Source organism: Frigidibacter sp. MR17.24 (assembly GCF_037095655.1).
GTDB lineage: Bacteria > Pseudomonadota > Alphaproteobacteria > Rhodobacterales > Rhodobacteraceae > Frigidibacter.
In genome coordinates, this window is the sequence record NZ_JBAWKE010000002.1 from 192,977 (window position 1) to 248,041 (window position 55,065).

Annotated in this window: 57 protein-coding genes (2 of these 57 only partly in view); 33 read left to right on the top strand and 24 right to left on the bottom strand. The window is 71.2% G+C overall.

All coding sequences use genetic code 11. The features are described 5' to 3' along the window. The 4 genes from V8J39_RS08085 to V8J39_RS08100 form a co-directional block, all read left to right on the top strand. Positions 1-820, top strand: the 3' portion of a protein-coding gene (locus tag V8J39_RS08085) for a glycosyltransferase family 4 protein (protein WP_336460385.1). Its footprint begins 434 nt before the window's first position; only the last 820 of its 1,254 coding nucleotides appear in the window; the start codon falls outside the window, past its left edge; it ends in the stop codon at positions 818-820. Continuing rightward, positions 817-1,986 carry a glycosyltransferase family protein gene (locus V8J39_RS08090; RefSeq protein ID WP_336460386.1) on the top strand — a complete coding sequence of 390 codons (1,170 nt, stop codon included), beginning with the start codon at positions 817-819 and terminating at the stop codon, positions 1,984-1,986. Before V8J39_RS08085 ends, V8J39_RS08090 begins: the two co-directional genes overlap by 4 nt. Before the next feature lie 100 nt (positions 1,987-2,086). Beyond that, on the top strand, positions 2,087-4,825 hold the full coding sequence (locus tag V8J39_RS08095; RefSeq protein WP_336460387.1) for an ABC transporter transmembrane domain-containing protein: 2,739 nt from the start codon (positions 2,087-2,089) through the stop codon (positions 4,823-4,825). A 63-nt stretch (positions 4,826-4,888) separates the two neighbouring features. After that, positions 4,889-5,317: a cyclic nucleotide-binding domain-containing protein gene (locus tag V8J39_RS08100; RefSeq protein WP_336460388.1), complete on the top strand. Its 429-nt coding sequence runs from the start codon at positions 4,889-4,891 to the stop codon at positions 5,315-5,317. Positions 5,318-5,337: 20 nt separating this feature from the next. Here the strand turns inward: V8J39_RS08100 and V8J39_RS08105 are convergent, their stop codons facing one another. Both V8J39_RS08105 and V8J39_RS08110 read right to left on the bottom strand, forming a co-directional pair. Continuing rightward, positions 5,338-6,078, bottom strand: a complete 741-nt coding sequence (locus tag V8J39_RS08105) for a polysaccharide deacetylase family protein (RefSeq protein WP_336460389.1) — start codon at positions 6,076-6,078, stop codon at positions 5,338-5,340. Then, a complete protein-coding gene (locus V8J39_RS08110) occupies positions 6,075-7,205 on the bottom strand; it encodes a glycosyltransferase family 4 protein (RefSeq protein ID WP_336460390.1) in 1,131 nt (376 codons plus the stop codon). Before V8J39_RS08110 ends, V8J39_RS08105 begins: the two co-directional genes overlap by 4 nt. A gap of 128 nt (positions 7,206-7,333) precedes the next feature. On the opposite strand from V8J39_RS08110, the gene V8J39_RS08115 reads away from it, so the two are divergent. Then, positions 7,334-7,813, top strand: coding sequence for a class I SAM-dependent methyltransferase (locus tag V8J39_RS08115; RefSeq protein ID WP_336460391.1), 480 nt, complete (start codon positions 7,334-7,336; stop codon positions 7,811-7,813). Between the two features lie 58 nt (positions 7,814-7,871). Here the strand turns inward: V8J39_RS08115 and V8J39_RS08120 are convergent, their stop codons facing one another. From V8J39_RS08120 to V8J39_RS08135, 4 genes are all read right to left on the bottom strand, one after another. Then, complete coding sequence (locus V8J39_RS08120) at positions 7,872-8,075, bottom strand: CsbD family protein (RefSeq protein ID WP_336460392.1); 204 nt, start codon at positions 8,073-8,075, stop codon at positions 7,872-7,874. 63 nt (positions 8,076-8,138) lie between these two features. Beyond that, the gene (locus V8J39_RS08125; RefSeq protein ID WP_336460393.1) at positions 8,139-8,507 is read right to left on the bottom strand and encodes a tRNA-binding protein; all 369 of its coding nucleotides are present in this window, start codon (positions 8,505-8,507) and stop codon (positions 8,139-8,141) included. Then, positions 8,504-9,316 carry a pyrroline-5-carboxylate reductase gene (proC, locus tag V8J39_RS08130; RefSeq protein WP_336460394.1) on the bottom strand — a complete coding sequence of 271 codons (813 nt, stop codon included), beginning with the start codon at positions 9,314-9,316 and terminating at the stop codon, positions 8,504-8,506. Before proC ends, V8J39_RS08125 begins: the two co-directional genes overlap by 4 nt. 49 nt (positions 9,317-9,365) lie before the next feature. Continuing rightward, complete coding sequence (locus V8J39_RS08135; RefSeq protein ID WP_336460395.1) at positions 9,366-9,869, bottom strand: YbjN domain-containing protein; 504 nt, start codon at positions 9,867-9,869, stop codon at positions 9,366-9,368. Between the two features lie 306 nt (positions 9,870-10,175). On the opposite strand from V8J39_RS08135, the gene V8J39_RS08140 reads away from it, so the two are divergent. Together V8J39_RS08140 and V8J39_RS08145 are read left to right on the top strand one after the other, a co-directional pair. Then, positions 10,176-10,517 (top strand): VPLPA-CTERM sorting domain-containing protein, encoded by a 342-nt coding sequence (locus tag V8J39_RS08140; protein WP_336460396.1) that lies wholly within the window; start codon positions 10,176-10,178, stop codon positions 10,515-10,517. A gap of 223 nt (positions 10,518-10,740) precedes the next feature. Continuing rightward, positions 10,741-11,712: a hypothetical protein gene (locus tag V8J39_RS08145; RefSeq protein ID WP_336460397.1), complete on the top strand. Its 972-nt coding sequence runs from the start codon at positions 10,741-10,743 to the stop codon at positions 11,710-11,712. Between the two features lie 55 nt (positions 11,713-11,767). On the opposite strand, the gene V8J39_RS08150 is transcribed toward V8J39_RS08145, so the two are convergent. Continuing rightward, positions 11,768-12,022: an accessory factor UbiK family protein gene (locus V8J39_RS08150; RefSeq protein ID WP_336460398.1), complete on the bottom strand. Its 255-nt coding sequence runs from the start codon at positions 12,020-12,022 to the stop codon at positions 11,768-11,770. 189 nt (positions 12,023-12,211) lie between these two features. On the opposite strand from V8J39_RS08150, the gene lgt reads away from it, so the two are divergent. From lgt to V8J39_RS08170, 4 genes are all read left to right on the top strand, one after another. Further along, a complete protein-coding gene (gene lgt, locus V8J39_RS08155; RefSeq protein WP_336460399.1) occupies positions 12,212-13,102 on the top strand; it encodes a prolipoprotein diacylglyceryl transferase in 891 nt (296 codons plus the stop codon). Beyond that, a complete protein-coding gene (locus V8J39_RS08160) occupies positions 13,099-14,175 on the top strand; it encodes a class I SAM-dependent methyltransferase (protein ID WP_336460400.1) in 1,077 nt (358 codons plus the stop codon). The genes lgt and V8J39_RS08160 overlap by 4 nt, the downstream gene beginning before the upstream one ends. 145 nt (positions 14,176-14,320) lie before the next feature. Beyond that, a complete protein-coding gene (pgeF, locus tag V8J39_RS08165; protein ID WP_336460401.1) occupies positions 14,321-15,091 on the top strand; it encodes a peptidoglycan editing factor PgeF in 771 nt (256 codons plus the stop codon). A gap of 755 nt (positions 15,092-15,846) precedes the next feature. Then, on the top strand, positions 15,847-16,623 hold the full coding sequence (locus tag V8J39_RS08170) for a Hint domain-containing protein (protein WP_336460402.1): 777 nt from the start codon (positions 15,847-15,849) through the stop codon (positions 16,621-16,623). Positions 16,624-16,738: 115 nt separating this feature from the next. On the opposite strand, the gene V8J39_RS08175 is transcribed toward V8J39_RS08170, so the two are convergent. Further along, positions 16,739-17,239 carry an Lrp/AsnC family transcriptional regulator gene (locus V8J39_RS08175; protein WP_336460403.1) on the bottom strand — a complete coding sequence of 167 codons (501 nt, stop codon included), beginning with the start codon at positions 17,237-17,239 and terminating at the stop codon, positions 16,739-16,741. Positions 17,240-17,512: 273 nt separating this feature from the next. Between V8J39_RS08175 and trxB the strand changes: the two genes are divergently transcribed. The 3 genes from trxB (at position 17,513) to V8J39_RS08190 (ending at position 20,335) form a co-directional block, all read left to right on the top strand. After that, positions 17,513-18,463, top strand: coding sequence for a thioredoxin-disulfide reductase (gene trxB, locus V8J39_RS08180; protein WP_336460404.1), 951 nt, complete (start codon positions 17,513-17,515; stop codon positions 18,461-18,463). Positions 18,464-18,657: 194 nt separating this feature from the next. Beyond that, positions 18,658-19,950, top strand: a complete 1,293-nt coding sequence (locus V8J39_RS08185; protein WP_336460405.1) for an HWE histidine kinase domain-containing protein — start codon at positions 18,658-18,660, stop codon at positions 19,948-19,950. Positions 19,951-19,972: 22 nt separating this feature from the next. Continuing rightward, positions 19,973-20,335 carry a response regulator gene (locus V8J39_RS08190; protein ID WP_336460406.1) on the top strand — a complete coding sequence of 121 codons (363 nt, stop codon included), beginning with the start codon at positions 19,973-19,975 and terminating at the stop codon, positions 20,333-20,335. A 138-nt stretch (positions 20,336-20,473) separates the two neighbouring features. Here the strand turns inward: V8J39_RS08190 and V8J39_RS08195 are convergent, their stop codons facing one another. Continuing rightward, positions 20,474-20,704: a DUF1150 family protein gene (locus tag V8J39_RS08195; protein ID WP_336460407.1), complete on the bottom strand. Its 231-nt coding sequence runs from the start codon at positions 20,702-20,704 to the stop codon at positions 20,474-20,476. 14 nt (positions 20,705-20,718) lie between these two features. Next, positions 20,719-21,138 (bottom strand): Hsp20 family protein, encoded by a 420-nt coding sequence (locus tag V8J39_RS08200; protein ID WP_336460408.1) that lies wholly within the window; start codon positions 21,136-21,138, stop codon positions 20,719-20,721. Positions 21,139-21,424: 286 nt separating this feature from the next. On the opposite strand from V8J39_RS08200, the gene V8J39_RS08205 reads away from it, so the two are divergent. Continuing rightward, entirely contained in the window at positions 21,425-21,643 is a 219-nt protein-coding gene (locus V8J39_RS08205) for a YdcH family protein (protein ID WP_336460409.1), read from the top strand. A gap of 36 nt (positions 21,644-21,679) precedes the next feature. On the opposite strand, the gene V8J39_RS08210 is transcribed toward V8J39_RS08205, so the two are convergent. Then, positions 21,680-22,255 carry a GIY-YIG nuclease family protein gene (locus V8J39_RS08210; protein ID WP_336460410.1) on the bottom strand — a complete coding sequence of 192 codons (576 nt, stop codon included), beginning with the start codon at positions 22,253-22,255 and terminating at the stop codon, positions 21,680-21,682. A 228-nt stretch (positions 22,256-22,483) separates the two neighbouring features. Here V8J39_RS08210 and purE point away from each other — a divergent pair, with 228 nt between their 5' ends. Together purE and V8J39_RS08220 are read left to right on the top strand one after the other, a co-directional pair. Continuing rightward, entirely contained in the window at positions 22,484-22,969 is a 486-nt protein-coding gene (gene purE / locus V8J39_RS08215; RefSeq protein WP_336460411.1) for a 5-(carboxyamino)imidazole ribonucleotide mutase, read from the top strand. Further along, positions 22,962-24,038 (top strand): 5-(carboxyamino)imidazole ribonucleotide synthase, encoded by a 1,077-nt coding sequence (locus V8J39_RS08220; protein ID WP_336460412.1) that lies wholly within the window; start codon positions 22,962-22,964, stop codon positions 24,036-24,038. Before purE ends, V8J39_RS08220 begins: the two co-directional genes overlap by 8 nt. On the opposite strand, the gene V8J39_RS08225 is transcribed toward V8J39_RS08220, so the two are convergent. Next, positions 24,039-24,872 (bottom strand): DMT family transporter, encoded by an 834-nt coding sequence (locus V8J39_RS08225; protein WP_336460413.1) that lies wholly within the window; start codon positions 24,870-24,872, stop codon positions 24,039-24,041. It abuts the gene before it with no gap. 230 nt (positions 24,873-25,102) lie between these two features. Here V8J39_RS08225 and V8J39_RS08230 point away from each other — a divergent pair, with 230 nt between their 5' ends. Continuing rightward, on the top strand, positions 25,103-25,564 hold the full coding sequence (locus tag V8J39_RS08230; protein ID WP_336460414.1) for an NUDIX hydrolase: 462 nt from the start codon (positions 25,103-25,105) through the stop codon (positions 25,562-25,564). A gap of 26 nt (positions 25,565-25,590) precedes the next feature. On the opposite strand, the gene V8J39_RS08235 is transcribed toward V8J39_RS08230, so the two are convergent. From V8J39_RS08235 to V8J39_RS08260, 6 genes are all read right to left on the bottom strand, one after another. After that, positions 25,591-26,073, bottom strand: coding sequence for a GNAT family N-acetyltransferase (locus V8J39_RS08235; RefSeq protein ID WP_336460415.1), 483 nt, complete (start codon positions 26,071-26,073; stop codon positions 25,591-25,593). A 200-nt stretch (positions 26,074-26,273) separates the two neighbouring features. Then, positions 26,274-27,464 (bottom strand): zinc-binding metallopeptidase family protein, encoded by a 1,191-nt coding sequence (locus tag V8J39_RS08240; protein WP_336460416.1) that lies wholly within the window; start codon positions 27,462-27,464, stop codon positions 26,274-26,276. 75 nt (positions 27,465-27,539) lie between these two features. Then, complete coding sequence (locus V8J39_RS08245; RefSeq protein ID WP_336460417.1) at positions 27,540-28,412, bottom strand: GGDEF domain-containing protein; 873 nt, start codon at positions 28,410-28,412, stop codon at positions 27,540-27,542. A 112-nt stretch (positions 28,413-28,524) separates the two neighbouring features. Further along, positions 28,525-30,165: a chaperonin GroEL gene (groL, locus tag V8J39_RS08250; protein WP_336460418.1), complete on the bottom strand. Its 1,641-nt coding sequence runs from the start codon at positions 30,163-30,165 to the stop codon at positions 28,525-28,527. Positions 30,166-30,240: 75 nt separating this feature from the next. Beyond that, on the bottom strand, positions 30,241-30,528 hold the full coding sequence (groES, locus tag V8J39_RS08255; protein ID WP_336460419.1) for a co-chaperone GroES: 288 nt from the start codon (positions 30,526-30,528) through the stop codon (positions 30,241-30,243). Between the two features lie 87 nt (positions 30,529-30,615). Next, positions 30,616-31,560 (bottom strand): FkbM family methyltransferase, encoded by a 945-nt coding sequence (locus V8J39_RS08260; RefSeq protein WP_336460420.1) that lies wholly within the window; start codon positions 31,558-31,560, stop codon positions 30,616-30,618. Positions 31,561-31,726: 166 nt separating this feature from the next. Between V8J39_RS08260 and V8J39_RS08265 the strand changes: the two genes are divergently transcribed. After that, complete coding sequence (locus V8J39_RS08265; protein WP_336460421.1) at positions 31,727-32,644, top strand: manganese-dependent inorganic pyrophosphatase; 918 nt, start codon at positions 31,727-31,729, stop codon at positions 32,642-32,644. A 188-nt stretch (positions 32,645-32,832) separates the two neighbouring features. Here the strand turns inward: V8J39_RS08265 and V8J39_RS08270 are convergent, their stop codons facing one another. Further along, entirely contained in the window at positions 32,833-33,690 is an 858-nt protein-coding gene (locus tag V8J39_RS08270; protein ID WP_336460422.1) for a DUF6473 family protein, read from the bottom strand. A gap of 309 nt (positions 33,691-33,999) precedes the next feature. Here V8J39_RS08270 and V8J39_RS08275 point away from each other — a divergent pair, with 309 nt between their 5' ends. From V8J39_RS08275 to V8J39_RS08285, 3 genes are all read left to right on the top strand, one after another. Then, positions 34,000-34,503, top strand: coding sequence for a hypothetical protein (locus V8J39_RS08275; protein WP_336460423.1), 504 nt, complete (start codon positions 34,000-34,002; stop codon positions 34,501-34,503). A 164-nt stretch (positions 34,504-34,667) separates the two neighbouring features. Further along, a complete protein-coding gene (locus V8J39_RS08280) occupies positions 34,668-35,906 on the top strand; it encodes an efflux RND transporter periplasmic adaptor subunit (protein WP_336460424.1) in 1,239 nt (412 codons plus the stop codon). Positions 35,907-35,909: 3 nt separating this feature from the next. Next, complete coding sequence (locus V8J39_RS08285) at positions 35,910-39,014, top strand: efflux RND transporter permease subunit (RefSeq protein WP_336460425.1); 3,105 nt, start codon at positions 35,910-35,912, stop codon at positions 39,012-39,014. A 49-nt stretch (positions 39,015-39,063) separates the two neighbouring features. On the opposite strand, the gene V8J39_RS08290 is transcribed toward V8J39_RS08285, so the two are convergent. Next, the gene (locus tag V8J39_RS08290) at positions 39,064-39,993 is read right to left on the bottom strand and encodes a LysR family transcriptional regulator (protein WP_336460426.1); all 930 of its coding nucleotides are present in this window, start codon (positions 39,991-39,993) and stop codon (positions 39,064-39,066) included. Between the two features lie 158 nt (positions 39,994-40,151). On the opposite strand from V8J39_RS08290, the gene chvE reads away from it, so the two are divergent. From chvE to V8J39_RS08345, 11 genes are all read left to right on the top strand, one after another. After that, positions 40,152-41,216 (top strand): multiple monosaccharide ABC transporter substrate-binding protein, encoded by a 1,065-nt coding sequence (gene chvE / locus V8J39_RS08295; protein ID WP_336460427.1) that lies wholly within the window; start codon positions 40,152-40,154, stop codon positions 41,214-41,216. 62 nt (positions 41,217-41,278) lie between these two features. Continuing rightward, a complete protein-coding gene (gene mmsA / locus V8J39_RS08300) occupies positions 41,279-42,796 on the top strand; it encodes a multiple monosaccharide ABC transporter ATP-binding protein (RefSeq protein ID WP_336460428.1) in 1,518 nt (505 codons plus the stop codon). Positions 42,797-42,806: 10 nt separating this feature from the next. After that, the gene (mmsB, locus tag V8J39_RS08305; protein ID WP_336460429.1) at positions 42,807-44,075 is read left to right on the top strand and encodes a multiple monosaccharide ABC transporter permease; all 1,269 of its coding nucleotides are present in this window, start codon (positions 42,807-42,809) and stop codon (positions 44,073-44,075) included. A gap of 5 nt (positions 44,076-44,080) precedes the next feature. After that, positions 44,081-45,043 (top strand): AraD1 family protein, encoded by a 963-nt coding sequence (gene araD1, locus V8J39_RS08310; RefSeq protein WP_336460430.1) that lies wholly within the window; start codon positions 44,081-44,083, stop codon positions 45,041-45,043. Between the two features lie 16 nt (positions 45,044-45,059). Then, positions 45,060-46,811, top strand: coding sequence for an L-arabinonate dehydratase (gene araD / locus V8J39_RS08315; protein WP_336460431.1), 1,752 nt, complete (start codon positions 45,060-45,062; stop codon positions 46,809-46,811). Then, entirely contained in the window at positions 46,811-47,704 is an 894-nt protein-coding gene (locus tag V8J39_RS08320) for a 2-dehydro-3-deoxygalactonokinase (protein ID WP_336460432.1), read from the top strand. The genes araD and V8J39_RS08320 overlap by 1 nt, the downstream gene beginning before the upstream one ends. Continuing rightward, the gene (locus V8J39_RS08325) at positions 47,701-48,318 is read left to right on the top strand and encodes a 2-dehydro-3-deoxy-6-phosphogalactonate aldolase (RefSeq protein ID WP_336460433.1); all 618 of its coding nucleotides are present in this window, start codon (positions 47,701-47,703) and stop codon (positions 48,316-48,318) included. Before V8J39_RS08320 ends, V8J39_RS08325 begins: the two co-directional genes overlap by 4 nt. Then, positions 48,315-49,184, top strand: coding sequence for an SMP-30/gluconolactonase/LRE family protein (locus tag V8J39_RS08330; RefSeq protein ID WP_336460434.1), 870 nt, complete (start codon positions 48,315-48,317; stop codon positions 49,182-49,184). The genes V8J39_RS08325 and V8J39_RS08330 overlap by 4 nt, the downstream gene beginning before the upstream one ends. After that, on the top strand, positions 49,181-50,113 hold the full coding sequence (locus V8J39_RS08335) for a Gfo/Idh/MocA family oxidoreductase (RefSeq protein ID WP_336460435.1): 933 nt from the start codon (positions 49,181-49,183) through the stop codon (positions 50,111-50,113). Before V8J39_RS08330 ends, V8J39_RS08335 begins: the two co-directional genes overlap by 4 nt. 4 nt (positions 50,114-50,117) lie before the next feature. After that, positions 50,118-51,173: an aldose epimerase family protein gene (locus V8J39_RS08340; RefSeq protein ID WP_336460436.1), complete on the top strand. Its 1,056-nt coding sequence runs from the start codon at positions 50,118-50,120 to the stop codon at positions 51,171-51,173. 128 nt (positions 51,174-51,301) lie between these two features. Continuing rightward, positions 51,302-52,270: a DMT family transporter gene (locus tag V8J39_RS08345; RefSeq protein ID WP_336461177.1), complete on the top strand. Its 969-nt coding sequence runs from the start codon at positions 51,302-51,304 to the stop codon at positions 52,268-52,270. Between the two features lie 95 nt (positions 52,271-52,365). Here the strand turns inward: V8J39_RS08345 and dtd are convergent, their stop codons facing one another. The 4 genes in view from dtd to V8J39_RS08365 are tightly spaced (at most 60 nt apart) and all read right to left on the bottom strand, a layout consistent with a single transcriptional unit that may run on beyond the window. Continuing rightward, on the bottom strand, positions 52,366-52,824 hold the full coding sequence (gene dtd, locus V8J39_RS08350; protein WP_336460437.1) for a D-aminoacyl-tRNA deacylase: 459 nt from the start codon (positions 52,822-52,824) through the stop codon (positions 52,366-52,368). Continuing rightward, positions 52,821-53,747, bottom strand: a complete 927-nt coding sequence (locus V8J39_RS08355; RefSeq protein ID WP_336460438.1) for a carbohydrate kinase family protein — start codon at positions 53,745-53,747, stop codon at positions 52,821-52,823. The genes dtd and V8J39_RS08355 overlap by 4 nt, the downstream gene beginning before the upstream one ends. 60 nt (positions 53,748-53,807) lie before the next feature. Further along, a complete protein-coding gene (locus V8J39_RS08360) occupies positions 53,808-54,929 on the bottom strand; it encodes a primosomal protein N' (replication factor Y) - superfamily II helicase (protein WP_336460439.1) in 1,122 nt (373 codons plus the stop codon). A 10-nt stretch (positions 54,930-54,939) separates the two neighbouring features. Continuing rightward, on the bottom strand, positions 54,940-55,065 hold the 3' end of the coding sequence (locus V8J39_RS08365) for an SPFH domain-containing protein (protein WP_336461178.1). 1,005 nt of this gene lie beyond the right edge of the window; 126 of the gene's 1,131 nt are visible here — the last part of the coding sequence; its start codon lies beyond the right edge, outside the window; it ends in the stop codon at positions 54,940-54,942.

Below are 55,065 nucleotides of genomic sequence, written 5' to 3' on the forward strand. Positions count from 1 at the left end.
CGCCGCCGCGATCCTCGGGCGCGGCTACTCGATCTCGGCCCATGCCAAGGACATCTGGACCACGCCCGACCGCGAGCTTGCCGACAAGCTGCGGGGCGCGCGCTGGACGGTGACCTGCACCCGCTCTGGCGCCGAACACCTGGCCGCGCTTGCGCCCGGGGCGCGGGTGACGCTGGCCTATCACGGGCTGGACCTGTCGCGCTTCCCGCCCGCCGACCGCCCGCCCGCGCGGCGCGACGGCGGCGATGCGGCCGACCCGGTGCGGCTGCTGACGGTGGGGCGGGCGGTGCCGAAGAAGGGCTTCGACGTGCTGCTCGCGGCGCTGGCGCGGCTGCCCGAGGGGTTGGCCTGGCGGCTGGTGCACGTGGGCGGCGGCGGCGAGCTTGCGGCGCTGAAGGCCGAAGCGGCGCGGCTGGGCATCGACGGGCGGATCGACTGGAAGGGCGCGCTGTCGCAGGTCGAAGTGCTGGCGGAATACCGGGCTGCCGATGCGTTCGTCCTGGCAAGCCGGCAGACCGGCGACGGCGACCGCGACGGGCTGCCCAACGTGATCGTCGAGGCGGCGAGCCAGGGGCTGGCCTGCATCGGCACCGAGCTGTCGGGCATCCCCGAGTTCATCCGCGACGACGTCACCGGCCTTCTGGTCGCGCCCGAGGACGCGGGCGCTCTGGCGGCGGCGCTGGCGAAGGTGATATGCGACCCCGGCGCCCGCGACCGGCTGGGCGCCGCCGCGAGCGCGCGGGTGCGGGCCGAGTTCGACATGGCCCCCGGCATCCGCCAGCTGACCGAGATGTTCACCAGGGACTGGGTGTCGCCATGACCAGCAGACCGCGCATCATGTTCTACGTCCAGCACCTGCTGGGCATGGGCCATGTCGCCCGCGCAAGCCGCATCTGCGCCGCGCTGGCCGATGCCGGGGCCGAGGTGACGGTGGTCACCGGCGGCCTGCCGCTGCCGAATTTCCCGCCCGCCGGGCTAGACCATGTCGCCCTGCCGCCGGTCACCAGCGCGAACGAGGGCTTCGTCGGCCTCGTCGATGCCGAGGGCCGCCCGGTCACCGAGGCCTTCAAGGCCGAGCGCGCGCGCCGCCTGGTCGAGACCTTCCACCGCCTGCGCCCCGATGCGGTGGTGACCGAGGCCTTCCCCTTCGGCCGCCGCCAGCTGCGCTTCGAGCTGATCCCGCTGATCGAGGCGATCGCGGCGGCGCGGCCGCGGCCGCTGCTGGTGTCGTCGGTGCGCGACATCCTGCAGACGCAGCTGAAGCCCGGCCGGGTCGAGGAGATGGCGGCGCTGGCGCGCGACCATTTCGACGCGGTGCTGGTGCATGGCGACCCCGCCTTCGTGCGGTTCGAGGACACCTTCCCGCTGCACGACCAGATCGCGGGCAAGCTGCGCTATACCGGGCTGGTGGCGCCGCCGCCGGTCGAGCCGGCCGCCGACGGGCGCGACGTCGTCGTCTCGGCCGGGGGCGGCGCGGTCGGCGCGGCGCTGTCGATGGCCGCGATCGAGGCCGCGGCCGAACTGCCGGACCTGCGCCGCTGGGCGGTGATCACCGGGCCGAACCTGCCGGCCCCGCAGGCCGAGGCGCTGCGCGCCGCGGCGGCGCGGCGGGCGCCCGGGCAGGTCGAGATCATCGGCTTCCGCCCCGATTTCGCCAGCCTGCTCGCGGCCTCGCGGCTGTCGGTCTCGCAGGCGGGCTACAACACCGCCTGCGACCTGCTGCAGGCGCGGGTGCGCGCGGTGCTGGTGCCCTATGCCGCCGGCGGCGAGACCGAGCAGGCCTTCCGCGCCGAGCGGATGGCGGCGGCGGGCCGCGCCGCGGTGGTGACCGAGGACGCGCTGTCGGGCCCGGTTCTCGCCGCCGCGATCCGTGCCGCACTGGCGATGCCGGACCCGGCCGCAAGCCCGCTCGACCTCCGGGGTGCACAGACCACTGCGCAGCTGCTGTGCGATCTGATAGTATCGCACCAGGGCCAGACCGCGTAGAAGCAGCGATCACGGCAGGGACGGAGACCGGGCGCGCCCAGCGGGGCGCGGCCTGGCGCGTGGCGCAGAAGCGCCGGCGGAAGGCACAGGGATACTGGCGATGGAACCGAGCATCTTCCGCTACATCTGGGCGAACACGCGGCGCGAGCAGGTGGTGATCCTGCTCATCGTGCTTGTCTCGATGATCCCCTACTATCTCGCCTTCGACCTGCCCAAGCAGATCGTGAACGGCCCGATCCAGGGCTCCGGCTTCGAGGGCCCGTCCGCCACGCAGCCGTTCCTGCGCATCGCCCCCGAGATCCCCTGGATCGGCGAGGTGGTGATCAGCCCGGGCATCCCGCTCGAGCGGCTGCCGCTGCTGATGGCGCTGAGCCTGGCGTTCCTGTCGCTGGTCATCATCAACGGCGCCTTCAAGTTCGTGATCAACACCTACAAGGGCCGGATGGGCGAGCGGCTGCTGCGCCGGATCCGGTTCGAGCTTGTCGACCGCATCCTGCGCTTCCCGCCGCAGCGCTTCCGCCAGCTGAAGGCCGGCGAGGTGTCGAGCATGGTCAAGGACGAGGTCGAGCCGATCGGCGGCTTCTCGGGCGATGCCTTCGTGCAGCCGGCGCTGCTGGGCGGGCAGGCGCTGACGGCGCTGGTGTTCATCTTCATGCAGCATTTCTGGCTGGGCTGCGTCGCCTGCGGTATGGCCATGGTGCAGGTGGCGATCATCCCGCGCATGCGCCGCCGGCTGATCGTGCTGGGCCGCGAGCGCCAGCTGACCGCGCGCGAGCTGGCGGGCCGGGTCGCCGACATCGTCGAGGGCATCTCGACCATCCATGCCAACGACACCACGAACTGGGAACGCGCCGACATCTCGCACCGGCTGGGGCGGATCTTCCGGATCCGCTACGACATCTACCAGTGGAAGTTCTTCGTCAAATGGCTGAACAACTTCCTGGCCCAGCTGACGCCGTTCCTGTTCTACTCGATCGGCGGGTATCTCACGATCCGCGGCTCGCTCGACGTGGGCCAGCTGGTGGCGGTGATCAACGCCTACAAGGAGCTGCCGGGCCCCCTGAAGGAGCTGATCGACTGGGATCTCGCCCGGCAGGACATGCAGGTGAAATACGAGCAGGTCGTCGAGCAGTTCGAGGCCGAGGAGATGATCGACCCCGCCCGTCACGCGCCCGATGCGCCGGCGGTCGAGGGCGCGCTCGCCCCGCTCGCGGTGCGCGGGCTGACGGTGACGACCGATGTCGGCACCGCGCTGATCGAGGACGTGAGCTTCGAGATCGCGCCGGGCGAGACCGCGGCCCTGGTCGGCGGCACCGCCGACGGCGCCCCGGTGCTGGGCGAGGTGCTGGGCGGCATGCAGCGCATCGCCCATGGCCACGTCCAGCTTGGCGGCCATGACATCGAGATGCTGCCCGAGGCCGTGACCGGGCGGATGCTGTCCTATGTCACCGCGTCGGGCTACCTGTTCTCGGGCACGCTGCTGGACAACATCACCTATGGCCTGCGCCACCGCCCCGGCCCGGACGACGGCGCCGACGAGCGGTCGCGCCGCGACCCGGCGCGTCGCAGCCGCGCCTGGGAACGGCGCGAGGCGCTGCGCGCGGGCAATCCCGATTTCGACATCGAGACCGACTGGATCGACCCCGCGTCGGTGCAGCCGCCGCCTGGCGACGAGGGGCTGATCGGCTCGGTGGCCGAGGTTCTGCGCGTGACCGGGCTGGACAGCGACGTCTTCGACTTCGCGATGCGCAGCGTGATCCCGGCCGACAGGATCCCGGGCATCGACGCCCATGCGCTGACCCTGCGCCGGGCCTTCTACGAGCGGCTGACCGATCGCGGGCTTGGCCATCTCGTGCTGCGCTTCGACCCCGAGCACTACAACTCCGAGGCCACGATCGGCGAGAACCTGTTCTTCGGCGTGCCGGACGGCGGGCTGGCGGCGATCCGCACCGTGGTGCAGCACCCGTTCTTCCGCGAGATCATCGCGATCAACGGGCTGGCAGAGGAGCTGTTCGCGCTGGGCTGGCAGTTCGCGAGCCTCACCGTCGACATGTTCCGCGGGCTTGAGGACAATCCCGACCTGCTGCAGTGGCTGACCTACATGTCGCCCGAGGAGCTGCCGATGTACGAGCAGCTGCTGGCGCGGGTCGACCGCGGATCGTTCATCGTGGCGCAGAACGACGACCGGCGGACGCTGATCAAGCTTGCCTTCAGCTATGTCGAGCCGCGCTATCGCTTCGGCCTGCTGACCGAGGAGCTGCGCGGCAAGATCATCGCCGCCCGCCACCGGCTGCACCGCAAGATGCCGCCCGAGCTGCAGCCGCTGATCCAGCCCTACGAGCCCGACACCTATCTCGTCTCGGCCTCGCTGCAGGAGAACATCCTGTTCGGCAAGGTGAACCAGCGCGTCGGCAATGCCGATGCCAAGCTGCGCGAGATCGGCCGCGAGCTGCTGCGCGAGAATCGCGACCTGCACCTGAGCGTGCTCGAGGTCGGGCTGATGCACCAGATCGGCCCCGGCGGTCGGCGACTCGGCAGTTTGCAAAGGCAGCGGGTCGGCCTGGCGCGCGCGCTCGTGCGCCGATCGAAATATTATGTGATGAACGAGCCGCTGGCCGGGGCCGATGCGGCGCTACAGGACCGTCTCATCGAGAAAATCCTGGCCTTCCTGGGGGACCAGCCAGAGCCCCCCGCCGTTCTCTGGGTGCTTGCAAACGCACAACTCGCACACCATTTCGGCAGAAGGATCGAATTTTCACAGGGCCGTGTGCGTTCATCGGCCGGTGATCACGTTGACGACGGCCATTCGCCTTTACGCACATTCGATGCCGCGTCATGATGGCTTCATAAGGGACTGCTATCCGACGCGTAGCGAGGTTCGACTATGCTGCACCAGGACGAAGTGAGACTGCTCCAGAAGCTCGACCTGTTCTCGGACATCGATCCGGGACGCCTCAAGATTCTGGCCTTTGCCTCGGAACGTTGCCACTACGCCCCCGGCGAGGTGCTCGTGCACGAGGGCGACGAGAGCGACGGCGCCCTCATCCTGATGTCGGGCACCGTCGAGGTGCAGAAAAGCTGCTTCGGCATCACCAAGAAGATGACCGGCTCGGACAGCGGCGTGGCCATCATCGGCCAGTCGTCGATGCTGTCGGGCAAGAAATGCGGCGCGACCGTCACCGCCGAGACCGAGGTCGAGGTGATGCGCATCAACCGCGAGTGCTTCGTCAAGCTGATGGCAAGCTGCCCGAAGTGCAGCGTCGGCATCATGCATTCGCTGGGCCGCCAGCTGGACGAGGACCGCGCCGAGCGCGCCGACACCCACCACTGATCCCCGGATCCCGGATCCGGTCAGGCCCCGGCCACCTCTGCGCCTGACAGCCACGCGCATCCCCGGTGATGCGCGGTCACCGCGATCAGATCGTCGAGAAACGCCCAGGCCGCGTCGTCATGCACGAGGTGATGGGTCAGCACGCCCAGCGGCGCCGTCCGCCCCGCCTCGAGATCGCAAAGCTCGTGCCAGAGCGTCTCGGCCCCGCGGCCGCCGCGGCTTCCGCGCCAGTCGATGATGTCGAGATGCGTGTTGACCTCGTGCAGGCCCGCGACGTCGTGATGGCGCGCGGCGAAGGTCGACAGCGCGGTGATCCCCTGCCCCGGCAGGCCCGCCGCCACCGCCCCGTCGATCCGGTTCCACGGCGGCACCAGCAGCGGCAAGGCCCGCGCGCCGTGCAGCGCCCCGAGCCGCGCCCTGCCCCGCGCCAGTTCCGCCAGCACCACCCGCGCCGGGCGATGGGCGCCGAGCTCCTGCGATTTCTCGCCCGCCGGCGCATGGTTGTGGTGCGACCAGCCGTGCAGCGCGACGCTGGCCCACGGCGCCCCGTCCAGCCGCGCGGCCAGCGCCGGGCCCGTCGGTTCGGGGATCACCGCCAGCACCAGCGGCACCCCGGCGCCGCCGGTAAGCGCCAGCAGCCGGTCCAGCGCCGGCGTCGGCGCCACCGCGTCATCATCGCGCAGCCACAGCCGCAGCGGATCGCCCGCCGCCGCCCGCGCGTCAAGCCGCGCCAGGAACCTGTCGCGCGCCGCACCGCTCATGCCACCGCCCCCGCCACCGCCTGACGCAAGAGCGCATCCAGCCGGGCCGCCGCCGCGGGCAGCGCATGGTGCGCGCGCACCCGCGCCTGCGCCGCGGCGCCCATCCGCTCGCGCAGGTCCGCATCGCCCAGCAGCCGCGCCACCGCCTGCGCAAGCCCGTCGTGATCGCCCTCGGCCGTCAGGATCCCGGTCTCGCCCGCCGCGACCACCTCGGGCACGCCCGCCGTCGCCCAGGCCACCACCGGCAGCCCGGCCGCCTGCGCCTCGAGATAGGCCAGACCGTAGGCCTCGCCGCAGCCGGGCCACAGGTAGACCGCCCCCTCTTGCAGCAGCCGCGCGACCGCGGCGGCGTCAAGCTCTCCGCGCCAGTCGATGCGCGCGGGCGGCAGGTCGGCGAAGAGCGCCCGCACCGCGTCGCGCGCCGGGCCGTCCCCCGCGACCGACAGCTGCCAGTCGCAGCCCGCGGGCAGCCGGCGCAGCGTCTCGGCCAGCGCGCGGTAGCTGTCGAGCTTGTCGCCCGCGCGCATCATCGCCACGGTGACGATCCGGGTCGCGGCCCGGGCGCCGGTCACCGCGGGCGGCACCGGCAGCGCGATGAACGGGGCCAGCGGCGCGAGCCGCGCATCGGGCAGCGCCGCGCGCAGCCCCGCAAGGTCGCGCCGGGTCAGGCACAAGTTCACCGCCGCGCCCGCCAGCGCCGCGCGCATCGCGTCCTGCGTGCCCTGCCACAGCCCGCGGTCGCGCCGGGCCGAGACCGAGGCCTCGGCGCTGATCCAGGGAATGCCGGCCGCGCGGGCAAGCGGCGGGCCGATCAGGTCGGGGGACTTGTAGTAGGGATGATAGCAGAAGAAGGCGTCCGGCGCGCCCGCGCGCGCCCAGAGCGCCGCGATCCGCGCCCGCTCGGCCGCGGCATCGGCGATCAGCGCGTCATGCGCGGCGCGGTCGCCGGGATCGCGCAGGAAGGCGCGCAGCTCGGAGACCAGCGTGACCTCGTGCCCGGCCCGCTCGAGCGCGGCAAACAGCAGCCGCGCCATCAGCCGATCGCCCGAGGGCACCGGGTGGCGCGGCGATTTCAGCGGCGCGTAAAAGGCGATGCGCAGGGGCGCAGGGGGGCAGTCGGTCGTCATCTCTCCCCGCTGGATCGCGCCTCGGGCGGCGGCGAGAGTCGCAGGACCCGCGCCCGGGCGCAAGCCCGCCGCACTGGCCCCCCGCCGGGCGGATCTGCTAGGACGGGGCCAGCACCGGAGGCAAGCCCTTGAGCAGACTGGACAGCGTCATTCGCAGGCTGAGCGCGCAGCGCGACATCCTCGACCACCTTCTGGCCGACGGGCGGCTGCCCGAGGGGCCGATCCTCGAGCTGGGCCTTGGCAACGGGCGCACCTATCACCACCTGCGCGAGGGGGCGCCGGGCCGCCGGATCATCGCCTTCGACCGCGCGCTGGGCGCCCATGCCTCGTCGGTGCCGCCCGCGGGCGACCTCGTGCTGGGCGAGATCGCCGAGACCGCGCAGCCGTTCCGCGGCATCGGCGCGGCGCTGGTCCATGCAGACATCGGCACCGGCTATGACGAGCGCGACGCGGTGACGCTGACCTGGCTGCCGGACCTTGCCGCCGGGCTGCTCGCCCCGGGCGGGATCGCCGTCAGCGGCCTGCCGCTCGACCACCCCGATCTCGGGCCGCTGCCCCTGCCCGCGACGGTGCCGAAGGATCGCTATTTCCTTTACCGCCGGCGCTGAGGCGCAGCAGAAAGGCCGCCCCCCGTGGGACGGCCTTTCCGGAAAAATTCAGCAGAGATCAGTGCTTGCGCTGGGCGAAGTAGTCGTCGACCTCGCGCTCGGCCACGTCCTTCGACTTGCCGTACTTCTCCTGGATCAGCCCGGCGAGCTTGTCGCGCTTGCCCGCGGCCACGTCCAGATCATCGTCGGTCAGCTTGCCCCACTGCTCTTTCACCGAGCCTTTGAGCTGCTTCCAGTTGCCTTCAACGGTATCCCAGTTCATGTCCGGTCTCCTTTCGGATCAAATCTGCCCAACAAACGCGCAGATCCGGAGCCGGGTTCCCGCCTAGAACAGCCGCCCGCCGACCGGAACCTCCTTGTCGGGGGTCAGCAGCACCACCTCGCCATCGGCGTCGGGCACGCCCAGCGTCAGCACCTCGGAGCGCATCGGCCCGATCTGGCGCGGCGGGAAGTTCACCACCGCCATCACCAGCCGGCCCACCAGCGTCTCGGGCGTATAGTGCCGCGTGATCTGGGCCGAGGATTTCTTCTCGCCGATCGCGGGGCCGAAATCGATGCGCAGCTTGATCGCGGGCTTGCGCGCCTCGGGGAAGGGTTCGGCCTGCACGATCCGGCCGACTCGGATGTCGACCTTCATGAAATCGTCGAACGCGATCTCGGGCGCGGTCCCGGCTGCCTTGTCCAGATCATTCATTTCCCAAGCTCCCGCCCGCGGTTCGCAGCCGCTTTCACGGCCTTTTTCAACAAGGCGGGGAAACCGCCGGTGTCATCCATCAGCACCGCCAGCGCGGCCGCGGTGGTGCCGCCGGGCGAGGTGACGTTGACCCGCAGCTGGCCCGGATCCTCGGTCGCGGCCTCGGCCAGCGCGCCCGCGCCGCCGACCGTCGCCTTGGCAAGCCGCATCGCAAGTTCGGGTGACAGCCCCTCGGCCACCCCGGCGGCGGCCAGCGTCTCGATCAGGTGGAAGACATAGGCCGGGCCCGAGCCCGAGACGGCGGTCACCGCATCCATCTGATGCTCGCCCTCGAGCCGGACCACCTGCCCGACGGCGGCCAGCAGCGCCTCGGCCAGCGCCAGCTGCGCGGGGGTGACGGCGGCGTTGCCGCAGATCGCGGTGATGCCGCGGCCGATCGCGGCGGGGGTGTTGGGCATCGCCCGCACGATCGGGGTGCCGGGGCCGAACACGGCCTCGTAGCTGGCGATGGTGGTGCCGGCGGCGACGGTGACGACAAGGGTGCGCCCGCCCCCGAAGGCCGCGATCCCGGGCAGCGCCGCGCCCATCATCTGCGGCTTGACCGCGATCAGCACCAGCGCCGGATCCGCGGGCAGCGCGCCGTTGATCGACACGCCCGTCGCCTGCAGCCAGTCCGAGGGCGCGGGCTCGATCACATGGACCGAGGACGCCGGCAGCCCGCCGTCCAGCCAGCCCGCCAGCATCGCCGATCCCATCTTCCCGCAGCCCAGAAGCACCAGCCCCCGCGCCGCGACCACCTGCATGTCCATCGCCGTTCTCCGTGTCCTTTCAGGGTCGAAACCCTGTCGGGATCGGACCTTAGGCGCGGCCGTAGGCCTCGGCAATGGCGACCTTCATCGCCTGTTCGGGCGTCTTCTCGCCCCAGCCGACCAGCTGGAAGGCCGGGTAGAACCGTTCCGAGGCGCCGACCGCCGACGAGATCATGCGGTCGATCTGCTCGGGGCTCGCGCCCTGCCCGCCCGACAGCACGAGGCCATAGCGCCAGACCATCAGCCGCTGCTCGGCCCAGAAGCTGAAGGCGCCGGTCCAGACCTGATCGTTGATCCGGTTCAGCGCCTCGTACAGCTCGGCCATCCGCGCCTCGGGCGGCTCCATCTCGAAGGTGCAGATCAGGCGCAGCGTCTCGTCCTGCGGCGTCCAGGCGAGGGTGAGCGAATAGGTGCGCCACTGCCCTTCGACCGCCATCGCGATCTGGTCGTCGGCGACGCGGTCGAACTCCCAGTCATGGGACTCGGCGAGGCTTTCGACGATGTCGATCGGGTGGATGTCTTCGTGGAGCAGGAAATCCTCGGAGAGTGACATGCTCGGCCTCATGGTCATTGGCAAACTAGCGGACAGGCCCGCTACTGCTGGGTAGCGTCACAAGGGTCGGGGATGATCCTGCGCCGCCCTTACCACATATGGTGTGCGCTGGGGCTGACTCTGTAAAGCAGAAACTTGGGGACAACTCCGCCTGGCGGGGAATTTCGACACCGCCGCCGGCGGTCGCCGGGACGCGGGCGGTTCGGACCGTTCCGGCGATGCTCGCCACCGCGTCGCAAGAGGATCCGTCAGCGCGTATTCTCTCTTCTTCATGACTTTTAACAGATACTTAAGATTTCGCGTTTCGTGGTCTGCGGCCTTGCCTTCGGCGCCTTCGTCGTCGGCACCAGCGCGGCCGAGGCCGTCACGCTCGCCACCTTCGGCATGACCGAAAGCTTCATCGAGGACAGCATGGGAGAGAGCCTGCTTGGCGCGGTCGCCATCGGATCGGGGGCCGTGTTCATGGGCACGATGACCACGACCAACTACCATTTCATGGCCGATGCGGACCTGCTGCGCTCGAACATCCTGCAATACGCCGCCGCAGGCGCGGTCACCCCGGCGCCCGTCCCGCTGCCGGCGGGCGCGCCGCTGCTGATCACGGCGCTTGCGGGCCTTGCCGCGATGCGCCGCCGCCACCGGACCTGATCCCCCGAAACAGGGCGAGGGCGGCGCGCCAGCCGCCGCCCTCGCCTGCGGCCTGCCGCATCGGCAGGATCGGCCACCCGCCATTGCCGCCGTTTCGGGCAGTTCACGCAATCACGACAGACCACGTCCGACATGTGATCGCGCCGTCCGCCGCGGCGCTTGCAACCGGCCCCCTCAGGTCCGAGGCTCCGACCTCGGTTAACAATCCCTGAAGGATGCCCCGATGACCCCGCCCCGCCTGCTCGCGCTCGCCGCCCTGCTTGCGGCCGTCGCCGCGACCGCCGCGGCCGCGGCCGACCTGCGGCTGGAGCGTGACGGCGCCGGCCAGCCGCCGCTGATCGTCGGCATCGGCTCAAGCTCGATGAACCGGGCGGCGCCGGCGATGCAGAAGATCGCGGCCGAGATCGGCGCCGATTACCTCAACCGCGGCGACGAGGGATCGACCCAGCGCGACATCGGCCAGCGGATCGGGTCGTATTTCACCCCGTTCCGGGTGCGCGGCGGCACGATCCCGGCCGAGGGCGCGGTCGAGCTGGTGCTGGACGGCGATTTCCCGACGCTGAGCTTCGCGATCAAGCCGACCGAGGTGACGATCCTGGGCGTGCGCGGCACGCTGACCCGCAACGGGCCCGCGAACCGCTACCAGTTCGACCGGACCGTGCCCGGCCAGGCGGTCGTCGCGCGCGAGCGGGTGCGCGCGATCCCGACCAATCCCGACATCGCGGCGCTGCGCCCCGCCGATCCCGGCCTGTCGGACAAGGTCGTCATGCTGAACGCGGGCAAGAACGGCATCCTGCAGGGCCATCCGACCGCGGTGATGGTCCGCGACCTCGACCAGATGATCGCCTATTTCGACGACCCCGCGCACCAGCTGCTGATCTGGGGCTTCTTCGAGAATGCAAGCTGGGAGCCGACGAACGAGAAGGCCCGCCAGGTGGTGGCGCTGAACGACCACCTGAAGGCGGCCTGGCCGGGCAACTTCCTGGATTTCCGGGGCTGGCTGCTGTCGCCCCGCCCCTGGGAGGCCGCGCGGATCACGCCGACACCCGAGGATCTCGCGCGCCAGCGCGCCGGGCGGATGCCCGCCTCGCTGTTCGTCGACGACGCGCATCTGAAGCCCGAGGTCTATGCCGCCGTGGTCAACGACCTCGTGCGGCCCGAACTGGTGCGCCACGCGCTTCAGGCCGCGAACTGACGCATGAAAAAGGGCGCCCGCGACGGGGCGCCCCGAAATCACCGCGCGGCGCGGCTCACTTCGCGAGCTTTTCCTCGAGCGTGGCGAGACGGGCCGACAGCGCCTCGTTCTCTTCGCGGGCCTTCTGGGCCATGGCGCGGACCGCGTCGAACTCCTCGCGCGTCACGAAGTCGCGATCGGCGAGCCAGCGGTCCATCCAGCCCTTCATCGCCGTCTCGGCCTCGGTCCGGGCGCCCTGGGCCACGCCCATCGCATTGGTCATCAGCTTCGAGATGTCGTCGAAGAACTTGTTGTTTCCGGTGCCCTGCATGGCGAGGTCACTCCTTGATGGCGGTGGCGTGCTTGCGTCTTATATGGCCACCCGCGCGGCCCCGCGCAACCCGCCGCCGCACCGCGCCCCTGCCGCCCCGCTGCCGCCCCGGGCCGCGCGGCGGTTGACACCGCCGCCCCGAGCGGGCTTCTGGCGCCCGAGCGACGCGGCAGGAAGACAGCATCAGCCATGACCGGCATTCCCTTTCCCGACATCTCCCCGGTGCTGTTCACCATCGATGCGGGGCCGATCCACTTCTCGCTGCACTGGTATGCGCTGGCCTATATCGCCGGGCTGCTGATCGGCTGGCGCATCGTGGTGACGCTGATGCGCCGCCCTGCGCTCTGGCCGCTGGACCGCGCGCCGACCGCGCCCGAGCGGATCGAGGACCTGATGACGGCGGTGATCCTGGGCGTGATCCTGGGCGGGCGGCTGGGCTTCGTGCTGTTCTACCAGCCGGGCTATTTCCTGCAAAATCCGCTGGACATTCCCAAGGTCTGGCAGGGCGGCATGTCGTTCCACGGCGGGTTCCTGGGGGTGATCGCGGGCACGGCCTGGTTCTGCCGCCGCCACGGCGTGCCGCTGCTGTCGCTGGGCGATGCGCTGGCGGTCGCGACGCCGCCGGGGCTGCTGCTGGGCCGGGTCGCGAACTTCATCAACGCCGAGCTGTGGGGGCGCCCGACCGACCTGCCCTGGGGGGTGATCTTCCCCGGCGAGGCGGCGCAGGACTGCCCCGGCATCGTGGCGGGCCTCTGCGCGCGCCACCCCAGCCAGCTTTACGAGGCGGGGCTGGAGGGGATCGTGCTGATGCTCGTGCTGCTGCTGGCGATCGGCATGGGCGCGCTGAAGCGACCGGGCCGGGTGATGGGGCTGTTCTTCGCGGGCTACGGCCTTGCGCGCTTCACCGTCGAATTCGCCCGCCAGGCCGATCCGCAGTTCATCACCCCCGACAACCCGATGGGCAACGTGATCAGCTTCGGCGCGCTCGGCGGGCTGTCGATGGGGCAGCTTCTGTCGCTGCCGATGATCGCGCTCGGGCTGTGGTTCGTGCTGCGCGCCCGGCGCGCCCCCGCGCCATGAGCGCGCTGGCCCGGCGCATCGCCGCGCGCATCGCCGCCACCGGGCCGATCCCGCTGTCGGACTACATGGCCGACTGCCTGACCGACCCCGAGCACGGCTATTACGTCACCCGCGACCCGCTGGGCCGCGCCGGCGACTTCACCACCGCGCCCGAGATCAGCCAGATGTTCGGCGAGATGCTGGGCCTGTGCCTCGCGCAGGCCTGGGCCGACCAGGGCGGGCCGGGGTCCTTCGTCCTGGCCGAGCTTGGCCCCGGGCGCGGCACGCTGATGGCCGACGTGCTGCGCGTCGTGGCGCGGATGCCGGGCATGGCCGAGGCCGCGCAGGTGCACATGGTCGAGGCCTCGCCCGCGCTGCGCGCCCGCCAGCGCGCGGCGCTCGGGGACCGCGCGGTGCAGTGGCACGACCGGGTCGAGGCGCTGCCCGACGACCGGCCGCTGTTCCTGCTGGCCAACGAATTCTTCGACGCCCTGCCGATCCGCCAGTTCGAGCGCGCGGGCGCGGGCTGGCGCGAGCGGCTCGTGGGCCTGTCCGACGACGGCAGCGCGCTGCGCCCGGGGCTCGGGCCCGTCGCGGGCTTCCCGTCGCTGGACCACCGCCTGGGCACCGCGGCGGGCCGCATCGTCGAGACCTGCCCCGCCCTGCCCGCGATCACCGCGGCGCTGGCCGGCCGCATCGCGCGCCACGGGGGCCTCGCGCTGATTCTGGATTACGGCGACTGGGACGGCACTGGCGACACGCTGCAGGCGGTCAGGGACCATGCCTTCGCCGATCCCTTCGCCGCCCCGGGCGAGGCCGACCTGACGGCGCATGTCGATTTCGCCGCGCTCGCCGCCGCGGCCGAGGCCGCCGGCGCCGCCGCCAGCGCGATGACGCCGCAGGGCCTGCTGCTGGAGCGGCTGGGCATCACCGCCCGCGCCCGCCAGCTGGCGCAGGGGCTTGCCGGCGCCGCGCTCGACACCCATGTCGCCGCGCATCGGCGCTTGACCCACCCCGGTGAAATGGGAAGGGTGTTCAAGGGCCTTGCGATCACGCCGCGAGAGGCCCCCCCGCCGGCAGGGTTCGACAGGTGAGAGCCCCGGGCACACGATCCGCAGACGCGCGGGCCCCGATCGCGCGGCCCCCAGACGCGCGCAGGCAGGCCCGGCTTCGGGCCTGGGCTTCGCGCAGCACACGACCGAGACCAAGACCGTGACGGCGACCCGGAATACCGATCCCATGCCCCCTGCCGCCCTCAGCCTCGACATCCTGACCTCGCGCAGCCTCGCGCCGCTCAGGCACGGCTTCTTCACCCGCCGCGGCGGTGCCTCGTCGGGGATCTTCGCCGGGCTGAACTGCGGCCAGGGCTCCTCGGACCTGTCCGAGGCGGTGGCGGTGAACCGCGCCCGCGCCGCCGAGGCGCTGGGGCTGTCGCCCGAGGCGCTGGTGGGCGTGCACCAGGTCCACAGCGCCGATGTCGCGCTGATCGAGCGCCCGCTCGCCGCCCCGGTGCGCGCCGACGCGATGGTGACGAAGGTCCCGGGGCTCGGGCTCGGCATTCTCACCGCCGACTGCCAGCCGGTGCTGTTCGCCGATGCCGCCGCCGGCGTGATCGGCGCGGCCCATGCCGGCTGGAAGGGCGCGCTGGGCGGCGTGCTCGAGGCCGTGGTCGACACGATGGAGGCGCAGGGCGCGCTGCGCGAACGGATCACCGCCGTCATCGGCCCGACGATCAGCCAGCGCGCCTACGAGGTCGGCCCCGAATTCCTCGACACCTTCCTGGCCGAGGACGAGGGCGCCGAGAGGTTCTTTGCCGGCGGCCAGGGCGACCGGATGCAGTTCGATCTCGTGGGCTTCTCACTCGCGCGGCTGCGCGCGGCCGGCATCGGCTCGGCCGAATGGACGGGGCACTGCACCTATTCGGACCCGGCGCGATTCTACTCCTACCGCCGCTCGGTCCACCTGTCAGAGGCGGATTACGGCCGGCTGATCTCGATCATCCGGCTCTGACGCCCGGCTAGTCGCCGTCGCCTCGCGACCTCACCTCCCACCACTCGCGGCCGTCGCCTCGCCTCGTCAGCCCGGGGCGCGCGCCGACGCGTAGGGGATGCCCCCTGCCCGCAGGGTCTGCCCTGCCTGACGGGCCGCGCGCGGGATCCCGCGCAGGCTCGGCGTGACCCGGCCCAGCCCGGTCGGCCGCCCGGAACCCCTTCCGCCACGGGCCGTTGGCCCTGACACCGGCCGGCCGCCGCACCGCGCGGCCGTCGCCGAGTTTCCCGACAAGCGCCGCGCCGCGGCCATCGCGTCGCCATCTTCCGACGCCAGCATCGGGATCAGGGACAGTCCGGGACAGGGCTGCCGAGAGGTCACCGCGCAGGAGTAACCCGATGTCGAAGCACCGCCGCTGGCTGCAATCCGCGATCGCAGCCGCCCGCCAAGAGTCGCTGCCGCCGATGCCCTGGCAACGGGCCCGGGCGGTTCGGAAGATCGTGCCGGACGCGCGCGCGCCAAGCCGCGCCGCATCGACCGCGGCCCTGTCGACCGCGATCGCGGCGGCCCGGGCCCGCGCCGGCCGGAGCCTTGCCGCCCGCTAGGGCAAGGGCGGACCCGCCCCGCCCGCAGCCGTGCCGACCGCCGACGAGACCGACACCGCCCCGCGCACCGGCCAGCCAGGACGCCGATGGGGACAACACAAAATCGAAGGCCGGGGGGCCGTAGCCATGAGACAACCGCACCGAGATTTCAGCCGGACCGCCCCGGTCCCCGTGCCCCGTGCCGCCGTCGTCGCCAAGCCCGAGCGGCGGCCGCTGCGGGCGATGCCGCTCGCGCGGCGCTACGAGGCCACCTATCTGATGCAGAACGGCGACATCGGCACGGTGTCGCGGCTTGCGCCGGCGATGCCGATGTTCGAGCAGGCCTTCGCCGCGATCGCCCGCGGCACGCTGGTCGCGACCGCGACAGGCCCGGTCGCCGTGCAGGACCTGCTGCCGGGCGACATCCTGCAGACCGCCGAGGGCGAGGCGCAGGCGCTGCTGTGGACCGGCCAGATCACCCTCTATCCCGCCGGCAGCGCCGAGACCGAGCGCACCGCCCAGCAGGGGTCGGAACCCGCCCGGCTGACCCGGATCATGGCCGAAAGCTTCGGCCTTGGCCGCCCGCTGGCCGACGTGGTGCTGGGGCCGCATGCCCGGCTGCTGCGCCGCGACACCCGCCTGACGCCGATCGTCGGCAGCGACGAGGCCTATGTGCCGGTGCGCAGCCTGCAGGACGGCGAGCGGATCTTCGAGGTCACCCCCGCGACCCCGGTCACCGTCCACCACCTGGTGCTGGCCAACCAGGCAACGCTCTCGGCCGGCGGCATCGGCATCGAAAGCTTCCATCCCGGCGAAAGCCTGCCCTCGATGATGGATTCGCAGCTTCTGTCGCTGTTCCTGTCGCTGTTCCCGCATCTCGAACATCACGGCGGCGGGATCGGCGGCTTCGGGGTCGAGGCGCATCCGCGCCTGACCCGGTTCGAGGCCGAGGACATGCTGGTCGCCTGACCCCCTGGCCTGCCCCCTCGCGGATGCGCGCGGCACCGTTCGGGGGCCGCGGGCCTGCACGGGCCGGGCAGTGTCAGCGGGACGTCTTCAGCGGGCCCTCTTCAGCCGAGCGTCTTCAGCCGAGCTTCTTCAGGCGATCCTCGAGCACGTCGAAGGGCACGCCGGGCTCGTCCTTGGCGCAGCGGATCACCAGGCTGGTCTTCACGCTCGCCACGTTGTCGGCGGCGGTCAGCTGGCCGGTGAGGAAGCTCTGGAACGTCGACAGATCGGGCGAGACGCATTTCAGGATGAAGTCGATCTCGCCGTTCAGCATGTGGCACTCGCGCACCAGCGGCCAGGACCGGCAGCGCGCCTCGAAGGCCGACAGGTCGACCTCGGCCTGGCTGTGCAGCCGCACCATCGCGAAGACCGCGACCTCGAAGCCCAGCTCGCGCGGGTTCACGTCGGCATGGTAGCCGCGGATGAAGCCGGCCTCTTCCAGGGTGCGCACCCGGCGAAGGCAGGGCGGCGCCGAGATTCCGACCCGCTTGGCCAGCTCGACGTTGGTCATCCGCCCGTCGGCCTGCAACTCGGCCAGGATCTTGCGGTCGATCTCGTCGAGTCGGGTGGCGGCCATGTCCTGCTCCTTCGGAAGTCTTGCCGTTACTTACCCGCGGGTTTCTGCACGCGCAATATTGTTTCACGAAACTGACAGATCATTGCGCGGCCGGGCGGCGCAAAGCTGCCTTCTGCCTGTGCGGCCCCCGGGCCGCCGCGCGCCGCACCCCGGCCGCGGTGCCATCGCCCCCGGCGCCCCGCGCATGGCAGGCGGTCACGACAGGGGGTTTTCGCCGGCCGCCGCGCTCTCTATATCGTCCCGGCTGCCACAGGAAGGACCCGGGGGATCACGATGGCCGAGACGAAGCACAGCAAGGTACTGATCATCGGCTCCGGCCCGGCGGGCTACACCGCCGCCGTCTATTCGGCGCGCGCGATGCTCAAGCCCGTCCTCGTCCAGGGCATCCAGCCCGGCGGCCAGCTGACCATCACCACCGATGTCGAGAACTGGCCCGGCCAGACCTCGATCATGGGCCCCGACCTCATGGTGAAGATGGAAGAGCATGCCCGCGAGATGGGCACCGAGATCATCGGCGACATCATCACCGCGCTCGACCTCTCGAAGCGGCCGTTCACCGCCACGGGCGATTCCGGCACCACCTATACCGCCGACGCGGTGATCCTCGCGACCGGGGCGCAGGCGAAATGGCTGGGCCTGCCGTCCGAGGAGAAGTTCAAGGGCTTCGGCGTGTCGGCCTGCGCCACCTGTGACGGCTTCTTCTACCGCGGCAAGGAAGTCGTGGTGATCGGCGGCGGCAACACCGCGGTCGAAGAGGCGCTGTTCCTGACGAACTTCGCCTCGAAGGTGACGCTGATCCACCGCCGCGACAGCCTGCGCGCCGAGCGGATCATGCAGGAACGGCTGTTCAAGCACCCGAAGATCGAGATGGTCTGGAATTCGGAAGTGACCGAGGTGCTGGGCACCGAGGCGCCGCTGGGCGTCGAGGCGGTGCGCGCGCGCAACATCCAGACCGGCGAGACCACGGACATCCCCTGCGCGGGCTTCTTCGTGGCGATCGGCCATGCGCCGGCCTCCGAGCTGGTGAAGGATCAGCTCGAGCTGCATTCGGGCGGCTACGTGTCGGTCGAACCGGGCACCACCCGCACCTCGATCCCCGGCGTCTTCGCCGCCGGCGACCTGACCGACCATGTCTACCGCCAGGCCGTGACCTCGGCCGGCATGGGCTGCATGGCCGCGCTTGATGCCGAGCGCTTCCTCGCCGCCGAGGGCCTGGCCGAGTAACGACCGGCCGGGCGCAGATCCGGGCACCTGCCGCCGCCGCGGTCCGCGGCGCGGCAGGCCGCACGGCGTCGGGCACCGAATCCCGTCTCGCGCGTTGGGGGGACAACCGCCGCATCCGACCCCAGCAGACCGTGCCCTTCGACATCCCTCCCCCGCACCGATGGCCGCGCCCCGCCCTGCCCCGCCACCCCGCCGTGGCGAGCTTCGCGCTCGTGCTGCTGCTGGCGGCGCTGTTCCTGGCCGGCGGGCTCGCGCTGTCGCGCGGCTACCGGGCCGAGGACACCGCCCGGACCGAGGTGCAGCAGACCCGGACCTTCCTGCGCGAGCTGTCGGACCTGACGCTTCTGCTGCTGGATGCCGAGACCTCGCAACAGGCCTACCTGCTGACCGGGGCCGCCGCCGCGCGCCGCGCCTTCGAGGCCGCGCGCGACGCGCTGCCGCCGCGGCTGATCGCGCTTGAGGGCGCGATCGCGAAGTCCCATGCCGGGGCGCCGGACGGCATCACGACGCTCAAGGCCCTCGCCCGCGACCGGATGGCGGCGCTGGACGCCGGCGCCTCGGCCGAGACGGTCGCGCCCGGGCAGGCCGACGCGGGCGCGGTCGAGGCCGGGCAGGCCGCGACCGGTGCCCTGCGCCGCGAGATCGACCGGCTGCGGGGGGCCGAGCTGGCGCGGCTCGACCGGGCCTTTGCCGATGCCGACCTTCAGCGCAACCGGGTCCGGCTGGCGCTGGGGCTGATCGGGGCCACGACCTCGGCGCTTGCGGTGTTGGCCGCGGGCCTTGCCTTCCGCACCGCGCGCGACCAGGCGCGGCTGGGCTTCGTCGACCGGCTGGCGGCCGAGCGGGACCGCGCCGACCTCGTCTCGCGCGAGCTGAGCCACCGGGTGAAGAACCTGTTCGCCGTGATCCTGTCGATCATTTCCGTCACCGCCCGGGCCGAGCGCGATCCCCGCGTCGCCGCCCAGAAATCGCGCCTGCGGATCCAGGCGTTGGCCCGCGCCTACGAACTGTCGTCAAGCCACAGCGCGCTTGGCACGGCCGAGCTGTCGGACCTGCTGCAGGCCGTGGTCGGGGCCTATGCGCCCGCCGCCGACCGGTTCCGCCGCCACGGGCCGCCTGTGGTGCTGCCGGCGCGGCTGATGACGCCGATCGGCCTCATCGTCAACGAATTGGCAACAAATGCCCTGAAGCATGGAGCTTGGTCCGGGCCGGAGGGAACCCTTTCGCTGTCATGGGCGTTCGGCCAGCACTGTCGTTTGCACCTGACATGGGCAGAGCAGGGAGCGTTGCCGCCACAGGCGGAGGCGCCCGGCGCGGGTCCCGGGACGGACGGCGGCTCTGGCTTCGGTAGCCGGATGATCGATCTGTCGCTGCAACAGGCGGCGGGCCGGATGACCCGGCACTGGGACGACACGGGCCTGACGGTCGAGATGAGCTTCGACCTGACGGAAGACGAAGTGGTGGCAGCCCGCGTTCACGGGGCGTGAGAGGCAAGAGCAGGTCGTGGGTATGTTTTCGGGAAAAACCATCATGGTGGTCGAGGACGAGGCGCTTCTGGCGCTCGACCTCGCGATGACCATGGAAGACATGGGGGCCGAGATCGCCGGCCCCTGCTATCGGCTGGCCCCGGCGCTTGAGCTGGTGCGCCGCCGGGCGGTGGATGCCGCGATCCTCGACGTCGACCTGAACGGCGAGACGGTGCTGCCGCTGGCCGAGTGGCTGACCGAGCATGGCGTGCCCTTCGTGTTCCACACCGGGCGCGCCGACCCCGGCACGCTGCTTGCCGCCTTCGGCCATGCCCGCGTCTGCACCAAGCCGTCGACGCCCGAGCATCTCGCCTCGTGCCTCAGCGCGGCGATGGCCGACGCCTGATCCACGGCATAGGGTGTGACGTGATCCCGCGGGAACCGGTGCGGATCACCGTCCGTGGCACCCAAACCCGATCCGACGACGAATCAAAAGGGGCGGTCGCTGCGACCGCCCCAAGTCATGTCCGGCCCCCGCCGCGCGTCAGTGCACGCTGACCGGCGCGAGGTCGTTCTGCCGCGCGAGCATGAAGGCAAGCTTGCGGTCGCGCACCAGCGCGAGCCGCTCGCCGTCCGTGTCGTGCAGCGCATAGATCTGGTCCAGCCCGCCGGCCTGCTCCTGCACCTCTTCGGGCAGGTCCGAGACCAGCACCGGACGGACGTAGACGATGCGGTCGGTGACCGCTTCTTCCGCAATCTCGTGACGCGTGTTCATGTCTTGCCCTTTCCTCAGGTGTTGCGGCCGATGCGGATCGTCTGCACCACCGCTTCGGGAACCGACCGTTTCAGGTCGACGTGAAGAAGCCCGTTCTCGAGCGTCGCGCCGGACACCTCGACCCCGTCGGCCAGCACGAAGCTGCGCTGGAACGCCCGGGCCGCGATGCCGCGGTGCAGGAAGATCCGGGTCTCCGCCTCCTCGGCCTGCCGGCCGCGGATCACGAGCTGACGATCCTCGACCGTGATCGAGAGGTCGTCTTCGCGGAAGCCCGCGACGGCCAGGGTGATGCGGAAGGCATGGTCCCCGGACTGTTCGATGTTGAAGGGGGGATAGCCACCCTCGGCCCCCGCCTTCACGGTGCGCTCCACCAGACGTTCGAGCTGGTCGAACCCCAGAAGGTAGGGATGCGCGCCGAAACTCACCTTGGTCATCTCTGTCCTCGTTCAAGCGACATAGCCGGGGCCCCGGTCGCGGCGACCCCGTCCCTTGAATATGGGGGCGCCGACCCGACCGGGCAAGTCACAAGGGCAAAGCGCCGCCGACCGGCGGCTCTGCGTCGACGGACTGCTCACAAGCTTTGCAGGACGCGAGGACTGTCGCTATTCTGCCTGCATGGCCGACACCTGCCGGGACTCGCCCCGGCCAGGCGCGGACGGCCCGGAAGGCCGGCCCCGATCCCCGGGTCCGGTGAGGTTTGCAGGGACGATGAACGCGCCGATGACCCCCCGCGGGCAGATGGAACAGGAAGACGTGCTGCGCGTGAAGCTCGAGGTGCTGCGGCGCGAGCACCGCGACCTCGACCAGGCGATCCACGCGCTGGAAGAGACCGGCCGGTCCGACCCGCTGCGCCTGCGCCGCCTGAAGAAGCAAAAGCTGCTGCTGAAGGACCAGATCGCCCGGATCGAGGACCAGCTGACCCCCGACATCATCGCCTGACGGCCCGCGCCACCGCCGCCGCGACGGGTCGCGGCCTCAGGCAAGCCGGCCCCGCGCCTCCTGCGCGGCCTGCGCGCAGCGGCGGCGCATCGCCATGACGTGGCCGCGCTGCGGGTTGCGCCAGCCGGTCAGGTTGAGCGGTGGCCGGATCAGGCGGATCAGGGCCGCCTCGATCTCGGGCAGGTTGCCGTCGCAGGGAAATTGCGCGCCCAGCAGGTGATCCTGCATCCAGCCGCTCAGCCGCCGCTCTCCGTCGTCACGGAAACGGTACTGTGCCGGGGTGTCGCCAGCGCTGTCGCGCGGCACCGGCGCCAGTGCCAGCGCATCCACGAGCAGCGCGCCAAGCGAGCGGCGCAGCGTCGAGCCGCCAGAGTGTCGGTACCGCAGGTGGTGCCGCGCCGCGAGGCTCTTGCGGCTCATCCCGACATAGAGGATCTCGCCCGGCCGGGCGCAAAGCCCGGGGATGTCCGCACCGGGTGCCAGCGCGACGACATAGATGCCGGGGTCGGCCAGCGGTGCAAGCCGTGGCAGCGTCACGAGATGCGGCCCCAGCACCGCCCGGAACGCCGCCTCGGGCGGGATCACCTCAAGCGGACCCACAAGGTGTTTCACGCGCGCCTCCCCACACACATGTCCCACGGCCCAGTCTTCGCGAGAGATGGATAACAAAAGGTAAATATCCGCCCGCCTCCCCCCTGCGCCCCCCTCTGTGCCCCGCTCTGTGCCTCGGGGGCGACGCGGGTGCGCGCCCGGGCGGCCGGGCGGCCCCGGCCCATTGCGCCCGGACCTGCGCTGCGTATAGTGCCCGCTCTGTTTTCCGGGCACGCAAGGGACATCGGCATGGGCGTGAAGGTCGGCATCATCATGGGCAGCCAGTCGGACTGGCCCACGATGAAGGAAGCGGCGACGATCCTCGACGAGCTGGGGATCGCCTACGAGACGAAGATCGTCTCGGCGCACCGGACCCCCGACCGGCTGTGGGCCTATGGCAAGACCGCGGTGGATCGCGGGCTGCACGTGATCATCGCCGGGGCCGGCGGCGCGGCGCACCTGCCCGGGATGATGGCGTCGAAGACCCGGGTGCCGGTGATCGGCGTGCCGGTGCAGACGCGCGCGCTTTCGGGCGTCGACAGCCTGTACTCCATCCTGCAGATGCCCAAGGGCTTCCCCGTCGCCACCATGGCGATCGGCGCCGCCGGTGCCGCCAATGCCGGCCTGATGGCCGCGGGGATCCTTGCCATCGCCGATCCCGCCATCGCCGCTCGCCTCGACGCCTGGCGCGAGGCCCTCTCCGCCTCCATTCCCGACGAGCCCTCCGATGTCTGACACCGCCCCCCTCGCCCCCGGCGCCACCATCGGCATCCTCGGCGGCGGCCAGCTTGGCCGGATGCTGGCGGTGGCCGCGAGCCGCCTCGGCCTCAAGGTCCATGTCTACGAGCCCGGCGCCAACCCGCCCGCGGCCGAGGTCGCACACGACCTGACGACCGCGGGCTATGACGACGAGCCGGCGCTGCGCGCCTTCGCCGCCTCGGTCGACGTGATCACCTACGAATTCGAGAACGTGCCGACCTCGGCGCTGGACATCCTGGAAAGCCTGCGCCCGATCCGCCCCGGCCGCCGCGCGCTCGCCGTCAGCCAGGACCGGATCCTGGAGAAGACCTTCCTCAACGGCGCCGGCCTCGCCACCGCGCCCTGGGCCTCGGTCGAGTTTGCCGACGATCTTGCCGCGGCGATCGAGCGCATCGGCGCGCCGTCGATCCTGAAGACCACCCGCATGGGCTATGACGGCAAGGGCCAGGCGCGGATCATGACCGCGGACGAGGCCGAGGCGGCGCTGGCGACGCTCGAGGGTGCGCCGGCGATCCTCGAGGGCTTCGTCGACTTCAGCCGCGAGATCTCGGTCATCGCGGCGCGGTCGCTGGACGGGGCGGTCTGCGCCTACGACCCGGGCGAGAACGTGCATCGCGACGGCATCCTGCACACCACGACGATCCCGGCCCACATCACCCCCGCGCAGCGGTCGGACGCGGTGCTGATCGCGGCCAAGATCCTGACGCAGCTGGATTACGTCGGCGTCATGGGGGTCGAGCTGTTCGTGACGCCGAAGGGCCTTCTGGTGAACGAGATCGCGCCGCGGGTGCACAATTCCGGCCACTGGACCCAGAACGGCTGCGCCATCGACCAGTTCGAACAGCACATCCGCGCCGTCGCGGGCTGGCCGCTGGGCGACGGCTCGCGCCATACCGACGTGGTGATGACCAACCTGATCGGCGACGACGTGCTGAAGGTGCCGGACTATGCCCGCGACCCCGACGTGGCGATCCACCTTTACGGCAAGGCGCAGGCGCGCCCGGGCCGCAAGATGGGGCACGTGAACCGGATCGTCCGGCGCTGATCAGCGCCGGCGGCGCAGCGACAGCAGCACCCCCGCGATCACCAGCGCCGCCGCGGTCCAGAACCGCAGGCCCGGCGCCTCGGCCAGCAGCGCGGCACCGCCAAGCGCGGCGATGACCGGCACGGTCAGCTGCGCCACGGCGGCCTGGCTTGCGGCAAGCCGCGGCAGGCAGGCGTACCACAGCGCGTAGCCCAAGCCCGAGGTCACCGCGCCCGAGATCACCGCGAGCGTGGCACCGAATGGGCTGACCGCGTCGGGCAGCAGCGCCACCGCCAGCAGGCCCGCGGGCAGCGCGACCAGAAAATTCGCCGCCGTCTCGCCCAGCGGATCGGCGGCGCCGCGCCCGGCCAGCGAATAGATCCCCCAGCCAATGCCCGCCGCCGCCATCAGCGCGACACCGGTCCCCGGCAGCGCCGTGGCGCCCGATGGCCAGGCCAGCAGGCACAGCCCGCCGAAGGCCAGCACCGCCCCGGCGGCGCGCTGGCGCGGCACCGCCTCGCCCCCGGCGAGCGCGCCGGCGAACATCGTCAGCTGCACCGCGCCGAACAGGATCAGCGCCCCGACCCCGGCGTCGAGCGCGAGATAGGCGAAGGAAAAGCCCAGCGCGTAGACGGCAAGGCAGGCCGCGCCCAGCCAGCGCCGGGATCCGAAGCCGGGGCGGAACCCGTCCCGCCGCACCGCGGCCAGCGCGACGAGCATCGCCGCCCCCGCGGCAAGCCGGATCGCCGCGAAGCTGGCCGGGCCGATGCCGCCGCCCGCCAGCGCCATCCGGTTCAGCACCGAATTCGCCGCGAAGGCCAGCATCGCCAGCGCCACCATCAGCCCGAGGCGCACCGCTCAGCCCCGCCCCGGGCCGGCCGCCGCCGCCCCGCCGCGGCGACGCGACCGGTGCCGGCGCCTTGGCACTGGCGCCGTCCAGACCGGCCTCCTGACATGAACCACGCAAACCTCCCCTGCGCCCCCGTCGATGCCGCAAGCCTCGCGCGCGGGGTGGCCGGCGGCAAGTCCGACGAAAGCACGGCTGCAGGCTGGACATCGCCCGACGCAGGCGCGAGGGTCGGGGCATGACCGCACCCTCCCCCCGCCTCGCCGTGCGCGCCCTGATCCTGCACGAGGACCGTCTGCTGATGGTCAACGCCTTCCCCGACAGCCATGGCAGCGACCTGTGGTGCGCGCCCGGCGGCGGGGTCGAGCGCGGCAGCTCGCTGCCCGAGAACCTCGCCCGCGAGATCCGCGAGGAGACCGGGCTGGAGATCGAGGTCGGCGACCCGGTGCTGGTGAACGAATTCAACGACCCCGAGGGCATCTTCCACCAGGTCGACCTGTATTTCCGCGCCACCATCGTCGGCGGCGAGATCGACGGCGACTGGACCGACCCCGAGGGCGTCGTCACCCGCCGCCGCTTCGTCACCCGAGACGAGCTGGCCGAGATCCGGCACAAGCCCGACAGCCTGTCCGCCGCGGCCTGGCCGCTGCCCGGGGATGCCCCCGTGCTTTACGATCCGCTCGAGCCGATCCAGCACTGAGCCTGCCGCACGGCTGCGCGCGGGTCTCAGACCATGACGAAGCTTTCGGGATAGATCAGCGCGCCCTCGTGGCCGGCGCTGCCGGGCTTGATCGGATAGACCAGCACGTAGTCGCGGGGATAGGCCGTGCTCAACCGGTCCGCCGCCTCGCGCGAGAAGCCGAAGCGCTTGTAGAAGCTGGGCGGGCCCACCGCCGCCACCGCGCGCGAGCCGGCCTGCCGGGCAAGGTCGAGCCCGTAGCGCAGGATCTCGGAGCCGATGCCCTGGTTCTGCCGCGACCGGATCACCGACAGCGGCGCCAGCGCCCACCAGCCCTGCGGCTCGACCAGGCGGGCGAAGGCGAGGTGCCCGATGACCTTGCCCGCATCCTCGGCCACCAGCTCCAGCGCCATGTCGCCCGAGGCGCGCATCGCCTCGACCAGCTGCGACTCGGTCGGCCGCTCGTAGGCGGTCGTGAGCAGCACCGAGATCATGGTGCGATCCTGGTCGCGGAACGGGCGAAGGTTCATGGCATTTCCCGTGCTGGCGGTGTCACAGGGGCATTTTCATGCCGTTCTGCCAGAAATCGCCCCGCGGCCGGCCGGGTCAAGCGCAGCACGGGCCGCAACGGGCCGCGGCGGGGAAGCCCCCCGCCGCGGCGTGCAAAATCGCATAAAAAACAGACACATTGCCGATTGCAGAGGCTCGCCGCGACAGCCCGCCCGCGCGCTCAGCGCAGGGCGGGTTCCGCGTCGCGGGCCTGATCGCCCGGCGCCGGGCGACCCTGCCCGGACTGCGCCCCGGCCAGATCGCCATCCACATCGGGCGCGCCGCCGGTCCCCTGCCCCGGGCGCGCCGCGGACACGAGGTCATGCACGAACCCGAGCTTTTGCAGCACCGGCTCGGGCAGCACGAACGGATAGAGGTCGTTCTGCCCCATCGAGCGGTTCATCGCGTTCAGCGCCACCGTGAGCGGCATCCAGGCCGAGACCAGCCGCCGGATGCGGCGCACGCGGTAGGGATCGAAATCCAGCTCGGTCGACAGGTCGCCCTCGTCGTCCAGCTCGGGCTCGACCGACATGCCGAAGGCCGCGGCGGTCTCGATCGTGTCGACCATGTGCAGGTAGTGCGCCCAGGTCTCGGCCCAGTCCTCCCACGGATGCATCGTCGCATAGGCCGAGACATGCGCCGTCTCCCAGCCTGCCGGGGCGCCGTTCTGGTAATGCGCCTGCAGCGCCGCGCCGTAATCGAAGCTCTCGTCGCCGAAAAGGTCGCGGAACTCCTCGACCCGGCCGCCGTCGCGCACCAGCAGGTCCCAGTAGTAGTGCCCGATCTCGTGCCGGAAGTGGCCCAGCAGCGTGCGATAGCCCTCGTTCATGTCCTGGCGCAGCTTCTCGCGGTGGGCGTCGTCGGCCTCGGTCAGCGCGATGGTCACCACCCCGTCGGCATGGCCGGTCATCACCCGGTTCGACTGGTCGGGGCTGTCGGCGAGGAAGTCGAAGACCATCGGCTCGGGGTGTCCGTCGCCGGCCTGCGGCATCGGCAGGTCGAGCCGTTCGAGCGTGTAGATCAGCCGCCGTTTCGCCGCCTCGATCTTCTGCCAGCGGGAATGGTTCAGCGGGTCCGACAGGTCGGGCACCGTGCGGTTGTGGCGGCAGGCCCGGCAGAAGGTCTCGCCCCTGTCGGCGCGCAGCATCCAGTTGCAGCCCGACAGCTCCCAGTTCGCGCAGAACCTGTATTCCTGATCGGGATCGGGCAGCGCTGTCTCGCCCGCGGCCAACCGCCAGACCGGCCCCTCGGCCTCGACCGCCGCCATCGTGGCGCGATCGGGAAGATAGCCCACCTGCCGATTGCAGCGCAGGCAGACGGTATTCTCGAAGTGCAGCAGCTGACCGCAGCACTGGCATTGGAAAAGTTGCATCACCGCTCCTTGGGCGCCACCTCGCGCCGCAACAGACCCGGGATGCCCCCCCCGTTCCGGGGGATCGTGCCAGCGTCAGGCGCCCAGCATCCCGCCCTGCTGAACCACGGCGACCGCCACGCGGTTCCGTCCGGCGTCTTTCGCGGTGTAAAGCCCGCGGTCGGCCTCGCGCAGCAGCGAGGCGAGGTCGAGCTCGGGGCGGTACATCGCCAGGCCGATCGACACCGTCACCGGCCGGTCGCCCGCGCGCACCTGCATCTCGACCACCCGCACCAGGCGCTCGGCCACGTCGCGCGCATCGGCCGACGACACCCGCGGCAGGAACAGCGCGAACTCTTCGCCCCCGACCCGGGCCAGCACGTCGCCCATGCGGATGTTCATGCCCAGGATCCGGCCGATGTCGGCCAGCACCCGGTCGCCCGCGGCATGGCCGAGGCTGTCGTTGACCGCCTTGAAGTTGTCGGCATCGATCATCAGCATCGCGCCGGTCGGCGCCGGCTGCGCGGCAAAGCGCGCCTCGAAGCCGCGCCGGTTCAGCAACCCGGTGAGCGGGTCGGTCTCGGACTCGCGCCGGCTCGCGCCCAGCCGCTCGTCCACGCTCAGAACGAAGCGGTTGACCGTGTCCATCAGCCGGCCGACCTGGTCGCGATAGCCGAACGGCAGGGGCAGGATCTGCCCCTCGCGCCGGAAGGCGGTCAGCGACCGGTCGATGCGGTTCAGCGGCGCCATCACCGCGTTCAGCAGCATCAGCGTCCCGGCCGTCGAGAACAGCGTGGCCATCAGCATCACCCAGAACACCCGCCAGGGCGTCAGCCATGCGCCGCCGAACGACAGCAGGCAGATGATCGTGACCACCAGCGGCACATGGGTGCCGAGGAAGGCGATGACGAAGACCTTGGCCATGTAGCTGGTCGGGAACAGGCGCGAGAGGCCAGCATATAGGCGCATCGGGGACGCTCCGGCTAGGTGGATCCAGACCTGCTCAACTTTAACGAAATATCCGGCAAACAGAAAGGGAGCCCGAAGGCCCCCTCCCTTTTGTCACATCTGCAGGGCAGGATTACATCATGCCGCCCATGCCGCCCATGTCGGGCATGCCACCGCCGGCCGGAGCGTCCTTCGCCGGCTTGTCGGCGATCATGGCTTCGGTGGTGATCAGCAGCGAGGCGACCGAGGCCGCGTCTTCCAGAGCGGTGCGAACCACCTTGGCCGGGTCGATGACGCCGAACTTGAACATGTCGCCATATTCTTCGGTCTGGGCGTTGAAGCCGAACTTCAGGTCGTCCGATTCGCGGATCTTGCCGGCCACGACGGCGCCGTCGACGCCGGCGTTGGTCGCGATCTGGCGCAGCGGGGCTTCCAGCGCGCGGCGGATGAGGGCGATGCCCGCGTCCTGGTCCGAGTTGACGCCGGTCAGGCCGTCGAGCGACTTCGCACCCTGCACGAGGGCGACGCCGCCGCCGACCACGATGCCTTCCTGAACGGCCGCACGGGTCGCGTTCAGGGCGTCATCGACGCGGTCCTTGCGCTCTTTGACTTCGACTTCGGTCATGCCGCCGACGCGGATGACGGCAACGCCGCCGGCCAGCTTGGCAACACGCTCCTGCAGCTTCTCGCGGTCGTAGTCCGAGGTGGTTTCCTCGATCTGCGCGCGGATCTGGGCGACGCGGGCTTCGATCTCGGCCTTGTCACCGGCGCCGTCGACGACGGTGGTGTTGTCCTTCGAGATCGAGACCTTCTTGGCCGAGCCGAGCATGTCGATGGTGACATTCTCAAGCTTCATGCCGAGGTCTTCCGAGATCACCTGGCCGCCGGTCAGGATCGCGATGTCCTGCAGCATGGCCTTGCGGCGGTCGCCGAAGCCCGGGGCTTTGACCGCAGCGATCTTCAGGCCGCCGCGCAGCTTGTTGACCACGAGGGTCGCGAGCGCTTCGCCTTCGACGTCTTCCGCGATGATCAGCAGCGGCTTTTGCGACTGGATGACCGATTCCAGCAGCGGCACCATCGGCTGCAGCGACGAGAGCTTCTTCTCGTGCAGCAGGATGACGGCGTCGTCGAGATCGGCGATCATCTTCTCGGGGTTGGTCACGAAGTAGGGCGAGAGATAGCCGCGGTCGAACTGCATGCCCTCGACGACTTCGACTTCCGTCTCCATCCCCTTGTTCTCTTCGACGGTGATCACACCCTCGTTGCCCACGCGCTGCATCGCGTCGGCGATCTGCTTGCCGATCGAGGCTTCGCCGTTGGCCGAGATGGTGCCGACCTGGGCGACTTCCTCGGTGCCCGAGACCGGACGCGCCGCGCCCTTGATCGCTTCGACGACCTTGGCGGTCGCGAGGTCGATGCCGCGCTTGAGGTCCATCGGGTTCATGCCGGCGGCGACGGCCTTGAGGCCTTCGCGGATGATCGCCTGCGCCAGAACGGTCGCGGTGGTGGTGCCGTCACCGGCCTCGTCGTTGGTGCGGGAAGCGACTTCCTTCACCATCTGGGCGCCCATGTTCTCGAACTTGTCTTCCAGTTCGATCTCTTTGGCGACCGAGACACCGTCCTTGGTGATGCGCGGGGCACCGAACGATTTCTCGATGACGACGTTGCGGCCTTTCGGGCCCAGGGTCACCTTCACCGCATCGGCGAGGATGTTGACGCCCTTGAGCATGCGGTTGCGGGCATCGGTGTCGAACTTGACGTCCTTGGCAGCCATGTGACTGTCTCCTGATGTCTATGGTTTGGTGTCAGAAAAGCGCGGGGCCGCCCGGGCGGGCGGCCGCCCCCGTCCTCAGGCGATGATGCCGAGGATGTCGCTTTCCTTCATGATCAGCAGCTCTTCGCCGTCGACGGTCACCTCGGTGCCCGACCACTTGCCGAAGAGGACGCGGTCGCCGGCCTTAACCGACATCGCGATCAGCTCGCCCGAATCCTTGCGGGCGCCTTCGCCCACCGAGACGATCTCGCCTTCCGCCGGCTTTTCTTTCGCGTTGTCGGGGATGATCAGACCGCCCTTGGTCTTCTCTTCGCTCTGCACACGCTTGACCAGGACGCGGTCATGAAGCGGTTTGAAAGCCATCTGGATACTCTCCCTTGGGGTCCAGGTTTAAACTTAGTTATCACTCACCCGGGGCGAGTGCTAACGCGCAGCAGAGTTAGGCAGGGGTCACGGAGCTGTCAACACCCCGGGCCGCGCATTTTTCCCCGCGCCCTTCCCGGCGCCGTCCCCAGCCGCCGGCCCCGGGCCGGCCGGGACGCGCAGGCCGACAAGGTCGATCTGCCCGACCGCGCCCGCCGCGATCCGCGCCCGCAACGCCGGCACGTCGACCGCGGCCCCTGCCCCGTCGGTCAGCCGCGGGAACAGGCCCGCGATCAGGTCCAGCACCTCGAGCGCGGGGCCCGGCCCGGAATGCAGCGGGCTCAGCTCGACGCAGATCGCCGCGCAGTGCCGCGCCAGCAACTCGGGCCCGGCGCCGGCCAGAACCTCGGCCTCGAAGCCCTCGGTGTCCATCCACAGCACGAAGGGCTCGGCAAGATCCAGCGCATCCAGCCGCCCGACCGCCACCCGCTCGGTGCCCTGCGCCCCGGGCAGCGCGTGGAACGAATGCCCTCCGGCGTTGCGCGGGTCGAGGTTGATCTCGAGCGTGCCCGCCGCCCGGCCCAGCGCCATGCGGTGCAGCCGCGCGTCGATGCCGTTGCGCGCCATGTTGCCTTCCAGCAGCGCGAAATTGCGCGCCACCGGCTCGATCCCGACCAGCCGGGCGAATCCCCGGCGGTGCGCGTTCAGCAGCGTGGTGCCGATGTTCGCCCCGACATTGACGAACAGCGGCCGCCGGTCGCCCAGGGCCGCCGCGAGCACCTCCATCACCTCGGGCTGAAAGGCGCCGGTCTTCAGTACCGCGACGGCGATGTGCCCGGCACGGGTGTCGATCTCGATCTCGTAGGCCTGCGCGTAGCGGCACACGAGGCTGGTGATCCCGAGCCCGGCGCAGCTTTTCAGCAGCGCGCTCGGCTTGCGGGCCGCCACCGCCGGCATCCGCGCGGCCACATACAGCCTGCGCCGCCGCGCGCTCAGCGCCGCGCCGATGAAGTCCAGCCACCCGCCTGCCATCGTCCGCCCCCGCCGCTGCACTGCCCACCGGGCTAGCGCCTCGGACCGGCGGGCGCCAGCCCGGGGCCGCGCGCCCCGGTGACAATCCTCGCCCCGCGGGCTAGAAACCTGTCGGATTTCATGCGCCTCCGGGTCGTTCCGGCAGGCCGACAAAGGGTTGCGTCACATGATCAAGGTCTTCGGCCACAAGTCTCCCGACACCGATTCCACCGGCTCGCCGATCGTCTGGGCCTGGTACCTGACCGAGGTGAAGGGCACGCCCGCGACCCCGGTCCTGCTGGGCGAGCCCAACACCGAGGCCGCCTTCGTGCTGGCCCACTGGGACCTGCCGAAGCCCGAGATCATCGCGGATCTGGCCGAGGGCGACGAGGTCGTGATCGTCGACACCAACAATCCCGCCGAGCTGCCGGGATCGATCGACGGCGCGAAGATCGTGCAGATCATCGACCACCACATGCTGGTCGGCGGGCTGAAGACCAAGACCCCGATCGACATCACGATCCGGCCGCTGGCCTGCACCGCGACGATCATGCACGACCTGATGGGCGCCGATGCCGCCCGGGCGCCGAAGGGCATCAAGGGCGCGATGCTGTCGTGCATCCTGTCCGACACGCTCGAATTCCGCTCGCCGACCACCACCGATCACGACCGCGCGGTGGCCGAGGCGCTGGCGGCCGATCTGGGCGTCTCGATCCCCGACTTCGCGGCCGAGATGTTCGCGGCCAAGTCCGATGTCTCGGCCTTCTCGGATGCCGAGCTGCTGCGGATGGACAGCAAGGAATACTCGGTCGGCGGCAAGGAGCTGCGGGTCTCGGTGCTCGAGACCACGGCGCCGAAGGTGCTGATCGACCGCAAGGATGCGCTGATGGCCGCGATGCCGGGCGTTGCGGCCGAGGATGGCGCGGACGAGGTCCTGCTGTTCGTGATCGACATCCTGCGCGAAGAGGCGACGCTGCTGGTGCCGAACGACTTCGTCAAGACCGTGGCCGAGGCCTCGTTCGGCGCGAGCGTCTCGGGCGACACCGTGGTTCTGCCGGGGATCATGAGCCGCAAGAAGCAGATCATCCCTTCGCTGAAGGTCTGATCCCGGCCCATCTCCCCCCGGGGGCGGCCGCGCCGCCCCCGCCAAACCGGGGATCGCCGCCGCGCGGAGTTTCTTCCGGCGACAGCCGCCTCCGTGCGGTAGCAGGTCTGTCGCCCGACGGGGACGGCACAGCAGCTGGCCCTCCGACCAGCGCCCAACCCGCGCCCGGCCCGCGCGCCGGCCGGGGGTCAGGCGCTTTCCGCCAGGGGCCCGGCCATGCCCTCCAGCCCGGCCAGCACCGCGCGCTCCAGCGCCTCGGCGATCTCGGCATGGACGGCGGGCGGCGCCACGCGGCGCGCGATCGGCTCGTCGAGCGGCGCATAGCCCATGCCGGCGATGCCGCTGGTCCGCGCCGCCAGCGTCGGCGCGACATGCACCAGGTCGAGCCCGAGCGGCATCAGGTCGGCCATCATCGCCGAGGTGATCAGGTGCGGCATCGGGCCCAGCGGATGCGGCGGCGCATCCGGCGGCAGCGGATTGTCCAGGCTCAGCAGCACCTTGGGCCCGGGGATCCGCGCGAGCAACGTCTTCATCCGCGCGCCCCAGGCCGTGCGCAGCTCTGTCTCGACCTGCGCGAAGCGGTCCGGGTCGGCGGCCTGCAGCGCCCCCAGCAGGTGGCCGGTGAAGTGGAAATCGGCGAAATCCACCTCGCGGAACAGCGAGCGCAGCAAGGGCGAGGCCCGCAGGAACCGGTCGTTGCGGCGCGGATGCACCGTGTAGAACCGGTTCGACATGTTTTCCGGCGGCAGCACCTGGATCACCGTCACCGCCGCCTGCGCCGCCGCCTGCACCAGCACCTGGTCGGTGACGAAGACGTCGATGCCCGCATTCATGCAGCCGAAATTCACCACCGGCAGCCCGATCGCGACCTCGAGCAGCCGCGGCCAGGGCTGCGGAACGAACTTGCCATAGGTCTCGGACCCGCCCAGCGCCGCGACATAGCAGCCGTCGAGCCGCCGTCGCGGTCCGCGAAAGACCAGTTTCGAATCGCCATACCGGCACGGTTGATAGTCGAGCGCCGAAGCGCCCTGATGTTCGAAGGCCATGTGTCACCCCGCACGTCTCACCCCGCAGACACATGACCACGCGCGACCTTACCGTGGGCTTAACAGATCTCGCCCGCGGTGAAGATGACGCCACGATGGCGCCGAAATCCTGCCGCCGTCCCGACCAAAGGCGGCCGACCGATGACGCGCGGGCCAAGGGGCCGACGCGACGGCGGGCCGCCCGGCCGTGGCGGCCGCCTGCCGATCGGCGGCCGCGGGGCATTCAGCTTTCCGGCGCGCTGCGCTAGAGCCTCGGCACCCCGCCCCGGCCCCCGGCCACCGCTTCCCGGGGCGCAGACGGAGACCGGAATGAAGCTGTCGTTCAGCGAACGCATCCACGAGCGCATCGCCGCCCTGTTCCCCGCCCCGGCGGCGCTCGACCCTCTCGCGCCCGTTGCGCCCGCCAAAGCCGCCGAAGCCGCCGAAGTCCCCGGGGCCGCCTCCACCGGGCCCGGGACAGCCGGGGACGACGGGGCGACGGCCGGCCCCGACGCGCCCGGCCCGCTCGCCGCCCGGGTCGAGACGCCGCTCGGCACCTATGACTTCGACCGGGCCGACGACGACGGTGGCTGGCACCTGCGCCGCGACGGCGTCGAGATCATGGGCGGCGCCGCGGCCGGCGCGGTGGCCCTTGCCTATCATCAGGACCTTGCCGAGAGGCTGCAGGCGCTGATGGCGACCCATGCCGCCGTCGCGGCACTGTCGGGCACGATCTCGGGCCGCGAGCCGGGCGGGCGGCGCTGGTCGCTGGACGTCACCGGCGACGGATTGCTGCGGATGATCGCGCTGGGGTTGCGCGAACCGGGCCTCTGACCCGCACGGCGCCGCCCGCGCCACGGCCCGATCACGCATTCGTTGCCCCGGACGGGCGAAAATCGGCTCGCACAGCGGCGGAAGCGCGTGCCTTCTGCCTAGCACGCCAGATGGCCGCCTCCCCGGCCTTTCCCCGTGACCAGAGCCGAGTACACATTTCTCCCATGCCATTGTCCGCCCCCCTCCGTTCCGCCGCGCTCTGCGCAGCCCTTGCCCTTGCGGCGGCCACGCCGCTGGTGCTGGCCCCGGCCGCGCCGGCCCGCGCCCAGGCGGCCGCCGATCCGGCGGCGCCGGTGCGCGCCGGCGTGATCACGCTGAAGCGCCAGCAGGTCCCGGTGACCGACACCGCCCCCGGACGCGCCGCCGCGCGCGACAGCGCCGAGATCCGGCCGCTGGTCGACGGCGTGCTGACCGAGGTGCTGTACGACCCGGGCACGACGGTGACCAAGGGCACGCCGCTGTTCCGCATCGACAGCGCCAGCTACGACGCCGAGCTTCTGGCCGAGAAGGCCAACCTGGAAAGCGCCCGCGCCGCGCTGCCCGCGGCGCAATCCGCGGCCGACCGCGCCAAGGCGCTGGTCGGACGCGGCGTGACGCAGGCCGATCTCGATCAGGCCGAGGTGACGCTGCTGCAGGCGCGGGCCGCGATCTCGACCGCCGAGGCCTCGGTCGCCTCGGCCCAGATCAACGTCGACCGCACGACGATCACCGCGCCGCTCGACGGCGTCGCGGGCATTCCCGACGTCTCGGTCGGCGACCTCGTGACCTCGGGGCAGTCCGACGCGCTGACGACGATCATCGCGCTCGACCCGATCTACGTCGACGTGAGCCAGGCCTCGTCGCGGATGCTCGACTACCGGCGGCGGTTCCAGAACGGCGACATCCAGCCCGGCGAGCGGCTGGGCGTGACGCTGGTGCTGGAGAACGGCGAGGAATATTCGGGCACAGGCACGGTGCAGGCGGTGTCCTCGTCGGTCTCGACCACCACCGGCACGATCAACGCGCGGCTGCGCTTCGACAATCCCGACGGCCAGATCTTGCCCGGCATGTTCCTGCGCGCGCAGCTGACGCTGGGCACGACCTCGGCCTTCCTCGTGCCGCAGCTTGCCGCCAAGCCGCAGGCCGACGGCACCGTCCAGATCTGGACCATCGGCGACGACGGCACGTCGCGGTCGCTGAAGGTCACCCCGATCGGCTCGACGCGCACCGCCTGGATCGTGGCCGAGGGGATCGAGGACGGCACCCGGCTGCTGGTCGACAACATCGACACGATGCGCGCGGGCCGGACCATCACCCCGGTCGAGGTCGCCATCGCCGACGACGGCACCCTGTCCGACCAGCCGGCCGCCAGCACGCCCGCCCCGGCACCGATGCAGACCCCCGGCACCTCGGGCGGCAACTGACCCATGGCCCGTTTCTTCATCCACCGCCCGGTCTTCGCCTGGGTGCTTGCCATCGTGACCATGCTGGCCGGCATTCTGGGCATCTACACGCTGCCGATCTCGCAATACCCCGAGGTCGCGCCGCCGACGATCCGCATCACCGCCACCTATTCCGGCGCCTCGGCCGAGACGGTGCAGAACTCGGTCACCACCACGATCGAGGACGCGATGACCGGCCTCGACGGCATGCTCTACATGACCTCGTCTTCGGGGCGGGGCCGCTCGTCGATCTCGATCGTCTTCGACGAGGGCACAGATCCCGACGACGCGCAGGTGCAGGTCCAGAACAAGCTGCAGCTGGTGCAGAACCAGCTGCCCGACCGGGTCCAGGACGCCGGCATCCGCGTCAACCGCTCGACCAGCTCGATCCTGATGGTCGGCGCGCTCGTCTCCGAGGACAACAGCTACACCAGCCTTCAGCTCGCCGACATGCTCGAGACCACGGTCGAGGGCCCGGTGCAGCGCACGCAGGGCGTGGGCTCGATCAACGTCTTCGGCTCGGGCTACGCGATGCGCATCTGGCTCGATCCCGACAAGCTGGTGCAGTACCAGCTGACCCCGGCAGACATCACCTCGGCGGTCTCGGCGCAGAACACCAACGTCACCGTGGGCTCGCTCGGCGACCAGCCGGCGGCGGCGGGCCAGCAGTTCACCGCCGAGCTGACCGCCCAGACCCAGCTCAACAGCGTCGACGAATTCCGCAACATCCTGCTCAAGACCGGTGACGACGGCGCGGCGGTGTTCCTGGGCGATGTCGCCCGGGTCGAGATCGGCCAGGAGACCTACGGCAGCTACAACCGCTTCTCGCGCGCCAGTGCCGCGGGCTTCGGCGTCAACCTTCAGACCGGCGCCAACGCGGTCGAGACCGCGGCCGCGGTGCGCGAGGTCCTCGACGGGCTGAAGGGCGCCTTCCCCGAGGGCGTCGAGATCCAGTATGCCTACGACACCTCGCCCTTCGTCGAGCTGTCGATCGAGAAGGTCGAGCACACGCTGCTGGAAGCCATCGTGCTGGTCTTCGTGGTGATGTTCGTCTTCCTGCAGAACTGGCGCGCGACGCTGATCCCGACGCTGGCGGTGCCGGTGGTGCTGCTGGGCACCTTCGGCGTGCTCGCGGCCTTCGGCTATTCGATCAACACGCTGACGATGTTCGCCATGGTGCTGGCGATCGGCCTTCTGGTCGACGATGCCATCGTCGTGGTCGAGAACGTCGAGCGGGTGATGGAAGAGGACGGGCTCGGCCCGGTCGAGGCGACCGAGAAGTCGATGGGCCAGATCACCTCGGCGCTGGTCGGCATCGGCCTCGTGCTGTCGGCGGTGTTCCTGCCGATGGCCTTCTTCTCGGGCTCGACCGGGATCATCTACCGCCAGTTCTCGGTGACGATCATCTCGGCGATGACGCTCTCGGTGCTGGTGGCGCTGATCCTGACGCCGGCGCTCTGCGCCACGCTGCTCAAGCCCCGTCACGGGCCGGGCCCAGCCCCCGCACGCTGGTTCAACCGCAACTTCGACCGCTTCACCCGCGGCTATGTCGGCGCGAACCGCCGGATCCTGCGCCGCCCGGTGCTTGGCCTCGTGGCGCTCGCCGCGATCGTCGGCATCGTCGTGGTCAGCTTCGGGCGCATCCCCTCGTCCTTCCTGCCGCAAGAGGATCAGGGCGTGCTGATGGTGCAGATCCAGCTGCCCGAGGGCGCGACCACCACCCAGACCGACAGCGTGGTGAAGAAGGTCGAGGACTACCTGCTCGACAAGGAAGGCGACGCCGTGCAGTCGACCTTCGCCGCGCTGGGATTCGGCTTCGGCGGCACCTCGCAGTCGAACGCCATGGTCTTCGCCAAGCTCAAGGACTTCGACCTGCGCGCCGGCGACGACAGCCTCTCGGCCTCGGCCGTCGCCGCGCGCGCCAATGCCGCCTTCCGCTCGAACCGGCTGGGGCGGGTGTTCTTCCTGCAGCCGCCGGCGATCTCGGGGATGGGCAACTCCTCGGGCTTCACCATGTACCTGCTCGACCAGTCCGGCCGCGGGGACGCCGCCCTGCGCGAGGCGGCGAACACGCTGGTCTCGCAGGCCCAGCAGGAGGGCAGCGCCACCGGCATCCGCGGCAACGAGTCGAACGACAAGGCCGCGATGAAGATCATCATCGACCAGCAGAAAGCGCAGAACTTCGGGCTGAGCATCAGCGAGGTGAACGCGGTGCTGACCACGGTGTTCTCGGGCACCGACGTCAACGACTTCACCATGGGGACCGAGCTGCGTCCGGTCTATGTCCAGGGCGACGCGCCGTTCCGGATGCAGCCCGACGACGTGTTCCGCTGGTACGCGCGCAATTCCGACGACGAGATGGTGCCGTTCTCGGCCTTCTCGACCCTGGGATGGGAGACGGTGCCGGCCACGCTCGCCCGCTATGGCGGCACCACGGCGCTCGAGCTTCAGGGCTCGCCCGGCGCCGGCACGTCCACCGGCGCGGCGATGGACGCGATGGAGCGGCTGGCGGCCGACCTGCCCGGCGGCGGCTACGGCGTGGCCTGGACCGGCCTCAGCTATCAGGAGCGTCTGTCGGGGTCGCAGGCGCCGATGCTTTATGCCGTCTCGGTGCTGGTGGTGTTCCTGTGCCTTGCCGCGCTTTACGAAAGCTGGACGATCCCGCTGTCGGTGATGCTGGCGGTGCCGGTGGGGGTGCTTGGCGCGCTTGGCGCGGCGCTGCTCGCGGGGCAGTCGAACGACGTCTACTTCAAGGTGGGCCTGCTCACGACCATCGGCCTCGCGGCGAAGAACGCGATCCTGATCGTGGAATTCGCGGTCGAACAGATGCGCGAGGGCAAGGCGCTGGTCGAGGCCACGCTCGAGGCCGCGCGCCAGCGCCTGCGGCCGATCCTGATGACCTCCTTCGCCTTCATCCTGGGCGTGGTGCCGCTGGCGACCGCAACCGGCGCCGGCGCCGGGGCGCAGAACGCGATCGGCATCGGCGTGCTGGGCGGCATGGTGGCCGCGACCGGACTGGGGATCTTCCTTGTCCCCGCCTTCTTCGTCTGCGTCCGCCGCCTGTTCTCGCGCCGCGCCAAGCAGGCCTGATCCGCGCCGCCCCCCTCCCCCGCCCGCGAGGGTTTGGGGGGGCGGCCGCTCACAGCTGCCGGATCGAGGCGCGCACCAGCTCCAGCAGCCGCTCCGCCGCGCGGCTGAGGAACCGTCCCCGCGCCCGCAGGATCAGGTAGGGCTCGACCGTGACCAGCCGGTTCAGCTCGATCCGGCCGAAATCGGCGGCGACCGGCGGCGCGAGCAGCAGGTCCAGCACCTCCTGCGACATCGGCGCCACCGCGTTGCTGTCCTTAAGCAGCGCGATGATCGCCAGCAGCGACGAGGTCGTGATCACGTCGGCGGGCGAGGAATGCCCCTCGTCGTGAAACGCGGTCTCGATCGCGCGGCGGATCGGCGCCTCGCGGTCCTGCAGGATCCAGGGCAGCCCGTGCAGCGCCCCGATCGGCAGCGGCCCCCGCCCCAGCATCGGGTGGCCCGCCCGCACCAGCACCTGCACGTTCTCGTCCCGCGCCGGTTCGAATTCGAAGTCGCGCTGATCGAACCGCGCGGGCAGCCGCGCCAGCGCGAAATCCAGATCGCCGCGCTCGAGCATCTGCACCAGCGCGACCGAGGGCGCGACCTCGATCGAGATGTCGACCTGCGGCGCCTCGGCCTTGAGCGCCTGCACCGCCGGCACCAGCTGGCCCAGCGCCGGCCCGGTCACCGCCCCCACCCGCACCGCCCCCCCGAGCCCCGCGCGCAGGTCGGCGAATTCCTCGGCCAGCTGCCCGAGGTCGTTCAAGAGCCGCCGGGCATGGCGCGCCAGCAGCGCGCCCGCCGGCGTCGGCGCCATCCCCTTCGGCAGCCGCTGGAACAGCTTCGTGCCCAGCAGCCGCTCGAGATCGGCGAGCATCCGGCTCGCCGCGGGCTGCGTCACCGCGCAGGCCGTGGCCGCCGCCTGAAGCTGCCCGGTCTCGGCGATCGCCGCCACCAGCCGCGCCTGCCGCGGCGCCAGGTTCGCCAGGTGATCGGCCATGCCACGCCCCCCTCGCGCATAACGCGCATACCGCGAATGGTATGCACATTCCTCATATTGGCATTTGTTCGGTATGTCATCCCGGGGTACGGCTGGTGCCATCCCCTTCGCGGGGAGGTCCGGGGGCCGAGGAGGGTCCCCGTCATGGGAGGACATCGATGAAGATCAGGAAACTCGCGGGTGCGCTCGCGGTGAGCCTTGTCGCGCTTTCGTCCGCGGCATTCGCGCAGGACAAGGGCATGGTCGGGATCTCGATGCCGACGAAATCGTCGGCGCGCTGGATCGACGACGGCAACAACATGGTCAAGCAGTTCCAGGACGCCGGCTACGAGACCGACCTGCAATATGCCGAGGATGACATCCCCAACCAGCTCGCCCAGATCGAGAACATGGTCACCAAGGGCGTCGACGTGCTGGTGATCGCCGCGATCGACGGCACCACCCTGTCGAACGCGCTTGCCAATGCCGCCGCCTCGGGCGTGAAGATCGTGGCCTACGACCGGCTGATCCGCGATTCCGGCGATGTCGACTATTACGCCACCTTCGACAACTTCCAGGTCGGCGTGCTGCAGGCCACGAGTCTGGTCGAGGGCCTGAAAGAGCGCTTCCCCGACGTGAAGCCCTGGAACGTCGAGCTGTTCGGCGGCAGCCCCGACGACAACAACGCCTATTTCTTCTACGACGGCGCGATGTCGGTGCTGCAGCCGATGATCGACTCGGGCGAGATCACCATCCCCTCGGGCCAGATGGGCATGGACAAGGTCGGCACGCTGCGCTGGGACCCGGCCACCGCCCAGGCGCGCATGGACAACATCCTGTCCGCCAACTACACGACCCAGGACGTCAACGGGGTGCTCTCGCCCTATGACGGGCTGTCGATCGGGATCCTGTCCTCGCTCAAGGGCGTCGGCTACGGCTCGGGCGACATGAAGCTGCCGATCGTCACCGGCCAGGACGCCGAGGTGCAGTCGGTCAAGTCGATGATCGCGGGCGAGCAGTATTCCTCGATCTTCAAGGACACCCGCGAACTGGCCAAGGTCACCGTCGGCATGGTCAACGCCATGCTCGAAGGCACCGAGCCCGAGGTCAACGACACCGAGACCTATGACAACGGCGTCAAGGTCGTGCCCTCGTACCTGCTGACCCCGATGCCGGTGAATGCCGCGAACTACGAGGATGTCCTCGTGAAATCGGGCTATTACACCGAAGACCAGCTCAAGTGAGCCCTCCCTGCCCGGGGGCGCGCAGCCCCCGGGCGCTTCCCGAGGCCGAGAGCGAGGGGCAGATGTCCACCATCCTTGAAATGCGCGAGATCACCAAGGAATTCCCCGGTGTGAAGGCGCTCGACCGCGTGAACCTGCGCGTCGCGAAGGGCGAGATCCACGCGATCTGCGGCGAGAACGGCGCGGGCAAGTCGACGCTGATGAAGGTGCTGTCGGGGGTCTACCCGGCCGGCAGCTACGACGGCGAGATCCATTACGACGGCGCGCTGGCCGAGTTCAGGACCCTCACCGACAGCGAGGCGAAAGGCATCGTCATCATCCACCAGGAACTGGCGCTGGTGCCGCAGCTGTCGATCGCCGAGAACATCTTCCTTGGCAACGAATGTGCGACGAACGGCGTCATGCACTGGCAGGAGACCTTCCGCCGGACCGAGGGGCTGCTGGCCAAGGTGGGCCTGCGCGACGCGCCCGCGACGCTGGTCGACTCGATCGGCGTCGGCAAGCAGCAGCTGGTCGAGATCGCGAAGGCGCTGTCCAAGGACGTGAAGCTGCTGATCCTCGACGAGCCGACCGCGGCCCTGCAGGAGACCGACAGCCGCAAGCTTCTGGACCTGATGCTCGAGCTGAAGGCGCAGGGCGTGACCTCGATCATCATCAGCCACAAGCTGAACGAGGTGCGCTATGTCGCCGACACCGTCACCGTGATCCGCGACGGCGCGACCGTCGCGCGCCTCGACGCCCGCGACGGGCTCGAGGAGGACGAGATCGTGCGCCACATGGTCGGGCGCGACATGTCCAACCGCTATCCCGACCGCACCCGCCGCGCGGGCGAGCTGCTGATGGAGGTGCAGGACTGGAACGTCTGGCACCCCGAACATGCCGAGCGCCAGGTGATCGAGGACATCTCGATGACCGTGCGCGCGGGCGAGGTGGTGGGGATCGCCGGCCTCATGGGCTCGGGGCGCACGGAACTGGCCATGTCGATCTTCGGCCGCAGCTGGGGGCGCGACATCTCGGGCCAGGTGCGGCTGAAGGGCCAGCCGATCGACGTCTCGACCGTCGACCGCGCGATCGACGCGGGCCTGGCCTACGTGACCGAGGACCGCAAGTCGCTGGGGCTGATCCTCGACGAGACGATCCGCTTCAACACCACGCTGTCGAACCTGCCGGGCGTGTCGCGCAACGGCGTGCTGGACGGCGACGAGGAGACCGCGGTCGCCGAGCGCTACCGCCGGGCGCTGGCCACGCGCACGCCCTCGGTGATGCAGAAGGTCGGCAACCTGTCGGGGGGCAACCAGCAGAAGGTGGTGCTGTCGAAATGGCTGTTCACCGATCCGCAGGTGCTGATCCTGGACGAGCCCACGCGCGGCATCGACGTCGGCGCGAAATACGAGATCTACGGGATCATCAACGACCTGTCCGCCCAGGGGAAGGGCGTCGTGATGATCTCGTCGGAAATGCCGGAACTCCTGGGCATGTGCGACCGCATCTACGTGATGAACGAGGGCGCCTTCGTGGGCGAACTCTCGGCGGCCGAGGCCAGCCAGGAGCGGATCATGTCGCTCATCGTCAGCGACTGAGGGGGGTAGAATGTCCATCCAATCGACCGAGACCACGCAAGGGGACGGCGGCCACGCGGGGGGCCCGAGCGGGGTGCATCCCCAGGGCCTGGCCACCTACCTGCGCAACCACATGCGGGAATTCGGCCTGCTGTTCGCGCTGATCGCGATCATGGCCTTCTTCCAGGTCGTCACCGGCGGCACGCTGATGCGGCCGGTCAACATCACCAACCTGTTCCTGCAGAACAGTTACGTGATCATCATGGCGCTTGGCATGCTGATCGTGATCGTCTCGGGCAACATCGACCTGTCGGTGGGCTCGGTGCTGGGCTTCATCGGCGCCTTCGCCGCGGTGATGATCGTGGAATGGGACGTGCCGGTGCCGGTGACGATCCTCGCCTCGCTGGTGCTGGGCGCGCTGATCGGCGCGGCGCAGGGCTATTGGGTCGCCTACTGGTCGATCCCGTCCTTCATCGTCACGCTGGCCGGGATGCTGGTGTTCCGCGGCGCCTCGCTCTGGCTGCTGGAGGGCCAGTCGGTGGGCCCCTTCCCGCAAAGCTTCCAGCTGCTGTCCACCGGCTTCGTGCCCGACATCCTGCCCACCTCGGTCACGCAGGGGCTGGCGGCGCTGGCGGGGTCGCGCAATTTCAACGTGCTGTGCATGGGGCTTGGCCTTGCCTGCGGGCTGGCCATCGTCTGGACCGGCCTGCGCGACCGGGCCCGCAAGGCGGCCTACGGCATGGTGAGCGAGCCGGTGAACCTGTTCTGGGCCCGCAACGCCATCGTCGTCGGCGCGCTGCTGTTCCTGGCCTTCAAGCTCTCGACCTTCCGCGGCCTGCCCAACGTGCTGGTCACGATGGGCGTGCTGATCCTGCTCTATGCCTTCGTCACCCAGAACACGGTGATCGGGCGGCGGATCTACGCGCTGGGCGGCAACCGCAAGGCGGCGAAGCTGTCGGGCATCAAGACCGAGCGGCTGACCTTCCTCGCCTTCGTCAACATGGGGGTGCTGGCGGCGCTGGCGGGCCTCGTGTTCGCCGCGCGGCTCAACACCGCGACCCCCAAGGCCGGCTTCGGGATGGAGCTTGACGTGATCGCCGCGGTGTTCATCGGCGGCGCCTCGATGTCGGGCGGCGCGGGCAAGATCGTGGGGGCCGTCGTCGGCGCCTTCATCATGGGCGTGATGAACAACGGCATGTCGATCATGGGGATCGGCATCGACTACCAGCAGATGATCAAGGGGCTGGTGCTGCTGGCCGCGGTGATCTTCGACGTCTACAACAAGCAGAAGCAAGGCTGAGACCCATGCACCTGAGCCAACTGAAGACCGGGGGCGTCATCGTCCGCGAGGGGTCCCTCGCACGCCTGATCCCCGGCGCCACCACCTTCGCCCTCGCCTCCGAGGCCGTCGCGAAGGCCGCCCCCCTCGCCAGCGTGATCCCCGCCGGCGGCGAGACGGTCGACCTGCCCGCGCTGGCCGCCGACGGCAGGCTCGACATCCCGGTCCGCCACCCGGAACCGGCGCGGATGTACCTGTGCGGCACCGGCCTGACCCATCTCGGCTCGGCCTCGACCCGCAACGCGATGCACGCCAAGACCACCGAGCATGTCTCGGATTCCATGAAGATGTTCCAGATGGGGATCGAGGGCGGCAAGCCCGCCGCCGGCCAGGCCGGCGTGCAGCCCGAATGGTTCTACAAGGGCCCCGGCACCGAGGCGGTGGCCCCCGGCGATCCCCTCACCTCGCCCGGCTTCGCGCTCGACGGCGGCGAGGAGCCCGAGATCGCGGGCTTCTACCTGATCGGCCCCGACGGCACGCCCGCACGGATCGGCTTCTCGCTGGCCAACGAATTCTCGGACCACGTGACCGAGCGGATCAACTACCTGTACCTCGCGCATTCCAAGCTGCGGCCGGCGGCTTTCGGCCCCGAGCTGCTGGTGGGTGCCCTGCCCGCCCATGTCGAGGGGCGCTCGCGGCTGATCCGCGGCACCGAGACGATCTTCGACCAGCCGTTCCTGTCGGGCGAGGACAACATGTCCCACACGATCGCGAACCTCGAGCATCACCACTTCAAGTACGCGCCGTTCCGCCGCCCGGGCGACCTGCACGTGCACATGTTCGGCACCGCGACGCTCAGCTTCGGCGCCGGCATCACCGCGCAGGCCGGCGACGTGTTCGAGATCGAGTCCCCGGCCTTCGGCCTTGCGCTGCGCAACCCCCTCGCCATCGCCGCCGACACCGGCGCGGCGGTGGTCCGTCAACTCTGATCCAAGGGATCGTCCGATGCCCGCGAAGACCTTCACCCCCGCCGAATGGCCCCGCCCGCTGCGCTCGACGCACTGGTATTCGGGCAGCTCGCGCGACACGATCTACCATCGCGGCTGGATGAAGAACCAGGGCTATCCCCACGACCTGTTCGACGGGCGCCCGATCATCGGCATCCTCAACACCTGGTCGGACCTGACGCCCTGCAACGGCCACCTGCGCGAGCTGGCCGAGAAGGTGAAGGCCGGCGTGTGGGAGGCCGGCGGCTTCCCGGTCGAGGTGCCGGTGTTCTCGGCCTCGGAAAACACCTTCCGCCCGACGGCGATGATGTTCAGAAACCTCGCCGCGCTCGCGATCGAGGAGACGATCCGCGGCCAGCCCATCGACGGCGCGGTGCTGCTGGTGGGCTGCGACAAGACCACGCCGTCGCTGATGATGGCCGCGGCCTCCTGCGACATCCCCTCGATCGTCGTGACCGGCGGGCCGATGCTGAACGGCTATTTCCGCGGCGATCGCGTCGGCTCGGGCACGCATCTGTGGAAGTTCTCGGAGGCGGTGAAGGCCGGCGAGATGAGCCAGGAGGACTTCCTCGAGGCGGAGCAGTCGATGTCGCGCTCCTCGGGCACCTGCAACACGATGGGCACGGCCTCGACCATGGCCTCGATGGCCGAGGCGCTCGGGATGGCGCTGTCGGGCAATGCCGCGATCCCGGCCGTGGATTCGCGCCGCCGGGTCATGGCGCAGCTGACCGGGCGGCGCATCGTGCAGATGGTGAAGGACGACCTCAAACCCTCTGACATCCTGACGAAAGAGGCGTTCGAGAACGCGATCCGCACCAATGGCGCGATCGGCGGGTCCACCAATGCGGTGATCCACATCCTCGCGCTGGCGGGCCGGGTCGGCGTGGACCTCACGCTTGACGACTGGGACCGCTGCGGGCGCGATGTGGCTACGATCGTGAACCTGATGCCGTCGGGCAAGTACCTGATGGAGGAGTTCTTCTATGCCGGCGGCCTGCCGGTGGTGCTCAGGCGCTTGGGCGAAGGCGGGCAGCTGCACCGCGATGCGCTCACCGTCTCTGGCCGGACGATCTGGGACGAGGTCAAGGACGTCGCCAACCACAACGACGACGTGATCCTGCCGCTCGACCAGGCGCTGACCCGGCAGGGCGGCATCGCGGTGGTGAAGGGCAACCTCGCGCCGAACGGCGCGGTGCTCAAGCCCTCGGCCGCGAGCCCGCATCTTCTGACCCATCGCGGCCGGGCGGTCGTGTTCGAGGATATCGACGACTACAAGGCCCGCATCGCCGACGAGGATCTCGACATCGACGAGACCTGCGTGATGGTGCTGAAGATGTGCGGGCCCAAGGGCTATCCCGGCATGGCCGAGGTCGGCAACATGGGCCTGCCGCCGAAGGTGCTGCGCAAGGGCGTGACCGACATGGTGCGGATCTCGGACGCGCGGATGTCGGGCACCGCCTATGGCACGGTGGTGCTGCACACCTCGCCCGAGGCGGCGGCGGGCGGCCCGCTCGCCGTGGTGCGCGACGGCGACATGATCGAGCTGGACGTGCCGAACCGGCGGCTGCACCTCGACATTCCCGAGGACGAGCTGCAGCGCCGCCTCGCGGCCTGGGCACCGGCGCAGGACCGCGCGCCCTCGGGCTATGCCTGGCTGCACCAGACGCACGTGCAGGGGGCCGACACCGGCGCCGATCTCGATTTTCTCAAGGGCTGCCGGGGCAACCCGGTGGGCAAGGACAGCCACTGATGACAGACCACCCCGACTGGATCGCCGTCGACTGGGGCACCACCCACCTGCGCGTCTTCGCGATGCGCGGCACCACGGTGATCGACCAGGCCGACAGCCCCGACGGCATGGGCACCCTGTCGCGCGCCGGGTTCGAGCCGGCGCTGCTGCGCCTGATCGGGCGCTGGCTGGATCCCCGGCCGGACGCGCGGCCGATGCGGGTGGTGGCCTGCGGCATGGTCGGGGCCCGGCAGGGCTGGGCCGAGGCGCCCTATCGCGCGGTCCCCTGCGCCCCGGTCGCGCCGGGCGAGCTGCTGATCGCCCCCACCACCGACCCGCGCCTCAGGGTCGCGATCGTGCCGGGCCTGTCGCAGGACGATCCCGCCGACGTCATGCGCGGCGAGGAGACGCAGCTTGCCGGCCTGCTCGAGCTGCAGCCGGGGTTCGAGGGCTGCGCGATCCTGCCCGGCACCCATTCCAAGCATGTCCAGATCCGCGCCGGCCGCGTCACCCGGTTCCACACCGCGATGACGGGCGAGCTGTTCGCGCTGTTGGCGCAGCAGTCGGTGCTGCGCCATTCCACCGCCGACGACACCCCCGACCCCGAGGCCTTCGCGATCGGCCTCGACCAGGGGCGCGCCGGGCAAAGCTTCCACGCGCTGTTCGCGCTGCGGGCCGAAAGCCTGCTGGCCGGGCTCGCGCCCTCGGCGGCGCGGGCGCGGCTCTCGGGGCTGCTGATCGGCGCCGAGCTTGCGGGCCTGCCCGACGGACCGCTGGCGCTGATCGGCAGCGGCCCGCTGGTCGGGCTGTACCGCGCGGCGCTGGCCCACCTGGGGCGCGAGGTCGCGGCCCATGACGGCGGCACGCTCGCCCGCGCCGGGCTGGCGCTTGCGGCGGAAGGAGCCCCGGCATGAGCCGCACCCTGATCGCCATCCTGCGCGGCCTGACCCCGCCCGAGGCGCTGCCGGCGATGGAGACGCTGATCGCCGCCGGCATCACCACGATCGAGGTGCCGCTGAACTCGCCCGATCCCTTCGCCTCGATCGCGGCGATGGCCGCGGGTGCGCGGGGCCGCGCGGTGATCGGTGCGGGCACGGTGCTGACGCCCGACGACGTCGCCCGCGTGGCCGAGTCGGGCGGCACGCTCGTCGTCTCGCCCAATGCCGATCCGGCGGTGATCGCCGCCACCCGGGCGCGCGGCATGGCCTCGTGGCCGGGCGTCTTCACCCCGACCGAGTGCTTCGTGGCGCTGGCGGCGGGCGCGACGGGGCTGAAGCTGTTCCCCGGCTCGATCGCCGGCACCGGCGGGCTGCGGGCGATCCGCGCGGTCCTGCCGGCGGGCACGCAGGTCTATGCCGTCGGCGGCGCGGGGCCCGCGACCTTCGGCGAGTGGATGGCGGCCGGGGCCGACGGCTTCGGCATCGGCACCGCGCTTTACACGCCCGGCCTGCCGGTGCCCGAACTGGCCGCGCGAGCCACAGCCATCGTCGCGGCCTACGATGCCGCCCGGACGGAGGCGGGCGCATGATCTTCGACGCGCGGATCTGCGCCCTGGGCGAGGGGCCGCTGTGGCATCCGGGCCGGGGCGAGCTGTTCTGGTTCGACATCACCGGCCGGCGGATGCTGTCGCGCCGCCCCGACGGCGCCACGACCGAACGCGCGCTGCCCGAGATGACCTCGGCCGCGGCGGTGATCGACGACGCGACGCTGATGGTGGCGACCGAGACCGGGATCGCGCGGCTCGGGATCGAGAGCGGCGCGATGACGCGGCTGGTCGCGCTCGAGGCCGACAACGCTGTGACGCGGTCGAACGACGGCCGCGCCGACCCGGCGGGCGGGTTCTGGGTCGGCACGATGGGCCGCGAGGCCGAGCCGGGCGCCGGCGCGATCTACCGCTTCCACCGCGGAGAGCTGCGCCGGATCATGGCCGGGGTGTCGATCCCGAACGCCACCTGCTTCTCGCCCGACGGTCGCCGCGCCTATGTCGCCGACAGCGCCCGCGGCCAGATCTGGGCCCTGGCGCTGGATGCCGAGGGCTGGCCCGTCTCGGCCCCCGAGGTCTTCGCCGATCTGAGCGCCGAAAGCTTCGCGCCCGATGGCGCCGTCACCGACGCGGCCGGCGCGCTGCACGTGGCATGCTGGGGCAAGGGGCAGGTGCTGAGCATCGATCCCGCCGGCCATCCCGTCGCCCGCACCCCCCTGCCCGCGCCGCACCTGACCTGCCCGGCCTTCGGCGGCCCGGCCCTCGACACGCTCTATGTCACCTCGGCGACGCAGGGCCTGTCGCCCGACGAGATCGCCCGCGCCCCCGCCTCGGGCGCGACCTTCGCGCTGCCGGGCTTCGGCCGCGGCCGGCCCGAACCCATCATCCGCATCGACGAGCCCGCATCATGACCGCGCTTCCCCTCGGCCTCGTGGGCCTTGGCACCATCGCCCGCAACCAGCACCTGCCCGCGCTGGCGGCGACGCCCGGGCTGCGGCTGGCCGCCATCGCCTCGCGCAATGCGGCCGAGCCCGGCCTGCCGTCCTATCCCGACATCGGAGCGATGCTGGCGGCCGAGCCCGCGCTGCGCGCCGTGTCGCTGTGCACGCCGCCGCAGGGGCGGTTCGACCAGGCCTTCGCCGCGCTGGAGGCCGGCCGCCACGTCATGCTGGAAAAGCCCCCCGGCGCCACGGTGTCCGAGGTGCAGGCGCTGGCGCGGCTGGCCGCGGCGCGCGGCCTGACGCTGTTCGCCACCTGGCATTCGCGCGAGGCGGCGGCGGTCGAGGAGGCGCGCCGGCTGCTGGCCGGTGCGACGATCCGCCGGGTCGAGATCGACTGGATGGAGGACGTGCGGCACTGGCACCCGGGGCAGGAGTGGATCTGGCAGCCCGGGGGGCTTGGCGTCTTCGACCCCGGCATCAACGCGCTGTCGATCCTGACCCGGATCCTGCCAGAGCCGGTGCACGCGCTCTCGGCCCGGCTCGAGGTGCCCGAGAACCGCCAGGCGCCGATCGCGGCCGCGGTGGCGATGACGACCGCCTCGGGCGCGCCGGTGGCGGCGCGGTTCGACTGGCGCCAGACCGGGCCACAGACCTGGGACATCCGCGTCGCGACCGACGGGCCCGAGATCGTGCTGCGCGACGGCGGCGCGACGCTGGTCGTGGACGGCGCGCCGCGGATCACCGCCGAGGATCACGAGTACCGTCGCCTTTACGCCCGGTTCGCCGCGCTGATCGCGGCGGGCGAGAGCGAGGTCGACCTTGCCCCGCTGCAGCTGGTGGCCGATGCCTTCCTGATGGCCGAGCGCGTCGCGACCGACGCGTTCCACGACCCGGGCTGAGGCGATGAAGGACGACCGCCCGCCCCCGGCCGAGATCTTCGGCCACCTGCCCGACGGCCAGGCGATCCGGCGGGTGACGCTGACCGCGGGGCCGGTCAGCGCGCGGATCATCACCTTCGGCGCGGCGCTGCAGGCGCTGGTCACCCCCGACCGCGACGGCACGCCCGACGACATCGTGCTGGGTCATGACGACCTGCAGGGCTATCTCGATCACCGCGGCTGCTTCGGCGCCACCATCGGCCGGGTCGCCAACCGCATCGCCGGGGCGGGCTTCACGCTGGACGGACGGCGCTATGACCTGCCCGCCAACGACGGCCCCAACACGCTGCACGGCGGCCCCGAGGGCTTCGACCGCCGCCCCTGGCAGATCGAGGCGCTGGCCCCCGACGCGGTCACGCTGTCGCTGGTCAGCCCCGACGGCGACCAGGGCTTTCCGGGCCGGCTGCGCGCCACCGCGCGCTACACGCTCGAACCCGCGGCGGGCGGCGCGGTGCTGACGATCGCGCTGGCGGCCGAAACCGATGCGCCGACGCCGGTCTCGCTCACCCACCACAGCTTCTTCGCCCTGCCCGGCGCGCGCGCCCTGCCCGGGCGGCCGCATTCCGCGCTGGACTGCCGGCTGACGATCCCGGCCGCGCGCTACCTGCCGGTCGATGCCGACGCGATCCCGCGCGCGCCCGCCCCGGTCGGCGCCACGCCCTTCGACTTCCGCGACGGCCGCCAGCCCGCGACCGCCATGCGCTCGCGCAGCCTGGCGGGCTATGACCACTGCCTGTGCCTCGATCCCGGGACCATCACCGCCGAGGACCCGGTCTCGGGCCGCCGTATCGCGATGACCACCGACGCGCCGGGGCTGCAGCTTTACACCGGCAACTTCCTCGACGGGCGGGTCACCGGCAAGAACGGCCATGCCTACCGCGCCCATGACGCCCTCTGCCTCGAGCCGCAGCTTTGGCCCGACGCGGTCAACCGGCCCGAGGGCTGGTGCGGCCGGCCCGCGATCCTGCGCCCGGGCGGGCGGCACGCGGTGACGATCCGCATCGCGCTTTCCGCGGGCTGAGGCGCGGCGGGGGCGTGGACAAGGCCGGCGCCCGGGTGCATAGCCGCAGGGGATCCCCCAGCGACAGGCGCCCCCTCCCCGTGTCCGAAGCCCCCGCCTCCCCCGCCGAGCCGAATGCCGCCCCGAACATGGCCACCCCGGATCCTGCCGGCTCCCCCGCCGCGGAAGACCGCAACCAGCCGCTGACCGGCATCGGGCTGAAGGTCGCGTCGGTGATGCTGTTCGTGGTGATGCAGGGCATCGTCAAATACGCCTCGTCCGAGGTGCCGACGGGCGAGATCCTGTTCTTCCGCTCGGTCTTCGCGATCCCGGTGATCGTCGTGTGGATGGCGATGACCGGGCACCTGGCGGATGGCTGGCGCACCGCCGACCCGCTCGGCCACTTCTGGCGCGGCTTCGCCGGCGGCGCCTCCGCGGGCATGAGCTTCGCCGCGCTGGGGCTGCTGAGCTTTCCCGAGGTGACGGCGATCTATTACGCGGCGCCGCTGTTCGTGGTGATCCTTGCCGCGATGTTCCTGGGCGAGCGGGTGCGGGCGTTCCGGCTGTTCACCGTGGCGCTGGGGCTGGCGGGGGTGCTGATCGTGCTGGCGCCGCGGCTCGAGAGCCTTGGCACGGGCCAGGTCGCGGGGCCGCAGGCGCTGGGGGCGATGCTGACGCTGATGGCGGCGCTGTGCGGGGCGCTGGCGCAGGTGTTCATCCGCAAGATGGTCGCGGTCGAGACGACCTCGTCGATCGTGTTCTGGTTCTCGGTCACCTGCACGGTGCTGTCGCTGACCACGCTGCCATGGGGCTGGGTGATGCCGGGCCCGGTGACCTTCGCGGCGCTGGTGGTGGCCGGCATCATCGGCGGCATCGCGCAGGTGCTGCTGACCTCGTCCTACCGCTATGCCGACGCCTCGATCATCGCGCCGTTCGAATATGCCTCGATGATCTTCGCGCTGGGCGCGGGCTGGCTGATCTGGTCCGAGGTGCCGAGCCTGCAGACGCTGGGCGGCGCGGCGCTGATCATGTCCGCCGGCATCCTGATCATCCTGCGCGAGCGGCGGCTGGGACTGGAGCGGGCGCGGGCACGCCGGTCGATGACGGCGGGGACCTGAGGTCCGAGGATGAAGGCCGGGCCACGACGCCGGGCCACGACGCCGGGGGCGCTGCCCCCGGACCCCCGGGATATTTCCGCAAAGTCGAGGCGGGATCAGCCCTTGACCGGGCGGTCGTCGGTGTCGAGCCAGATCGTCACCGGACCGTCGTTCAGGAGCGAGACCTTCATGTCGGCGCCGAATGCACCGGTGGCGACGGTGATGCCGAGCGCGCGCAGCTCGTCCGCGAACAGCTCGTAGAGGCGGCGGCCCTCGTCGGGCGGGGCGGCGGCCGAGAAGCCGGGGCGGTTGCCGCGCGCGGTGTCGGCGGCGAGGGTGAACTGGCTGACCACCAGCGCGGCATTGCCGGCCGCGGCCAGCGCGAGGTTCATCTTGCCCGCCTCGTCCTTGAAGATCCGCAGCTTGGCGATGCGCGCGGCAAGCGCGCGCGCCTCGGGCGCGCCGTCGCCGGCCATCGCGCAGACGAGGACAAGGAGCCCGCCGGCGATCTCGCCGATCACCGCGCCGTCGACCGCGACCCGCGCCTCGGAGACGCGCTGGACCAGCGCCCTCATGCCGGCAGTTCCCCGGCCCAGGGCGGGTTGGCGCCGGGGCGCGAGACGGTGACCGAGGCGGCGCGGTTGCCAAGGTCGATCGCGGCGCGCAGGTCGTCGGGCGTCAGGGCGGCGACGGCGGCCGGGCTCAGCCGGCCGGCCTGCGCCAGCGCCGCGAGCACGCCCGCGTTGAACGTGTCGCCCGCCCCCACCGTGTCGGCCACCGTCACCCGGCGGCCGGGCACGAAGACCGCGCCCGCGGCGGTGAAGCCATGCGCGCCGGCCGCGCCCTCGGTCACGAAGACGGCCTTCGGCCCGCGCGCGAGCAGCGTGCCCGCCAGCGCCTCGATCGTGCCCTCGCCCAGCAGCCAGCGCAGGTCCTCGTCCGACAGCTTCACGATGTCGGCCGCCGCGATCATCCGGTCGATGCGGCCGCGGTAGGCGGGTTCGTCGGTGATGAAGCCCGGGCGGATGTTGGGGTCGAGCATGGTCACGCGGGCGCCGGATTCGCGCAGGAACAGGGCCTCGTAGGCCGCGCCGCAGGGCTCGGCCACCAGGCTGATGCCGCCGCAGAACAGCGCCCGGGCGGTTTCGGGCAGGGCCGGCATCGCCGCGGCGTCCAGCATCCGGCCGGCCGTGCCCTCGTCGTAGAAGGCATAGCGCGCCTGGCCGTCGACCAGGGTCACGAAGGCCAGCGTCGTCGGCCGGTCCGACCGCAGCGCCGGGCCCGCGTCGACCTGCGACGCCTCGAGCGCCGCCACCAGCTGCGCCCCGAACAGATCGGTCGAGATCCCGCTGAGGAACCCGGTCGCCACCCCGAGCCGCCCGAGCGCGATCGCGGTGTTGAACACGGCCCCGCCCGGATAGGGCGCGAAGGCGGGTTCGCCCGCCCGGCTCTCGCGCGGCAGCATGTCGATCAGCGCCTCGCCTGCGCAAAGGATCATGTCGGAAGGCCTCCCAAACCGGTTTGCAGACGTGTTAGCGCAACCGCCCGGCTGCGTCCATCAGCGAGCCTGCAGCCAGGCGACCAGGGCCAGCGCGATGAGCGCCAGCGCGACGGCGCCCGCGATCTTCCACGGCGAATACGGCCGCTCGCCCGCGACGCGGCCGGTCTGGCCGTTGATCACGCAGGCATAGCTGCGACCGCGGAAGCGGTAGGCCGCGGTCCAGACCGGCAGCAGGACATGCTTGAAGGTCTCGGCGGAATGGCGGGTGTCGATCCGCTCGACCCGCTGCTCGTCGCCGCCGATCGCGGCGCGCACGTCCCCCGCGATCACCCCGGCCATGATCTCGCGCGCGCGGTCGTGACCGTCGGCCAGCGCGACGGTGTAGCCCTCGGCGAGGAACCCCGCGAGCCAGTCGGGCCGGTAGGGCTGCAGCGCGCCCAGCCCCCAGGGTTCGAGCGCGCGCATCCGGCCCGCGTCGTGGCTGCGCCCGGCGGGCACCAGCACGTCGTCGAAGACCCGCGCGACCCGGCCCCGCACCGGGCTCCAGCGGACGCGCCGCTCCTGCTCGGTCCGGCGCTGGCCGTTCACGGTGACGGTGCGGGCGACATAGTAGGCATCGCCGCGCTGGCCGGCATAGGCGCTTTCGGTGGCGGCATCGAAGGTCCAGAACGGGGTGTAGACGCCCGTCAGCCTGCGGCCGCGCCGGGCATAGTCCGACAGGCCGTTCGGCGCGAACCAGCGCGACTTCAGCCATCGGCCCAGCGCCTCGCGCGCGGCCTGCTCGGGGATCTCGAACGGCACCAGCGCCTGCGGCTTGATCAGGCGCACCTGCCCGGTGCCGATCACCACGGGCGTGGCGCAGAACGGGCATTCGGCGGCATGCTCGGCGCCCGGGAACTCGACCACGGCGCCGCAGTTCGGGCAGCTGGTGGTGCGGTGCTGCTCGAGGCTGGCGGCGGGCAGGTCGTCGGCAAGGCCGCGGGCAAGGTCCATCTCCTCGATCCCGGTGCGGGCCTGCTTCCAGGGTCCGGGGAACCGGGCGGTGATCTCCTGGCGGTTGCCGCAATGGTCGCAGACCAGCACCGTCTGGCCCGGCGCGAAGCGCAGGTCGGCCCCGCAGGCGGTGCAGGGGGCGTGGAAATCGGCATCGGGGGCCGGCAGGGGCGGCACGGCAGTCATCGCGTGCGGCTCATGCCCCCGGCGGCGGCGGCGGCGGCGGCATCTGGGCGAAGACGGTGGCCAGGGCCGGCAGGTCGCCCGCCGCCATCCAGCCGATCATGCCCGCGCACCACACGAGGCTCGCCCGCGTCAGCTG

Bases quoted from the DNA above. Each gene is read 5' to 3' on its own strand.
- V8J39_RS08090 (WP_336460386.1), top strand. From the start codon at position 817: ATGACCAGCAGACCGCGCATCATGTTCTACGTCCAGCACCTGCTGGGC.
- V8J39_RS08095 (WP_336460387.1), top strand. From the start codon at position 2,087: ATGGAACCGAGCATCTTCCGCTACATCTGGGCGAACACGCGGCGCGAG.
- V8J39_RS08105 (WP_336460389.1), bottom strand. From the start codon at position 6,078: ATGAGCGGTGCGGCGCGCGACAGGTTCCTGGCGCGGCTTGACGCGCGG.
- V8J39_RS08110 (WP_336460390.1), bottom strand. From the start codon at position 7,205: ATGACGACCGACTGCCCCCCTGCGCCCCTGCGCATCGCCTTTTACGCG.
- V8J39_RS08120 (WP_336460392.1), bottom strand. From the start codon at position 8,075: ATGAACTGGGATACCGTTGAAGGCAACTGGAAGCAGCTCAAAGGCTCG.
- V8J39_RS08125 (WP_336460393.1), bottom strand. From the start codon at position 8,507: ATGAATGATCTGGACAAGGCAGCCGGGACCGCGCCCGAGATCGCGTTC.
- proC (WP_336460394.1), bottom strand. From the start codon at position 9,316: ATGGACATGCAGGTGGTCGCGGCGCGGGGGCTGGTGCTTCTGGGCTGC.
- V8J39_RS08135 (WP_336460395.1), bottom strand. From the start codon at position 9,869: ATGTCACTCTCCGAGGATTTCCTGCTCCACGAAGACATCCACCCGATC.
- V8J39_RS08145 (WP_336460397.1), top strand. From the start codon at position 10,741: ATGACCCCGCCCCGCCTGCTCGCGCTCGCCGCCCTGCTTGCGGCCGTC.
- V8J39_RS08150 (WP_336460398.1), bottom strand. From the start codon at position 12,022: ATGCAGGGCACCGGAAACAACAAGTTCTTCGACGACATCTCGAAGCTG.
- lgt (WP_336460399.1), top strand. From the start codon at position 12,212: ATGACCGGCATTCCCTTTCCCGACATCTCCCCGGTGCTGTTCACCATC.
- V8J39_RS08160 (WP_336460400.1), top strand. From the start codon at position 13,099: ATGAGCGCGCTGGCCCGGCGCATCGCCGCGCGCATCGCCGCCACCGGG.
- pgeF (WP_336460401.1), top strand. From the start codon at position 14,321: ATGCCCCCTGCCGCCCTCAGCCTCGACATCCTGACCTCGCGCAGCCTC.
- V8J39_RS08175 (WP_336460403.1), bottom strand. From the start codon at position 17,239: ATGGCCGCCACCCGACTCGACGAGATCGACCGCAAGATCCTGGCCGAG.
- trxB (WP_336460404.1), top strand. From the start codon at position 17,513: ATGGCCGAGACGAAGCACAGCAAGGTACTGATCATCGGCTCCGGCCCG.
- V8J39_RS08190 (WP_336460406.1), top strand. From the start codon at position 19,973: ATGTTTTCGGGAAAAACCATCATGGTGGTCGAGGACGAGGCGCTTCTG.
- V8J39_RS08195 (WP_336460407.1), bottom strand. From the start codon at position 20,704: ATGAACACGCGTCACGAGATTGCGGAAGAAGCGGTCACCGACCGCATC.
- V8J39_RS08200 (WP_336460408.1), bottom strand. From the start codon at position 21,138: ATGACCAAGGTGAGTTTCGGCGCGCATCCCTACCTTCTGGGGTTCGAC.
- V8J39_RS08205 (WP_336460409.1), top strand. From the start codon at position 21,425: ATGACCCCCCGCGGGCAGATGGAACAGGAAGACGTGCTGCGCGTGAAG.
- purE (WP_336460411.1), top strand. From the start codon at position 22,484: ATGGGCGTGAAGGTCGGCATCATCATGGGCAGCCAGTCGGACTGGCCC.
- V8J39_RS08220 (WP_336460412.1), top strand. From the start codon at position 22,962: ATGTCTGACACCGCCCCCCTCGCCCCCGGCGCCACCATCGGCATCCTC.
- V8J39_RS08230 (WP_336460414.1), top strand. From the start codon at position 25,103: ATGACCGCACCCTCCCCCCGCCTCGCCGTGCGCGCCCTGATCCTGCAC.
- V8J39_RS08235 (WP_336460415.1), bottom strand. From the start codon at position 26,073: ATGAACCTTCGCCCGTTCCGCGACCAGGATCGCACCATGATCTCGGTG.
- V8J39_RS08240 (WP_336460416.1), bottom strand. From the start codon at position 27,464: ATGCAACTTTTCCAATGCCAGTGCTGCGGTCAGCTGCTGCACTTCGAG.
- V8J39_RS08245 (WP_336460417.1), bottom strand. From the start codon at position 28,412: ATGCGCCTATATGCTGGCCTCTCGCGCCTGTTCCCGACCAGCTACATG.
- groL (WP_336460418.1), bottom strand. From the start codon at position 30,165: ATGGCTGCCAAGGACGTCAAGTTCGACACCGATGCCCGCAACCGCATG.
- groES (WP_336460419.1), bottom strand. From the start codon at position 30,528: ATGGCTTTCAAACCGCTTCATGACCGCGTCCTGGTCAAGCGTGTGCAG.
- V8J39_RS08260 (WP_336460420.1), bottom strand. From the start codon at position 31,560: ATGGCAGGCGGGTGGCTGGACTTCATCGGCGCGGCGCTGAGCGCGCGG.
- V8J39_RS08265 (WP_336460421.1), top strand. From the start codon at position 31,727: ATGATCAAGGTCTTCGGCCACAAGTCTCCCGACACCGATTCCACCGGC.
- V8J39_RS08270 (WP_336460422.1), bottom strand. From the start codon at position 33,690: ATGGCCTTCGAACATCAGGGCGCTTCGGCGCTCGACTATCAACCGTGC.
- V8J39_RS08275 (WP_336460423.1), top strand. From the start codon at position 34,000: ATGAAGCTGTCGTTCAGCGAACGCATCCACGAGCGCATCGCCGCCCTG.
- V8J39_RS08280 (WP_336460424.1), top strand. From the start codon at position 34,668: ATGCCATTGTCCGCCCCCCTCCGTTCCGCCGCGCTCTGCGCAGCCCTT.
- V8J39_RS08285 (WP_336460425.1), top strand. From the start codon at position 35,910: ATGGCCCGTTTCTTCATCCACCGCCCGGTCTTCGCCTGGGTGCTTGCC.
- V8J39_RS08290 (WP_336460426.1), bottom strand. From the start codon at position 39,993: ATGGCCGATCACCTGGCGAACCTGGCGCCGCGGCAGGCGCGGCTGGTG.
- chvE (WP_336460427.1), top strand. From the start codon at position 40,152: ATGAAGATCAGGAAACTCGCGGGTGCGCTCGCGGTGAGCCTTGTCGCG.
- mmsA (WP_336460428.1), top strand. From the start codon at position 41,279: ATGTCCACCATCCTTGAAATGCGCGAGATCACCAAGGAATTCCCCGGT.
- mmsB (WP_336460429.1), top strand. From the start codon at position 42,807: ATGTCCATCCAATCGACCGAGACCACGCAAGGGGACGGCGGCCACGCG.
- araD1 (WP_336460430.1), top strand. From the start codon at position 44,081: ATGCACCTGAGCCAACTGAAGACCGGGGGCGTCATCGTCCGCGAGGGG.
- araD (WP_336460431.1), top strand. From the start codon at position 45,060: ATGCCCGCGAAGACCTTCACCCCCGCCGAATGGCCCCGCCCGCTGCGC.
- V8J39_RS08320 (WP_336460432.1), top strand. From the start codon at position 46,811: ATGACAGACCACCCCGACTGGATCGCCGTCGACTGGGGCACCACCCAC.
- V8J39_RS08325 (WP_336460433.1), top strand. From the start codon at position 47,701: ATGAGCCGCACCCTGATCGCCATCCTGCGCGGCCTGACCCCGCCCGAG.
- V8J39_RS08330 (WP_336460434.1), top strand. From the start codon at position 48,315: ATGATCTTCGACGCGCGGATCTGCGCCCTGGGCGAGGGGCCGCTGTGG.
- V8J39_RS08335 (WP_336460435.1), top strand. From the start codon at position 49,181: ATGACCGCGCTTCCCCTCGGCCTCGTGGGCCTTGGCACCATCGCCCGC.
- V8J39_RS08340 (WP_336460436.1), top strand. From the start codon at position 50,118: ATGAAGGACGACCGCCCGCCCCCGGCCGAGATCTTCGGCCACCTGCCC.
- V8J39_RS08345 (WP_336461177.1), top strand. From the start codon at position 51,302: ATGGCCACCCCGGATCCTGCCGGCTCCCCCGCCGCGGAAGACCGCAAC.
- dtd (WP_336460437.1), bottom strand. From the start codon at position 52,824: ATGAGGGCGCTGGTCCAGCGCGTCTCCGAGGCGCGGGTCGCGGTCGAC.
- V8J39_RS08355 (WP_336460438.1), bottom strand. From the start codon at position 53,747: ATGATCCTTTGCGCAGGCGAGGCGCTGATCGACATGCTGCCGCGCGAG.
- V8J39_RS08360 (WP_336460439.1), bottom strand. From the start codon at position 54,929: ATGACTGCCGTGCCGCCCCTGCCGGCCCCCGATGCCGATTTCCACGCC.